The organism is Cryobacterium sp. TMT1-19 (assembly GCF_004403055.1).
GTDB classification, from domain to species: domain Bacteria; phylum Actinomycetota; class Actinomycetes; order Actinomycetales; family Microbacteriaceae; genus Cryobacterium; species Cryobacterium sandaracinum.
Window position 1 is genome coordinate 57,672 of the sequence record NZ_SOHB01000049.1, and the last position, 43,057, is coordinate 100,728.

Consider the following 43,057-nt stretch of genomic DNA (forward strand, 5'->3'; position numbering starts at 1 on the left):
AGAAACCCCAACGACGGGGACCACGGTTCCGGTTCGCGCGAGTGAACGCGCCTACCGGCAGCTGCGCGGCGAGATTCTCGACGGCCTCCTGGCGCCCGGCACGGGGCTGCTCGAGGTGGAGCAGGCCGCCCGGATCGGGGTGTCGCGCACCCCTCTGCGCGCGGCGATAGCCCGGCTGATCGCCGACGGTCTGGTGGCCGGCCGCACCGGCCGTGGGTTCATGGTCACCGAGATGAGCGTGGACAGAATCGGGGAACTCTACGAGGTGCGACGGGCGTTGGAGGAACACGCCGCCCGGATCGCCGCCGAGCGCCGCGACCCGGCGGTCTTCGAGGCTCTCCGCACGCAGTTCCTTGCGGCCCCGGAGCTGCTCCGGCACGGCAAGGCGGGACTACGCCGCTACTACGAGCTGATCGACGAGTTCGACCTGGCCCTCGACGTGGCCGTGGCGAACCCCTTCCTCGTGGGTGCGCTCGCCGGGGTGCGCACGCATCTCGCCCGCATCCGTCGCCTGGCCCGGGACAACCCGGACCGGCTCCGAAGCGCCGCCGCCGAGCACCTGCTCATCGTGGACGCCGTTCTGGCGGGTGACTCGTCGCTGGCCGCCCACGCCACGCACGTGCACCTCCACCAGAGCCTCACCAGCGTTCTCGCGACCCTCCGGGGATCGTCGGCCGTTCCGGCCGACCCATCGCCTCCACCGCGCTAACCGCACTATTCGAACCAATCGAACCAATCGAACCAATCGAAGGGATCCACCGTGCAGCTCCACCACGTTCGTGTTCACCGCAGCGACGAGAACCTTGCCCGCACCGACCAGCTGGCCTGGAAGATCGCCGAGGTCGCTGCCGATCCGGTCGCGGTGAGCGACGAGGTGACCGAGATGATCGTCAACCGAGTGATCGACAACGCCGCCGTCGCCGCGGCGTCGCTGACCCGGCGCCCGGTGGTGTCGGCCCGCTCGCAGGCGCTGGCGCACCCGCGTTCGTTCGACGGCGTCGGGGCGACCGTGTTCGGTGAGCAGCGCTCCCGCCGGGTGTCACCTGAGTGGGCGGCCTGGGCCAACGGGGTCGCCGTGCGTGAGCTCGACTACCACGACACGTTCCTCGCCGCCGAGTACTCACACCCCGGCGACAACATCCCGCCGGTCGTCGCGGTCGCCCAGCACCTCGCCACCGCCCGCGGATTGACCGGTCGCGACCTCGTGCGCGGCATCGCCACGGGCTACGAGATCCAGATCGACCTGGTCAAGGGCATCAGCCTGCACGCGCACAAGATCGACCACGTGGCCCACCTCGGCCCGTCGGCGGCCGCCGGCATCGGCACCCTGCTCGGGCTCGACCCCGAGACCATCTTCCAGGCGGTGGGGCAGGCGCTGCACACCACGACGGCCACCCGGCAGTCCAGGAAGGGCGAGATCTCCAGCTGGAAGGCACACGCCCCGGCCTTCGCCGGCAAGATGGCGGTGGAGGCGGTCGACCGCGCGATGCGCGGCGAAACCAGCCCCACCCCGATCTACGAGGGTGAAGACGGCGTGATCGCCTGGCTGCTCGACGGGCCGGATGCCGCCTACGAGGTGTCGCTGCCGTCGAATGGTGAAGCCAAGCGCGCCATCCTGGACAGCTACACGAAGGAGCACTCGGCGGAGTATCAGGCGCAGGCGTGGATCGACCTGGCCCGGAAGCTGCACCGGGAGCACCCGGCCCTGTCCGATCCGGCCAACGTCGTATCCGTCGTCATCCACACCAGCCACCACACCCACTACGTGATCGGCTCGGGCGCGAACGACCCGCAGAAGTACGACCCCACGGCCAGCCGGGAGACCCTCGACCACTCCATCCCGTACATCTTCACGGTCGCCCTGCAGGACGGCAGCTGGCACCACGTGGATTCCTACCGGCCCGAACGCGCCGGCCGGGCCGACACGATCGCCCTCTGGAACAAGGTGATCACCACGGAAGACAGCGAGTGGACCCGCCGGTACCACTCGCTCGACCCGGCCGAGAAGGCCTTCGGCGGTCGAGTCGAGATCGAGCTCACCGACGGCAGCCGGGTCGTCGACGAGATCGCCGTCGCCGACGCCCATCCGCTCGGCGCGAAGCCGTTCGGGCGGGCCGAATACGTGCACAAGTTCCGCACCCTCGCGGCCGACGTGGTCGAGGAGGGCGAGATCGTGCGCTTCCTCGCCGCGGCCGAACGCCTGCCGCGGCTTGGCGCCGGGGAGCTCGGCCAGCTCACCATCGTGGCCCGTAACGGGTTGCTCGCCTCACTTCCCACCCCGAACGGAATCTTCTGATGTTGTACTCGAAAGTCAGCCCTGCCGCCAAGCGGGCCGCGTTCCGCGAGGACCTGGCGAGCGGCCGGCTGCTGCGCTTCCCCGGTGCGTTCAACCCGCTCTCGGCCCGACTGATCGCGGCCAAGGGCTTCGAAGGGGTGTACATCTCCGGCGCGGTGCTCTCGGCCGACCTGGGTCTGCCCGACATCGGCCTGACCACTCTCACCGAGGTGGCCGGCCGGAGCCAGCAGATCGCCCGGATGAGCGACCTGCCCACGATCGTGGACGCCGACACCGGCTTCGGCGAGCCGATGAACGTGGCACGCACGATCCAGACGCTCGAGGATGCCGGCCTGGCCGGCATGCACATCGAGGACCAGGTCAATCCGAAACGCTGCGGTCACCTCGACGGCAAGCAGGTCGTCGACGACGACACGGCGGCCAAGCGCATCCGGGCGGCCGTCGACGCCCGGCGCGACCCGAACTTCCTGATCATGGCGCGCACGGACATCCGTGCCGTCGACGGCCTGGCTGCCGCGGTCGACCGGGCGAAGAAGCTCGTCGACGCCGGGGCTGACGCGATCTTTCCGGAGGCGATGGCATCCCTGGCCGAGTTCGCGGCCATCCGCGCCGCCGTGGACGTGCCGGTGCTGGCGAACATGACCGAGTTCGGCAAGGGCGAGCTCTACACGACCCAGCAGCTGGCGGATGTCGGCATGAACATCGTCATCTTCCCGGTGTCCCTGCTGCGCCTCGCGATGGGGGCGGCCGAACGCGGCCTCGACACCATCGAGGCGCAGGGCTCACTGACCGGCTTGCTGCCGGAGATGCAGCACCGGGCGAGGCTCTACGAGCTGCTCGACTACGAGTCGTACAGCCACTTCGATTCCGGCGTCTTCAACTTCACCCTCAACCCGGATGTTGCCTCGTAGCAGCCCGGCCCCGCACGCAGATCCAGTCTCAACGCAAGGGAGCTACATGAGTCAGAACGAACCGACCATTTACAAGGGCCTCGCCGGCGTCGTGGTCGACCATACGCAGGTGTCCAAGGTCAACCCCGAATCGAACTCGCTGCTGTACCGGGGCTACCCGGTGCAGGAACTCGCGGCACAGAAGAGCTTCGAGGAGGTGGCCTACCTGCTCTGGCACGGCGAGTTGCCGACCGACGTCGAGCTGGGTGAATTCGAGGAGCAGGAACGCTCCCTCCGGCACCTGACTCCTGCGGTGAAGCGCGTCATCGACGAGCTGCCGATGACGGCGCACCCGATGGACGTAGTGCGCACGGCGGTCAGCCTGATCGGCGCGAACGACCCCGATGCGGCCGACGCGTCGCCGGCGGCCAACCGTGCCAAGGGCCTGCGGCTCTGGGCCCAGATGCCGGCGATCGTGGCCTACGACCAGCGCCGCCGCCACGGCCTCGAGCTGATCGAACCGCGCAGCGACCTCGGCTACTCGGCCAACTTCCTGTTCATGACGTTCGGCGAGGTGCCCGAACTCGTGGTCGTGAACGCGTTCGATGTGTCCATGATCATGTATGCGGAGCACTCCTTCAACGCGTCGACGTTCACCGCCCGCGTGATCACCTCGACCCTGTCCGACCTGCACTCCGCGGTCACCGGAGCGATCGGGGCTCTCAAGGGCGCGCTGCACGGCGGGGCAAACGAGGCCGTGATGCACATTTTCGACGAAATCGGGCTCGGCCTGGGCGCCGGGAAGCGCGCCGAGGCGTGGCTGAACGAGACCCTCGCCGCAAAGCGGAAGGTGATGGGCTTCGGCCACCGGGTGTACAAGCACGGGGACTCGCGGGTGCCGACCATGCGCACCGCGCTGGTCACCCTAGTCGAGCATTATGACCGGCCGGACCTGCTGGAGCTCTACGAATCCCTCGAGGCGGGGATGACGACGCGCACCGGCATCCTGCCCAACCTGGACTACCCGTCGGGACCTGCGTACAACCTGATGGGATTCGACACCCTCACTTTCACGCCGATCTTCGTCGCGGCGCGACTGACCGGGTGGACCGCGCACATCATCGAGCAGACCGCATCGAATGCCCTGATCCGGCCGCTCTCGCTCTATAACGGCCACGAGGAGCGGCACCTGGCCTGAGCTCACCGTGACCGCGCCGTGACCTACCATTGGGAAATGGGATTCGACGCGGACGACGCTGCACGTGATGTGACCGGAATTGAGCGGGAAGTGCTGGGCTGGGACGTGTTCGCGGACGCGTCCCGCCAGCTGTCGAAGGCGGTGCTGTCGAGCGGCTTCCAGCCGGATGTCGTGATCGCCATCGCCCGCGGCGGGCTGCTGCTCGCCGGCGCCATGTCGTATGCGCTGGGCACCAAGAACTGCGGCAGCATCAACGTGCAGTTCTACACCGGCGTCGACGAGCGCCTCCCCGTGCCGGTCCTGTCGGGACCGATGCTCGACGCGCCGTCGCTAACCGGCCTGCGGGTGCTGCTCGTCGACGACGTCTCCGACTCCGGGCACACCCTCGCGATGGTCGTCGCGCTGCTGCGGGAAACCGCCTGCGAGGTGCGCACCGCCACCCTGTACACGAAGCCTCGCACCGTGCTGGTGCCCGATTTCACCTGGTGTGAAACGGACCGCTGGATCGTGTTCCCCTGGTCCTCGCTGCCTCCCGTAGCGGAGAGCCTCACCGGTGCGAGCCTGCCGGGCGGCGCACAGCTCGATGACGCCCTGCCTGTCGCGAGCCTGCTCGCCGCCAGCCTGCCCCTCGTGGCCCGGGGCGCCCTGCTGTGAGCGTGCACCTGGTCGGCGGCGGTTGGAACCCCCGGACAGACGCGGCCGTCTTCGGACCCTTCCTGGCCGAGGCCACGGCGCGCGGAGTCGTGGCAGGCCGCGCGGAGCCTGGCATCGCGATCCTCGTCGTGCGTGCCGAAGACGCCGCCGACCACGCCGCGAACCTGCTCGCCGCCGTTTCCGCGGCCGGCGAGTTCGAGCCGAAGGTCACCGTCGTCGCCCCGGGCGACGTCTTCGCCCTGACCGCTGTGTCCGAGGCCGACGGAATCCTGGTCGGCGGCGGAGTCACCCCCGCCTACCTGGTCGCCGTGGCCCCGATATTCGGTGAGATCCGTCGTCAGGTGGCCGCCGGCGTCCCCTATCTCGGATTCTCTGCCGGCGCGATGATCGCGGCCGAGCGTGCCCTGATCGGCGGCTGGCGCATGGGCGGCGTCGAGGTCAGCGGCGAACACGCCGCCGAGGGGCTCGACGAGATCACCGTCGAACCCGGCATCGGGCTGCTCGACGTCACCGTGGAGGTGCACGCCGCCCAGTGGGGCACGCTGTCCCGGCTGGTCGCGGCCACCGAGGCCGGCCTGATCGACGGCGGCCTGGCCGTCGACGAGAACACCGCGCTGGTCGTCGGGGAGGGCGCGCTCAGCGTCGTCGGAGCCGGCAGTGTCTGGCGGGTCAGCGAGGCCGACGGCGGGGTGCTCGTGAGCACCTTCGGGGCCTGAGCCGAGCATCATGCCCGTCACCCTCGCGGCGCTGACCGAGAGCCGGGCCATCGATCTTGGCTGGGCCCAGGCGCTGGCGCCGGTGGGGCCGGAGATCGACCGGATGGCGGAGCTCCTGCGCGCCGAGACTCTGGCCGGCCGCATCTGGCTACCGTCCCCGGAGAACGTCTTCCGCGCCTTCGCCGAGCCGTTCGACGCCGTGCGGGTGCTCATCGTCGGCCAGGACCCGTACCCGACCCGGGGACATCCGATCGGGCTCGCCTTCGCGACCGAGGCACACGTGCGACCTCTGCCGCGCAGCCTGGCGAACATCTGCCGGGAGCTGCACGACGACGTGGGCGTCACCGCCGCCACCGGAGACCTCTCGCCGTGGTCGCGGCGGGGGGTGCTGCTGCTCAACCGCGTACTCACCGTGCAGGCCGGCCTGGCCGGGTCGCACCGGCGCCGCGGCTGGGAAAGCGTGACCGAGCAGGCCATCCGTGCCCTCGTCGCCCGGGACCGGCCGCTCGTGGCGATCCTGTGGGGGAAGGATGCCGGCACGCTGCGGCCGCTCCTCGGGGACACGCCGGTGATCGAGTCCGCGCACCCGAGCCCGCTGTCGGCCAGGCGCGGATTCTTCGGTTCAAAGCCGTTCAGCCGGGCCAACGAGTACCTCGGCCGCACCGGGGCGGCCCCGGTGGACTGGTCCCTCGGGTAATCTGGAGCTCTCTGGAGGAGTTAGCTGTGCTTGAAGAGGAATACCAGCCGCGTCGGCAATTGCCCCGACACCTTCGACCGACGCCCGCGGAAGAGGCGCCGTTCGGATTCACCATGCGTGAGGCCCAAATCACCGATCTGCCGTATATCCGGGAGGTCTACAACTACTACGTCGCCAACAGCACGGTCACCTTCGACGTCGACCCGATGACCCTGGCCGAGTGGCGCAGCAAGTTCTACTATCTGGGCAAGCTCGGGATGCCGTTCATCGTGGCCGTCTCCCCGGCCGGCCAGCTGCTCGGCTACGCCCTGGTCAGCCCGTGGAAGCAGAAACGCGCCTACCGGTTCACGGTCGAGAACTCGATCTACCTCGGAGCGGCCTCCACCGGCAAGGGACTGGGCCGGATGCTGCTCGGCGAACTCATCGAGCGTTCCCAGGCGGCCGGGCTCAAGGAGATCATCTCGGTCGTCGCCGACCAGGGCGCCGACGCGTCGATCAAGCTGCACCTCGACTTCGGATTCGCGGAGATCGGCCGGATGGGCAAGGTCGGCTTCAAGTTCGACCGCTGGCTCGGCACCGTGCTCCTGCAGAAGAGCCTCAAATAGGCGCAGCGGCGAGCCTGCGGCCAGCGGACGCCTAAAATCGAGGGATGACCGATGCCCTGCCCACCCTGCCCGAGCGCCACACCGTGTTGCGCTCGTTCGCAGGACACCTCGAGGCCGGCCCCGACGCCGTGTTCAACCAGCTCGTGACGGCGATGGCCTCGGGGGCGGCCGGCGGGGGCAACGTGCACATCGACCGGGACCGACGCCGACTCGTGCTGCGGCGCGGCTGGTGGTACCGCGGCGAGTACCAGGTGCTGCCCGAGGAGGAGGCCGGGTCGCTCGTGCAGTACGAGATCATCAACGTCGCGCAGCTGCTGCCGTGGGCCGGGTCGTGGGCGGCGGCATCCGTTCTCCGCGCCGCGCCGCGGGCGTTCCAGGCGTTGCTGACCGGACTGTCCCACTCCTGAGCGTCGCGCCGCTGAGCGTCTCGCCGCTCCGTCGCGCCGATGCCCGGCATCCCGGCTGGCTAGGCTCGGGGGATGGCCGCTCCGCATGAACTGACCGCTCTCGAACAATGGCAGGCGCTGCAGCGCGGTGAGATCAGCCCCACCGAGCTGACCGAGCACTACCTGGGCCGGATCGAGGCTCAGGACTCCGGCCTCGGCGCGTTCGTGAGCGTGACAGCGGATGCCGCGCGGAAGCGGGCCCGCTTCGTCGAGCAGCTGATGCCGCGCAGCATGCCGCTCTGGGGTCTGCCCTTCGCCGACAAGGACCTGCAGAGCCGCGCCGGCGTGCCGGCCCGGTTCGGATCGCGGCTGATGCAGGATTACGTGCCGGCCGAGTCCGACGATCTCGTGCTCGCCCTGGACGCGGCCGGCGGCGTGAGCCTCGGCAAGACCAGCACGCCCGAGTTCGGGCTGCCGTCGTACACCGAGACGCTGGCCGGGCCGCCCGCGCGCAACCCGTGGGACCGCTCCCGGGGCGCGGGCGGCTCCAGCGGCGGGGCGGCGGTGGCCGTCGCCGCCCGGCTGCTTCCCTTCGCTCCGGGTTCCGACGGCGGCGGCTCGGTGCGGATCCCCGCGGCAGCCTGCGGTCTCGTCGGCCTGAAACCGTCGCGCGGCCGGGTGCCCTCATCGTCCGGGATCAACGCGCTCGGCGGTCTCAGCGTGGCCGGACCGCTGGCACGGACGGTGGCGGATGCCGCCCTGCTGCTGGACGCCATGATCGCGCCGCGAGGCGGGCATCCGCAGCACCTGTACTCGCTCCGGCCCCCCGGCGACGATGCACCTCTGCTGGCCGCCGCCGTGCGCGGCGAGGGCCGGTTCCAGCTCGGCGTGATGACAACCTCCGCCTGGGATGACGCCTACCCGATCGAGATCGCTCCCGAGGCGCTGGCCGCCCTGATGGTGGCCGTCGACGGGTTCGCGAGTATGGGCCATGGCCTGGAGGAGACGGCGCTCGAGCCCGACGACAGCTATGTGCCGGCGTTCCGCACGATCTGGCAGGCCGGCGCTGCGGGCATCCCCGCCGACACCCCGGAGCAGGAGAAGCTGCTCGAGCCGCTCACCCGCTGGCTGATGAACCGCGGCCGGGAGCTGTCCGCTCGGGATCTGGCTCAGGCGCTCGCGGCCCTGTCGGCTTACGAGCGGTCGTTCATCCGCCAGTTGTCCCGGTTCGACGCGGTGCTGACCCCGGCGCTCGCGCTCACGCCGCGCCCGCTGGGCTGGTACGACGCGGTCGACGGGGAGCGCAACTTCGCCCAGCAGGTGCAGTACACCCCGTTCACGTCCATGGTCAACGTGAGCGGACTGCCCGCGATCGTGCTGCCCGTTGCCGAAACCGGGGCTGGACTGCCGATGGGAGTACAGCTGATCGGCCGGCCGGGCGGGGAGGCCACGCTACTGGCGCTCGGTGCGCAGCTCGAACGGAGGCTGCAGTGGCAGCACCGCACGCCGCCCGAGGCCGGCGGCCTCGGACTCCCGTGCGCCCGCTGAGTGATTCCGAGCGCGTGGCGTCAAACCAACTTGACCCAATTCGACGGAGATTTTGGGTCAAACACCGGTTTTTGAGCCTAAACACGCGGTTTAGAGCAAAATCTCCGCCGAATTCGTTCGGGGTTCGACACGGATTCTCGACCGCGGTGCGCTAGACCAGCGGGGCCTTCGCGGCCGGACGGGACGGCCACCAGAACCTGTCGCCGGTGAGGAACACCAGCGCCGGCACCACGAGGGTGCGCACCACGAGCGTGTCGAGCAGCACGCCGATGCAGACGATGACGCCGATCTGGGTGAGAGCCACGACCGGCAGCACGCCCAGCACGGCGAAGACCGCCGCGATCAGGATGCCGGCGCTCGTGATGACCGCGCCCGTCGACGACAGGGCGCGCACCATGCCCTCCTTCGTGCCGAACCGGATGCTCTCTTCCCGGGCTCGGGTGGTGAGGAAGATGTTGTAGTCCACTCCGAGGGCCACCAAGAAGAGGAACGCGAACAGCACCACGTTGGTGTTGAAGGCGGGGAAGCCCATCAGGTTCTGGAAGATCCAGTTGGAGGCACCGAGGCTGGCGAAGTACGTCGCCAGCACGCTGAGGATCAGCAGAACGGGTGCCACCAGGGAGCGCAGGAGCAGGGCGAGGATGGAGAACACGATCGCCAGGATCATCGGGATGATCAGGGCCTGGTCGGCCTGGGCGCTCGTCTTGTTGTCGAACGCCGTGGCGTCGCTGCCGCCGACCAGCGCCTCGGACACGTCGCCCGAGGTGTCGGCATAGGTGCCGCGCAGTGTGTCGATGACGGAGAAGGTTTCGTCGCTGCCCGGCTCGCTGGACAGGGAGAGGTTCAGCCGGGTCAGGCCGTTCGCGCTCTCGCCGGGCAGCACGGACTCGACGCCGGGCGTGTCGGTGGCAAGCGTCGTGGCCTCGGCGGCCGCGGCATCCGGTACCAGCACGATGGTCTGGCTGGTCAAGCCGGCCGAGAAGGATTCCTTCACGATGGCCTGCGCCTGCACCGATTCGGGCTTGCCGAGGAGCTGGTCGGCCTGCGACAGCCCCACGGAGGCGCCGATCAGGCCCAGGCTGAGGGCGCCGATCGCGGCGACGGATGCCGCGGTGACCACGATCGGACGGCGCTGCACGCCCCGACCGAGGCGGGTCCAGAAGCCGGGACGCAGCTCGGCACCGGCGCCCGGCACGAAGCGGGGGATGAACGGCCAGAACAGGCCGCGACCGCAGACCACAAGGGCAGCCGGCAGCACGACCAGCGCGAAGATGATGGCGATGACGACACCGATAGCGCAGGCGAAACCGAGCGCGCGGTTGCCGGACAGCTCGGCGAACAGCAGGGTGAGCAGGCTGAGCGCGACCGTGCCGCCACTGGCGGCGATGGCCGGGCCGGCACCGCGCACCGCGGCCAGCATGGCGTCGTTGCGGTTCTCGGTGCGGAGTAACTCCTCGCGATAGCGGGCCACGAGCAACAGGGCGTAATTGGTGCCAGCGCCGAAGACCAGCACGGACTGGATGCCGGCGACGGAGGGGTCGAGGGTGATGCCGAACGGCTCGGCCAGGGCGCCGACGACGACCCCGGACATGCCGTCCGCGATGCCGACGACGACGAGCGGAACGATCCAGAGCACGGGACTGCGGTAGGTGACGATCAGAAGCACGGCGACGACGATCACGGTGACGAGCAGCAGCCGGAAGTCGGCACCGGCGAAGGCGTTGGTGATGTCGGACTGAAAGCCGACGGCGCCGGTGACAAAGGCGTTCAGACCGCTCGGCAGTGCGTCGGACGCGGCGTCACGGATGCCGGTGGCCGCCCCGCCGATGTCGGCGTTGGCCTCGTCCGCGTCCAGCGGAACGATGCTGATCGCGGCCTGCCCGTCATCGCTGAACCGCGGCATGGTGGCCTGCGGCACGATCGACTGCTCGGCGAGGGCGGTGCTGCGTTCGGCGATGGCTGCGATGTCGGCCCGGGTCAGGTCGGCACCCTCCCGGGTCCAGACCACGATCGCGGAGGTCTGCTCGGCGGAGGGGAACTCGGCGAGGAGAGCGTCGACCTGTGCGGCCTGGCTGGATGTGGGCAGCCCGGAGGTGGGGAACTCCTCGGAATCGTCGGAGGGGAGGAGGGAGAAGAGCAGACCGACGGCGACGATCGTCAAGATCAGTACGATCCAGGCCGTGCGTCGACCGGTGATGAACCGCTGAATCGCGAGCAAAATTCCTCCAAGAAGCCTGATTGCTAGGCGCCCTAGCAATCTTCGTAATAGTATGGCTCCTATGGAAGAGCGTCGCAAGTTCGCTCCCGGCTCCGCGGCCGGGGTCGTCGGCGCGCCGGGGGGCGGCGAAAGTCGGGATTCCAGTCTGCCGGTTTCGGACCGGATAGGCTTCCAGCTGCACGACATCGTGCACCTGTCCCGCGCCTTCGAGCGCCAGGTCGGGCAGGCGCTCGAGGTGAACGCCACCGACCTGTCCGCGATGGAGCACCTGATCCGGGAGGGGTCGCTGACCCCGGGCGAGCTGTCCCGCCGCCTGGACATCTCCACGGCGGCAACCACTCTCGTGGTCGACCGGCTCGTGGCCCTCGGTCACGCCCAGCGCCATCCGCACTCGTCGGATCGGCGCAAGGTGGTCGTGGTGCCGGCTCAGGAGTCGGTTTCGCGGGCGTTCCAGCAACTGCTTCCGGTGATCGGGGGAGTGGCGGCGCTCACCCAGGATCTCTCTGATGAGGAACGAGAGGTCATCGAGGCCTTCCTGGCCCGGGTCGTCGACGTTTACCAATCGGCACTTGGCTCGCCGGCCTGAGCCGGTGATCCGCGCGCAGCAGCCCGCGCGCGCCACGCCCGGTGGTCACCAATTGTTTTGAGTAATTCAAAACAACTGTTAGCGTGGGGCGCATGACGGAAATAGGGCGGATGCGGGCGGTTGAGGCGTCCGGCTTGCTCGCCGACAGCATCCGTGCGTCTGGGCTCAAGGTCACCGGGCCCCGCTTGGCGGTGCTGCGTGTTCTCGACCAGGCCCCGCACTCGACCGCGGAGCGGCTCTACGCCACGGTTCGAGCCGAGCTGCCGGGCACCTCACTGCAGGCGGTATACGGTGTGCTCGCGGCCTTCACCGGCGTGGGGATCGCCCGCAAGATCGAGCCGGCCGGCTCCCCGGCTCTCTTCGAACGCCGGGTCGGCGACAACCACCACCACATCGTCTGCACCCGGTGCAGCGCGGTGCACGACGTCGACTGCGCCGTGGGTGAGTCCCCCTGCCTAACGCCCTCGAACACCTCCGGATTTACCGTGCACACCGCCGAGGTCACCTACTGGGGCCTCTGCCCCGACTGCCAGACCGCCACACTTACCGCGCTTTCCACACCTGCACCGCTGTCGAACGAAGGAGCACGATGACAATCAAGTCCACCACCACGCAGACGGGAACGCCCGTCGCCAGCGACGAGCACTCCCTGACCGTTGGAACCGAGGGAGTCACTGCCCTGCACGACGTCTACCTGGTCGAGAAGCTCGCCCAGTTCAACCGCGAGCGCATCCCTGAGCGCATCGTGCACGCCAAGGGCGGCGGAGCGCACGGCGTCTTCGAGGTGACCGGCGACGTCTCCGCGTACACCCGCGCCGCCGTCTTCGCGCCCGGAACGACCACCGAGACGCTGCAGCGCTTCTCCAGCGTTGCCGGTGAGCAGGGCAGCCCCGACACCTGGCGCGACGTGCGCGGCTTCTCGGTGAAGTTCTACACCTCCGAGGGCAACTACGACATCGTCGGCAACAACACACCGGTGTTCTTCATCCGCGACGGCATCAAGTTCCCCGACTTCATCCACTCGCAGAAGCGCCTGCCGGGCTCCGGCCTGCGCGACGCGACCATGCAGTGGGACTTCTGGACCCTCTCCCCGGAGTCCGCGCACCAGGTGACCTACCTGATGGGCGACCGCGGCCTGCCGCGCTCCTGGCGCGAGATGCCCGGCTTCGGCTCGCACACCTACCAGTGGATCAACGCCGCCGGTGAGCGCTTCTGGGTCAAGTACCACTTCACCTCCAACCAGGGCAACATCGAGATGGAGGGCTCGGAGGCTGAGCTCATCGCGGGGGCCGACGCCGACTACTACCGTCGCGACCTCTTCGACGCCATCGATGCCGGAAACTTCCCGTCCTGGGACGTCTCGGTGCAGATCATGCCGTACGACGACGCCAAGGCCTACCGGTTCAACCCGTTCGACATCACCAAGGTGTGGCCGCACGCAGACTACCCGCTGGTCAAGGTCGGCACGCACACCCTGAACCGCAACCCGGAGAACTTCTTCGCTGAGATCGAGCAGGCCGCGTTCTCCCCGGCGAACTTCGTGCCCGGCATCGCGGCGAGCCCTGACAAGATGTTGATGGCGCGCATCTTCTCCTACCCGGACGCCCAGCGATACCGTGTCGGCACGAACTTCAACCAGCTGCCGGTGAACGCCGCGAAGGCTCCCGTGAACAACTACTCGCAGGATGGCGCCGCTCGCTATCACTTCAACGCGACAAATGTCCCGAACTACGCTCCGAACTCGCTGGGCGGCCCGGTGGCCGACCCGCAGGCGGCAACCGACGGAAGCTGGGAGAACGACGGCGAACTCGTGCGCGCCGCCGCGCAGCTGCGCAGCGAGGACAGCGACTTCGGCCAGGCCGGGACGCTGTACCGCGAGGTCTACGACGATGCCGCCAAGGCGCGCTTCCTCGACACCATCACCGGTGCCATCAGCGGGGTGGAACGTCCCGAAGTGACCGAGCGAGCCATCGCGTACTGGACCAGCGTCGACGCAGACCTCGGCGCGAAACTGCGCGCGAACCTCGCGACCTGGGCCGAGGCCGACCTGCTGGCCGAGGACGCAGCCGGTTACGCCGCCCCGTAGCAGCATCCGCTTGACCGAAAACGCCCGGCCACTTCGAGGTCGGGCGTTCTCGTGTCCCGCTTCCGTGTCCCGCTTTCTATCCGGTGCGCCGGTGGCCCGGCGTCAGCAGTAGAAGGCGCGCGTCGTGTCGGGCGCGACGATCGCCTTCACGACACCGCCCGGCTGGAGCAGGGCCACTCCGCCGAAGGAGGAGCCGTCCTCACCCCAGGGGGCACCGTCAGCCACCTTGTCGTAGACGAAGGGGCCTGAACCGTCGTTGTATTCATCGTGCGCCTGATCCTCCGGGAGCGCATCGAAGAAGGCCTGGGCATTGTCGCCGACCGCGAATCCACCGCTGCTCCGAAGGGCTATCCCCGCTACGGAGGGGCCGCTGAACCTGACCGTGAACCCGATGGACGACACGGAGAGCATTGCGTCGTCCCAGACATAGTGGGTCGAAGGCGCATCGCAGGCTTCGTCCTGAGTCATCTCGGTCTGGATCGGCGACGTTCCGAAGGCGTTCGTGAGCAATGCGATGGCCGTGTCGGGGCCGTCGTCCAAGACCGCGGTCTGCACGGTCTGCCCGTCGGGGGTCTGGCTGACCAGTCGGGAGCCGCTCATCACGATCGTCGACACGGTGGGCGCCGCGGCTTGCGTCGGCGTAGCCGTTGTCGTGGGAGTGGCCACCGCAGTGGCCTCCTCGGTGGCCGTGGGGGTGGACCCCGGTGCGGGGGTTGAGGAGCAGGCACTCAGCAGCAGTCCCGCCAGCACTGTCAGGGCGACGCCGCCCCGGATCCTGGACCGGGTCCGATCACCTGTTCCGGTGCGTTCGTTCATTGATTCCCCCGCTGGTCAACGTTTTCCCGCCTGATCAGGCCTGGCCCAAGGTTACTGCGCGGCGCCGGCGAGCACGGCGGCGAGGGCTGCGCGCAGCCCGGCATCCGCTTCGATGGAGACCTGCTTGATCTCCGGTTTCGCGCTGAGCTGCGCCATGATGGCCGGGTCGAGGGCTTCCACGGTGGTTTCACCGGCCCCCGCGTGGCGGCGCACGACCACGTTGCAGGGGAGCAGGGCGCCGATGCCTGGGTCGGCGGTCACGGCCCGCTGGGCCAGGGCGGGATTGCAGGCACCGAGAATCAGGTAGTCGCCGACGGCGTCGGCGGCCTCCTGGCCGAGCTTGGCGGCGAAGGTGGACTGTATGTTGATTTCGGTCAGTATGCCGAATCCCTGGTCGGCCAGTGCTTCCCGGGCCATCCGGACCGCTTCGTCGAACGAGACATTGACCGTGACGGTGTGTGCGTAGCTCATGCTGTTCCTCCACTTGGGTGACATTCACCCGGTTCATTCACTCGGTGACATTCACTGGGGACCGCGACGCCCCCCAGACCATCATGCGCGCCACCGGCCCGATCCGCCACCGTGAACGGGTGGATTCTCGTTAGGTCAGGCATTTCATACGTGGGACATGCTTACCTCGACGGATGCGCCCGGCGCCACCCGCCCCCGCGCGAGCTGCCGGCCATTCGCGGTCGAGGTTGCTCACGTGCTCCGGCTGTCGTCCCCATTCACCCGGTCCACTTTCACCGGCCCCGAGCTGCACCGGTTCGGCCACAAGGGAGCTCAGGGTGGGCGCCCGAACCTAGAGGTGCCGCGGCACGTCCGGCTCGTCGTGTGGCCAACTCAGGAGATCCGTCCGGGCCCTCCGGACATCCGTGCTGATCCTGCACTGCTCCGCACCGGCTGGTAACTGCGGGTGACGGATATCCTGAGTTGGCCACGCGCGCGCGCTGGGCCGCCCTGACCCGCGGAGGCAGGACGCAGGGCGGCAAGGCCCATCGACCGGAGCCGTGGCGAGCCCGGTGCGCAGCCGGAGTTTCTCCCGTTTGGAGTTCCGCACCGCGACCCGAACCCCGAACGAATTCGACGGAGAATTTTGGCCGAATCGGCCCAAAACAGCGCGAGAACCGTTTCGAAGCAAAATCTCCGTCGAATTCGTTCGACACCGGAAGCCTCGCCCAAAAACCCTCGCTCCGGAAGCCTCGTGCAGAAGTCTCGTCCAGGAGGCTCCGGCCAGGAGGATCCGGCTAGGAGGCCAGAGGCGCCGAGTGCGCGGCGACCAGCGCGGAACTCTGCTCCCAGAGGGCGGCGGCCAGCTGGGAGTCGTAGGCCTGCTTGTTCGCCTTCTGGATGCGGCGTTTCTCGTAGTACTCGCCCGATGCCCAGTCGGTGCCCGGCGTCGCGGTGGCCAGCCAGACCAGGGTGTCGGCTCCCTGTTCAGCGCCGAGCAGCAGGCGTTTGAGCGGAGTCTGGTAAATGAGGCGCATGAGGGTCGTCGACCCGGTGGAGAAGCTCGTTGCCACCACGCCGGGGTGGAAGGCTGCAGTGGCGAGTCCCTCGTCGCTGTAGCGGCGGTGGAGTTCCCTGGTGAAGAGGATGTTCGCAAGCTTGCCGTCGCCGTACGCCTTGTTCGCGGAATACTTCGTCTCGCCCTGCAGATCGTCGAGGTCGATCTTGCCGAAGAGCTGGTTGGCGGCGCTGGACGTGTTGATCACCCGGGCCCGACTGGCGACGAGTCGGTCCATCAACAGCGTGGTGAGCAGAAAGGGAGCCAGGTGGTTGACCTGGAAGGTCTTCTCATAGCCGTCAACGGTGGTTACGCGGTCGCCCATGATGCCGCCGGCGTTGTTGGCGAGCACGTCGATGCGCGGATAGTGTTCCTGCAGCTCGGCGGCAAGGGTGCGCACCTCGTCGAGGCAGGCGAAGTCGGCCACGAGGAAGTCGGCACCCAGTGCCTCGGCGACCGCGGCGGTCTTGTCTGGCGAGCGGCCCACGATCACGACTCGGTCGCCGGACTGGCTGAGGGCGCGGGCGGCGGCGGCGCCGATCCCGTCGCTGGCGCCGGTGATCACGATGGTGCGTGCGGTCATTCTGGGTCCTCCGGCTTATTTGACATAGCCGCCCTTTTTGAGGCCGGCCTCGATCTCGAAGCGGTTCTGCAGCGGATTGCGGCCGGCCGCCAGGTAGAGCAGCGGAAAAACCATCCCGAAGCGCTGCCACTGGCGTTTGTGCACGGCCTCGTGTTCGAGGATGGCCATCGACACGTTCTGGTTGGTCAGGTAGCAGCCCCCGACACAGGCTCCGCCGCGTCCGAATGCCCAGGCGGGCATCCCGCGAAAAACGATGAGGCCGCCTCGGCGCTCGACCTTGCCCGTGCTCCAGATGGAACCCCAGATCACGCCGACCGTGGTGGCGTAGAGGTAGCCGGCCCGGCTGATGGGGGAGTCGAAGAAGATGCGGCGCACTCCTCCAGCGTAGGTGGCCCCCACGATGGAAGCCTGGGTTTCCCTTGATCGATTCACGGCGGAGGTGGCGCGGGGCAGGTGGTGGAAGGTGGCGCGGGTTGGAAAGTGCGCCAGCCTCCACCGGGTGCGCCGCGAGGGCGAAAGCGCGGCTACGGGCGACCGTACTCCTCGAGCAGCCGCAGCCAGACCTCGCTCAGGGTGGGGTAGCTCGGCACCGCGTGCCACAGCCTGCGGATCGGCACCTCGCCGACCACGGCGATGGTCGCCGCGTGCAGCAGCTCCGCGACATCCGGCCCCACGAAGGTGACCCCGATCAGAACCTCACGGTCGAGGTCCACGATCGCGCGCGCCGACCCGGTGTAGCCGTCGGCGTGCACGGATGCCCCGGCCACCTGGCCCAAGTTGTAGTCCAGTACCCGGGTGCGGAACCCGGCCTTCTCGGCAGCAGCCTGGGTCAGTCCCACAGATGCCACTTCGGGGTCGGTGAAGGTGACCTGCGGCACGGCGGCATGGTCGGCTGTGGCGACGTGCGATCCCCACGGGGCGTCGTCGACGGGCCTGCCGGCGGCCCGGGCCGCGATCACGTCACCGGCCGCGCGGGCCTGGTACTTGCCCTGGTGGGTGAGGAGGGCCCGGTGGTTGATGTCGCCGACGGCATACAGCCAGTCCCCGGTCAGGTTCGGCGCGGTGCCCCGCACTAGCAGGGTGTCGTCGACCTCGAGCCAGTCGCCCGGTGTGAGGCCCACGGTCTCGAGCCCGACATCCGTGCTGCGGGGAACCCGGCCGGTGGCCACGAGTACCTCGGTCGCGGTGACCCCGCTGCCGTTGGAGAGGGTGAGGGTCACGTCGCCGTCGGCGGTGCGGGCCGCCCCGGTGGTCGACACCCCGGTCAGCACGGTGACGCCCGCCCCCCGGAGGGCCGCGAGCACGAGTTCACCGGCGAAGGGCTCCTGACCGCCGAGCAAATCGCTCCGAACGATCATCGTGACCTCGGCGCCGAGCCCGGCGTAGGCGGTGGCCATCTCGGCGGCGACCACGCCGCCGCCGATGATCGCCAGACTGTCCGGGATTCCGGGGGCGCTGGTGGCCTCGCGGCTGGTCCACGGCGACACGGCTGCCAAACCGGGAATATCGGGCAGCAGCGCCGCCGACCCGGTGCTGACGACCACGGCGTGCGCCGCGACCAGCACGGTCGTGGTGCCGTCGTCAGCGGTCACGGTCACCTCCCGCACGCCGGTGAGGCGGGCGTGGCCGCGCACCAGGGTGATCCCGGTCTTCTCCAGCCAGCGCACCTGGCCCTCGTCGGACCAATTGCTCGTGAAGGAGTCGCGGCGGCGCAGAACGGCCGCGATGTCCAGGTCGCCGGTCACGGCCTCGGCCGCACCGCCGACGCGCCGGGCTGCGGCGAGGGCCGCTCCGCTGCGCAGGAGCGCCTTCGACGGCATGCAGGCCCAGTAGGAGCACTCGCCGCCGACCAGCTCGGCCTCGACGATCACGGTGCGGAGGCCTGCCTGCGTCGTGCGGTCGGCGGCGTTCTCACCCGCCGAGCCGGCGCCGATCACGATGACGTCGTAGCTCTTGGCGGAAGGGTCAGGTGGGGTGGTGCTGGCGGCGGCAGACATCCGTCTCTCCTTAGGTCAGTGGTGCAGATGAGTGGTGCTGTAGTTCCGATGAGGTGGTGCTGCCAGCCTAACGACCCACGAAAGTAGCCGGCCGACGGCTGACGAATGCCTCCATGCCGATGCGGGAATCTTCGGTCGCGGCCAGGCGGGCCAGGGCCGGCTGTAGCCCCGCCTCGGCGGCCGCGGCACCCTCCCGCGCGGCCGTGCGGGCGTTGGCCAGCGTGGCCTGCACGGCCAGCGGGGCCTGGGCGGCGATCCGCTCGGCCAATTCCAGCGCGCGCTCGAACTGGGTGCCGTCCGGCACGACTTCCTGCACGAGCCCGATGCGGTGGGCCTCGCGGGCGTCGAACATGTCGCCGGTGAGCATCCAGCGCATGGCGTTGCCCCAGCCGGCCGCGCGCGGGAAGCGGATGGTCGCGCCGCCGAACGGCAGGATGCCGCGCGCCACCTCGATCTGGCCGAAGCGGGTGGACTCTGACGCCACGGAGATGTCGCTCGCGAGCATCAGCTCGATGCCGAGGGTGAGGCAGGTGCCCTGCACGGCCATCACCACGGGCTTGGACACGCTTGGCCCGTCGACCTGCCACGGATGGATGCCGCCGGGCGGCACCATGTCGAGGCCGTCGGGGCCAAGCCGGGGGCCGATGTCGGCCAGGTCGAGGCCGGCGGTGAAGTGGTCGCCGACCGCGTAGACGAGGCCGACCCGCAGCTCAGGGTCGCGGTCGAGTTCACCGTAGGCGAGGGCCAACTGCGTCAGCAGCGCCAGATCGGCGGCGTTGCGCTTCTCCGGGCGGTTGAACCCGATGAGCAGCACGTGCCCGCGCCTCTCGGTGATGATCCTCGACGGATCGGAAACGGAGTGCTGCTCGTTCACGGATGCCTCCCTTGGCCTCGTGACGCTGGCGCGTCGGTAACATGCTATGGCTGAGCAGGGCGGGTCAGCGCGCCGATGATGCGCAGGATGCTCGGCAGGTCGTCGGTGGCGGCCCCCGGCGAGGCCGGGGCGAAGCCGGCGATGGTGGCGCCGGCCAGTTCGAATTCGGCGCGCAGGGCGGTGATCAGCCGGTTCAGGGTGTCGACGCTCAGCCCGAACGGGTAGAGGTCGGCCAGGCCGGCCAGCGCCGACGGGTCGAGCACGTCCAGGTCGAGGTGTAGGTAGAAGGTGCCCACGCCCGTGGCGCGCAGGGCCGCGACGAGCGCGTCGGGAGGGTCGAGGTCCTCGACCGGGAGACTCACTATTCCGCGGTCCTGGATCAGAGCGTCCTCGGCCGGGTCGATGGCGCGCGCGCCGCCGATCACGACGCGTTCCAGAGGAACGCGCTCACCCGGGTCGAGGGTCAGGCCGTCGGCACCCTCGCCGGTGATGGCGCGCAGCACCATCCCCGTGAAACCTCCGGACGGTGAGGTGTCGGGGGTGTGCAGGTCGGGGTGGGCGTCGAGCCAGACCACGGCCAGGTCATCAGGATGCTGCCGCGACGCATGCTCGACGGCCGCCAGGGACACCCCGTTGTCGCCGCCGATCGTGACCACCGGGCCAGCGCCGCCGCGCAGTGCAGCCGTGAGGCGTTCGCGCACCATCATCAGGGTGGAGAAGCGGTCGATGCCGGTGTCGAGAGAATCGCCGGCCTCGACCGGCACCGGCACTTCACGGGTGACGGAGGAGGGAAGATCACCTCGGATCGCCTCCGCCCCGTCACTCAGGCGCATCGCGCGCGGAGAAACCGAACCCTGCCACTGTGGCACGACAACGAAGGAGGGAGCCATACTTCAGTATGCTCCCAGAGCTTCCCCGCGCGCGGGATTTTCGTGCTGGATCGGGCCGATCTACGCGCAGCGCCTATTGATCGCGGTAGCGCGCAGCGGCGTCCGTCGCGTCCCGCAACTCGGCCGCGTTCAAGCGCGGGCCGTAGCCGGGGGTGTCCCGCTGGATGCGCCAGCCCTCGCTGAGCGCGCCGACGTTGACGGTGTCGTAGCCGAAGCGGTCCAGCAGTGCGGTCACGGTAGCGGCGGCGGAGGCGTCGTCGCTGGCGATGACCAGGGCGCGCCGGTTGACGGACCCGGCCGGCTGACCGTGCTCGGTGAGATCGGCGGCATAGATGTGGTTGAACGCCTTTACGATCGTGGACTCCAGCAGGCGATCGCGGAGCAGCTCGGCCGTGGTGGTGCTCTCGTCGTCGAGTGCGGCGATGTCGCCGTCGCGCTGCGGGTAGTAGTTGTTCGTATCGATCACGAGCTTGCCGGCCAGCTCCGTCGTGGGCAGGGTGTGGATCTGGTTCAGCGGGATGGTCACGACCACGAGGTCGCCGGCCGCGGCGGCCTCGGCGGGGGTCGCGGCGCGGGAGTGCGGGCCGAGCTCGTCGATCAGGTCAGTGAGGGTTTCGGGGCCGCGCGAATTGCTCACGACCACGTCGTATCCGTTGGCCACGCCGAGTCGTGCGAGCTGACTGCCGATGTTGCCGGCGCCGATGATTCCAAGAGTTGTCATGCTAGGTACAACGCCGGGCGCCGACGGGATGTTCCCGTCGGCGCTCGGTTGCGCTGGAGGCTGAAGGCTACTGCGTGATGGAGCCGGCGCCGCCGGATTTGAGCGCGGCGAGGCGGGCGTCGACCTCGGTGAGCTCGCCGAGGTCCTCGAGGCTCTCGAACTGGGCGTCCAGGCTCGACGCGGCCAGCTCGCTGGCGCCCCGAACGCGGGCCTCCTCGCGGCGGATCTTGTCCTCGAAGCGGCTGACCTCGCTGGTGGGGTCCATCAGGTCGATGCTCTTGACGGCATCCATCACCTTGGTCTGCGCCTCGGCGGTCTTCGACCGGGCGATCAGTTCGCTGCGCTTGGCGGAGAGCTGGTTGAGCTTCTCCTTCATGTTGTTGAGGCCGTCCTTGAGCTGGGCCACGACGGCCGTCTGCGAGGCAATCTGAGGCTCGGCCAGCTTCGCCTCTTTCTCCGACTGCATCTGACGGCCGAGGGCGACCTTGGCGAGGTTGTCGAAACGGTCGGCGTCGGCCGCGTTTCCGGCGGTGCGCAGCTGGTCGGCCTTGCGGCTCGCGGCCAGGGCCTTGCCACCCCACTCGGTCGCGGCCTCGACGTCTTCCCGGTAGTCGTCCTCGAGCAGGCGCAGATTGCCGATCGTCTCGGCGATCGCGCTCTCCGCGTCGGCGATGCTGTTGGTGTAGTCGCGAACCATCTGGTCGAGCATCTTCTGCGGGTCCTCGGCGGAGTCCAGAAGCGCGTTGATGTTCGCTTTCGCCAACTGGGAGATACGGCCAAATATGGACTGTTTCGTCATTGTGCGGTGTCCTTTCGAGTTCCGGAGCATCGGCTGACCTCCAGTGTGTCGGTTTGTGCTGGTCAAGACGTGTGGGCCGCCGTGCGGGCTGCGACGGCTGCGACGGCTGAAACGGCTGAAACGGCTGCGACGGCGCCGGTTTCTAGAACCGCCCGCCCCCGCCCCGGCGTGAGCGGGAACCGGCACCGCCGAAGCCGCCGGGCATGCCGAAGCCGCCGGGCATGCCGAAGCCGCCGGGCATGCCGAAGCCGCCGCCGCGGCCGCCGCCGCCGCCACCGAGCATGCCACCCCTGCCACCCCCGCCACCCCCGCCGCCGGAGAGGATTGTGTTGATCAGGATGCCGCCGAGCACGGCCCCCATGACCCCGTTCCCGCCGCTGCCGCCGGCTCGGTAGCCGGGACCGCGGCCGCCCGGAACCTGGCCGGCGAACCCGTCGACGTCGTTCCGGGCGCCGACGATGGCGGCCGCGGCCAGGGAGTTGGCCCGTTGCGAGGCGGCGAGAGCGGCACCCGGGTCGGTGGCGGCCAGCGATTCGGCCTCCACGAGAACCCTGCCAGCCTCGGCGACCCGGGTGCGCGCCTCCGCGCCCACCGCCCCGCGCCGGGCGCTGATGAAGTCTTCCGCGGCCGACACCTGCCCGCGCGCGGCGAGCAGGTTCTGGTTGAGGGCGGCCCTGGCACGCTGGACCTGCGCCTCGGCGTCCCGCACGCCCTGCAGCGCGGCATCCATCGCGGTGTTGGCGGCGTCGAGCATCGCCATCACCTCGAGCGGGTTGATCCGGCCGGCCGCGGAGCGAGCGCGCACCTCGGCGAGGGTCTGTTCGGTCTGGCTGATCACTCCCGGCAGCGCGGCGGCGGCCTCGGTCGACGTGGGCAGGCCGCGCGCGGTCACCAGATCGGTCTGCAGCTCGGCGACCGTGGCCGCCATCTGCCGGATCGCGCCGGCGAGGTCGGTGCCCAGGCGGTCCACGGCGTCCAGGAGCAACCGCGCCTGGTCGACCGATACCTCGGCCGCACGGATGTCCACGGCCGCGGCCGCCGTATCGCCGGCACCCAGCCGGGTGGTGGCCCGGGCCAGAGCGGTCTCCGTGAAGGCGAGACGCTCGCGGGCCTCGGCCGGGTTGTCGGCAACCGTGCCGAGCGCCACGTCGGTGTACCGGGCGGCCAGGGCCGCCAGGCTCTCCTCGCTGCCGGCGAGCCGGGCCCGCACGGCCTCGGCGCCCTGGGACACGGCAGCGGCGACCTCCGGCGCGTTCTTCTCCAGCTGGCGCAGTTCGTCGAAGTCGTCGGCCTGCGCATCGAGGGTGAGGTTGGCCTGGCTGCAGAGGTCGATGATCGCGGCGTACCAGGCGCGCGCCTGCTCTTCGGAGTCCGGCTCGGCGTCGTCGAGCTTCTGCTGCAGGGTGAACGCCTGGCTGAGCTGCTTCTGCGCCGTTTCGAGCGCGGCCCGGAAGGCGGTGGTGACCTCCGTGCCGTACTGGGCGATCGCGAAGCCGAGCTCCTGCTCACTGGAACGGATCGCGTCGTCGGTCTGCACGAGGGTGCTCGAGGCTCGCCGCTTGAGCTCGGGCGTCGGCAGGGCCTGCAGCCCGGTCGGCGCTCCGGCTCCGGCTGGCAGGGTACGCCCCCGCCCGCGTCGGGCGAGCAGGATGACCGCTCCGGCGACCAGAAGCACCAGCACGGCGATGACCACGAACACGACGATGAGGAACCCGCCGGCACCGCCGCCGGGGCTTTCGTCCCCGGGGGTGATCTCGCCGGCCGAGACCGGCTCGCCCCGCAGAGCCGCGGAGAAACCCTCGGCTGCGGCGATCGCGGCGCCGGCCCAGTCGTTTTGGCGCAGAGCCGGCTCGATGGCGACGGTCTCGATCTCCTGGAGCTGGGCATCCGTCAGGGCGGAGTCGGGGGCCACGGAAAGTTGGTACTGGCGGTCATCCGTCGCTATGGCCAGCAGCACGTCGTTGGTGCCGAAGCCGTTGTTGTCAGCCGTCTGGTCGGCCCACTGCTCGCGGTCCTCGACCCCGGTGAAACTGTCGACATAGGCCACGAAGAGGTCGGCCCCGGTCTCGGAATAGAGCTCGTCGAACGCGGCCGTGACCTCGTCGGCGCGGGCGGTGACGGCGTCGACCGTGTCGACGATGTGGCTGGCGCCGAAGTCGACCGGGTTTTGCGCCCAAGCCGCCGTGGGCGCCGACGCGCTGGACATCGCAAAGCTCAGAACCGCCGCAACCGCGACCGGAATCAACCACCGTGACCGCATGGACCCCATCCTCACACCACCATCGACACTCGGGCGTTCCCAGATTGAGCATAGGACGGCGACACAGGCCCGTCCACCGCCCAGGCAGGAGTACCACTGTTGCCCACTGTCACGGCGGCCGGCTGGCTGGGCATCTGCCGCGGGCTGCAGATCATCGACGACACCCCCGTTGGTCAGGTCGAGGTCGTCGAGCACCTCGCCGGCGCCCGCCGGGTCTCGAGCCTGTCGATCGGCCCTGAACGGGAATTCGCTTCACCGTGCGCCGTTTAGTTCAGGGTGGGGCGCGCAGTCTTCTCCGTGCGCCTCGTCGACAGAAGGAGCTCTACGACATGACCGCAGCACCGACGACATCCATTCCCCGCATCACCCTCAACAACGGAGAGACGATCCCGCAGCTCGGGTTCGGCGTGTACCAAATTGAGCCGGCCGACACCAGGCGGTCGACGCTCGCCGCCCTCGAGGTGGGCTACCGCCACATCGACACCGCCGAGATGTACGGCAACGAGCAGGGCGTCGGCGAGGCCGTGCGCGAATCCGGCCTGGATCGGACTGACGTCTTCGTCACGAGCAAGCTCAACAACGGCTTCCACTCCCGAACTGATGCCCTGGCCGCCTTCGAGCAGACGCTCGAGACCCTCGGCTTCGACTACCTCGACCTCTTCCTGATTCACTGGCCGCTGCCGGCCGTCGGCGACTTCGTCGAGACCTGGAAGGCGTTGGAGGAGATGCACGCCTCCGGGCGGGTGAAGACCATCGGCGTCTCCAACTTCCAGCCGCAGCACCTGCGGCGCCTCCTCGACGAGACCGGCACAGTGCCGGCCGTCAACCAGATCGAGGTGCACCCGTACCTGACCCAAAACAACGTGCGCGCGTTCAACACGCAGCACGGCATCGTGACCGAAGCGTGGTCGCCCATCGCACAGGGCAGGGTGCTCGGCGACCCCGTGATCACGGCCATCGCCGGCCGCCTGGGCCGCTCTGCCGCTCAGGTCACCCTGCGCTGGCACCTGCAGCGTGGCGACATCGTGTTCCCGAAGTCCGTCACCCGCAGCCGGGTCGAGGAGAACTTCGCGCTCTTCGACTTCGAATTGACTGCCGACGACCTGGCTGCGATCACAGCGTTGAACCGCGACGAGCGCACCGGCCCCGACCCGGACGAGTTCAACTGGATTCCCTGACCACCCGCAGGGGTCCGGGTCACTAGTCTGGACGGATGCCGCTCGAGACCCGCACCGCCCGCCTCCTGCTGCGCCGTTGGCGTGAGTCAGACCTGGCGCCGTTCGCCGCGATGGGGGAGGACCCGGAGGTGATGCGGTACTTCCCGTCTCGGCTGACCCGGACCCAGAGCGACGCGCTCGCCGGCCGGGCCGACCGGCTCTTCGAGACGCACGGCTACGGGCTCTGGGCGCTCGAGAAACAGTCGACGGGTGACTTCATCGGCTTCACCGGGCTCGCTCCCGTGCCCGCGTTCATCCCCGGACCCGGCGGGCTCGAGGTCGGCTGGCGGCTGGCCCGCTCCTTCTGGGGCCAGGGCTACGCCACCGAAGCCGCCCGGGCGGCCCTCGATGTCGCTTTTGGGCGGCTCGAGCTCGAACAGGTGCAGGCGATCACGGCGGTCATCAACGAACCGTCGCGGGCCGTGATGGAACGACTCGGGATGACCGCGACCGCCGAGTTCCAGCATCCGAAGATTCCCGTCGGCTCACCGCTCCGGGTGCACATCCGCTACGCGGTTTCCCGGGCGGCCGCCGCCCAGGCGTGCGCCGCGGCCGATCTCACCCGGTAGAGTTCAGGCACTTTACAAAAGGACTGGCCGCCACCATGGAATCGACTGTCGCGCACCATATCCGTCCAGCATGCGCATGAGCGACCATGAAGCCCTGACCCGCCAGACGGTGGACCTGCTGCGCGACCTCATCCGCAACGCCTGCGTCAACGACGGCACTCCCGATTCGGGCGGCGAGATTCGCAGCGTGCGTACGCTCGAGGGGTTCTTCTCCGGGTCGGGACTCGACCTCGAGGTGGTCGAACCGCATCCGGGCCGCGCCTCCCTGATCGCTCGCATCCGGGGCACCGATCCCACGGCGCCCACGCTCGCCCTGGTCGGCCACCTCGACGTGGTGCCGATCGACGACGGCGGCTGGAGCCGCGACCCCTTCGGCGCCGAGATCATCGACGGCGAGATCTGGGGACGCGGCGCCCTCGACATGCTCTACCTGACCGCCAGTTACGCGGTCGTCACCCGGGCCATTGCGACCGGACCGTTCCGGCCGCGCGGCGACCTCATCTTCGCCGCGGTTGCCGACGAGGAAGACGGCAGCCACTTCGGCGTGGAATGGCTCACCGAGCACCGGCTCGATCTGATCGACGCGGACGCCGTGCTCACCGAGTCCGGCGGGGCCATGGTCGGGCCGCGGCCGCTGATCTCGACGGCCGTCGGCGAAAAAGGTATCGCCGGTCGGCGCCTTTCCGTGCGCGGCACCCCCGGCCATGGGTCGGCCCCGTGGGGCGCGCGCAACGCCGCGGTGATCGCTGCGGATGCCGTGGGGCGCCTGGCCCGCTACCGCGCTCCGGTGCAGATCACCGCCGACTGGCGCCGATATGTGCAGGCCCTCGAACTGGAACCCGACCTTGCCGCCCGCCTGCTCGACCCGCACCGCATCGACGGCGCCCTGAACGACCTCGGCAGCCTGGCCGGGTTCGCGCACGCATCCACCCACACCACCATCTCGCCCAACATCGTGCGGGCCGGGGTGAAGGACAACGTCATCCCCGCGCTCGCCACGATCACCCTCGATATCCGGGTGCTGCCCGACCTGTCAGCCGCCGACGTCGACGCCTACCTGCGGGAGGCGCTCGGCGACCTGGCCGACGAGGTCACGATCGAGGGCGACGAATTCGCCGCGGCCACCCGGTCCGCGGTCGACACGCCGCTGTTCCACTCGCTCGGCAAGGCCGTGCGCCGGGCCTACCCCGACGCCGACCTGCTCCCGGTGCTCAGCGTCGGCGGCTCCGATGCGCGGTTCTACCGCCGCCGCGGCGTCCCTGCCTACGGTTTCGCGCTGCTCGGCCGGCACTGGGACTACGGCACCTTCCGGCAGCTGTTCCACGGCAACGACGAGCGCATCGACATCGGCTCGATCGCGTTGACGGTCGCGGCCCTCGACACCGTCGTTCGCGACTTCCTCGACTGAGCTGCTGCCGCGAGGAGACACAGATGAGACAGACCAGGCCCAGGCGGCAGTCCCCACGCACGAGGCAGACCGACACGCGGCGACGGATGCCCGCCCGCACCGGTTCGGGAGCCGTCGCCTACCTCGCCATCGTCGCCTTCACGTCGATCTACCTCGTCGTCGACGCCTACCGACCGGTCTCGATCTGGGTGGCCGCGTTCTACCTGGCCGTCAGCCTCGCCTGCTTCGTCGCCTACGCCGTGGACAAGTCCGCAGCGGTCGCCGCGCGCTGGCGGGTGCCGGAGAACACCCTGCTGCTGCTCGGATTCGCCGGCGGCTGGCCGGGCGCGATCGTGGCGCAGCAGGTGCTGCGGCACAAAACCAAGAAGGCCGGTTTTCGGCAGGCGTTCTGGGGCACGGTGGCCCTGAATGTGCTGGCTTTCGTCGTGATCTTCTCGCCGCTGCTGCCGGACATGCTGGCCCGCTGAACCGAGCCGAGCCGGGGCGAACTCGACCGGACGGGGTGAATTCGGCGGTCAACCGTGTATCCGACGTCGGGATCCCTGTTGTGTGCTTATGATTGTATTGATAGGCTGACACAAAACGAAGAACATAACGGGGTTTCGATGCTCGGTGACGTGTGGTCCGACATGATCTTCGATTCGCTTCGCTCGGCCGCGATCCTGGATCTCGCCGCCGCCGCATCCGTTCTCACCTCGTCACGGCGGCACTTTCGGCGAACCCTCCACGCGGATGCCGGTTCGCGCCCGGTCGGCCCGCAGTGATTCTCCGCATCGACCCGCGTTCGGCGACGCCGCCGTTCGACCAGCTGCGCGTGCAGGTCATTGCGCACATCCGGAGCGGGGACATGGTCGCGGGAACACGCCTGCCCACGGTGCGCAGGCTCGCCGCTGACCTGGTGCTCGCGCCGAACACCGTGGCGCGTGCCTACAAGGAACTCGAGGCTGGGGGGTTCATCGAGACCCGCGGCAGGGCCGGTTCCTTCGTCAAGGCCGCACCGGACTCGGTCGAACAGCAGGCGCTCGGCGCGGCAAAGACCTATGTCGAACGGCTGCGGGAGCTGGGGGTCAGCCCGGCCGACACGGTGGCGTACGTCACCACGTTCCTGCAGAACTGAGGCCCGACCGATGGTGAGAGCGGGTGCCGGTCGCGGCCGGTGGCCATCGGTTGCCCCGGGTCAGAACAGGTGCCGCAGGTAGCGCTCCGGGGCCTCCAGGAAGGAGCGCCAGTCGCGCACCAGGTCAAGGTCTTCCCAGGCGCACGGGCGGTAACCCCAGGGCCCGACCTCGTAGATGGCGGCGCCCGGGAGCGACGCCAGGATCGGGGAGTGCGTCGAGAGGATGACCTGGGATCCGCCCGCGTCCAGGATGTCCTGCAGGTGGCGGATCAGGGCGAGAGAACCGGTGAAGGAGAGGGCCGACTCCGGCTCGTCGAGGATCCACAAGCCCGGGTAGCGGGACCGTGCCGCGACGAGGTGGAGGAAGGATTCGCCGTGCGAGCGCTCGTGGAACACGGGCTCGCTGACAGGCATCCGTCGTCACGTAATCGCGGAGATTTTCGGGAAACGCCGGTTCGGGGGCCAGCCTGAGCGGCGTGTCGCGAAAATCTCCGAGGTTAGTGCTGCGGGCGCACCGGATGTCCCCCGGCAGCCCATGCCTCCGCACCGCTCCTGCGAGATCGTCCGCGCTGCTCACCGAGTGGATTGCCGCCGGGTATCCGTTTGTGGCGGAGCTGGCCCGCCTGCACGACGTCGAGTACGTGGACCTGCCCACCGGGCACTGGCTCCAGTTCACCGGGCCGGCCGAGCTCGGCACCGCGATTCTGGCGGGCGTATAGCGCACCGCCTGATCGCGCGGAGCGGGCGGCCAAGACGGAAAGTCCAGCTCATCAAACCGAAGGTCCATGCATCCGAGAAATCGCGCTCCCGACCGGGCCGGTGCCGTCAGCCGCCAATCCAGGCGTCCACGCTGATGTCGAACCCGGCAGCGCTGCAGGCCGCGCTGACACGGGCCAGAGCCTGCCCCCACTCTGTCGACAGCGGATCGATTTGCTCGCTGGCCGACGACGGCAGCAGGCCCTTCAGGGCCTCCACCTGGTCCGCCACCGCGGAGCCGGGCACGGTGTCCACGCGGGCGCTCAGCCGCGCAACGAGCCGTGCGGCTCCCTCGAACTCCTGCTGGGTTGAGGGCACTGCTAGCAGCGAACCGTACGCATTGTGCATCAGCGTCACAACGTCACTCACTTGGCCGCAGGTGTCCTCCGCGTTCACGGGATCCGCAGAAGGCGATGCGGTGACGAGCGAGGCATTCGTTAGAGTGCCGACGACGAAACCGACACCCAGTGCGACAAGGATGCCGAGAACCAGGAGAGCGTTGCGGTCGCGTCCGCTGGCGGGCAGCGCAGTCTCGTCGAGTACCTCCTCGAAAAACGGTTGAAGCGAACCCTCGGACGTCCCCTCGTGCATCGTCCGGGGACCAGTCTTCCTCGGTGCCGTCGACTCACCGGGGGAGCGGGGCGGCTGGGTGTTGACCGCGAATTCGGCCGCACGGATCGCGGCGGCGATCGCGGCACGGTCGGCGGCCACCGTGGCCTGCAGCTCCCGCAGTGCGGCGGTGGCCTTCGGATCGCCGACGGAGTCGCCGTTCGCCGAGAAGACGCGCTTCTGGAGGTCGCGCAGCTGGTTTGCCGGGGACGGTGAGCCATCCGGTGCCGCCTCGGCGGGGTGAGTCGCCCACCACAGGGCGTTGAGCACGTTCTTCTCTCCCGAGTAAGCGACCCGAACCGCCGCGAGGTAGGCCGGATCGCGCTGGGCCAGCGAGTACGCGTCTTTGAAGCCGTGGTCACGCACCACTGAGAGCCCCCGATCGTCGATTCGGTCAGCATGGCACAGAGCCCGGTCGTTCCCGCACTGTTTCCCTTTCCGCTTCGCGTGCCGATTCCCTTTCCGCGTCGCGTACCGATTCCCTTTCCGCGTCGCCGCCAGTCGGCGTCGCGCCGGAGCTGCGCCGCTGCGCCGCTGCGCGCCTTGCGTGCCACGCGCGCAACGGCGCACGATGCGCGCGAGACGGTTGCCGCGGCACCGGCCCGCACGGACGCCGCAGACTGGAGTAATGGAAGAGTTCGCCCTCGACGGTGACGGCCCGGTGTGTCCGGCGTGCGGGGCCGAAATGACCCCCGACGGTGTGGACACCGCTCAGGGGCTCGAGTCCTGTCACCGATGTCCGCGCTGCAGACTGGTCGTCATCGTTCCGGGCAACTGGGCGGAGTAGGTGTCAGCCGATGGCCATCCGGCTCGGGGCGTCACCGCATCCGAGTGCCCATGGATGCTGCGCTAGAGCGGGAGAACGCCGCTGCAGACCTACTGGCCGGGAGCCCGATACGCCGGCGTTTTCTTGGCGGCGTCGGACGGCTCCGGAACCTCGATGACCCCCAGAACGTCGGTCTCCCCGAAGGCGTAGTAGAAACTCTCGACCGACCCACCCACCGATTTGAGGGCTGCGACCAGCGTCTCCCGACGGCCGGTACCGCCTTCGCGCATGAGGCCCCTGATACCTTCGCCCACGTAGTTCACTTCAAACAGATACGTGCTCATGGTCAGTCCCGTCCTGTGATGTGCAGGACGCGGACATCCGGAGCAATGCCCGAGACCTGTGTGCGGCAACCCGCCGAGGCACGGCAACGACGCTCGGTTCCCGAAGTGGGGCTGCGACACATGGTAGGCCCGGCTTTTCCCGGGGACAACGGGGCGGCCGCCCAGCCTCAGAGGGCTCCCGACCCGGTGGTAGAGCTGGGCGAGACCCGAAGCGATGCCTCCAAGATCGATGAACAGGACTTCGAATCTCAACCTCCAAAAATCCTCAACTATCTGACAAATTCTCGACTATGTGTACGCAATGAGGTATCCTCGTAACATGACCAACCTCGCGGAAGACCTCAGGCAGGCGGCCGATGCCGTGGCCCTGCTGGGCTCATCATGCGCCGATCTCGCGGCCCTTCCTGATGCCGAGGTGTTGGCCGGTCAGAAGCGAATCGCTTCGATCCGCCGTCTCGTCGATACCTATGCCGCCTGGATGGCGGCGACCATCGCCGAGCGTTCCCGACCGGAGCTCGGGCACTCGGGCCTGGCGGCGCAGCAGGGGTACCTCTCGCCGGTGGCCCTGATCCAGAACTCGACCGGCTCGTCCAAGGGCGACGCCTACAAGCTGGTCGCAGTCGGCACCATGATGGCCGATGCCGAGGCGGCCGACAGGCTCGTCGAGGCGGCGCTCTCCTCGCCCGACAGGGATGCCGCCGAGGTCGCCGAATTCGAGGCGAAGGTGCCGTGGCAGGCACCGATCGCCCGGGCCGTCACCGCCGGAACCCTTTCCGTCGACGCGGCCGAGTCGATCCGCGCGGGGCTGGGCCAGATCGACGCCTCGGTCACCGCCGAGAAGCTCGCGGTGGCGCTGGAGGCGCTCCTGGCGGAGGCGTCGTCACTGAATGCCGATCAGGTGTTCAAATGGGCGAGACGGATGCGCGACCAGCTTGACGAGGCCGGCATCGCCGCCCGGGAGAAGCAGGCCTCCGACGACCGCTACCTGCGGGTCTACCGGCTGGGCAACGGCAACGTACGACTCAGCGGGCTGTTTGCCCCCGAAGACGGCGAGTTCATGCTCTCCACGTTCGACTCGATCACGGGCCCGCGCCGCGGCGGGGTGCGATTCGTGGATGCAGAGCGGGCGGCCTGGGCAAAGAAGATGCAAGACGACCCCCGCACGACCGAACAGATCGCCGCTGACTCCCTCGTGCAGCTGCTCAAAATCGCCGGCGAGGCCGACCCGGGCCGGGTCTTCGGCGGGCGCCGACCCTCGGTGCGCGTGATCGTGACCGAGAAGGCGCTCAAGCCGGAAGCAGACGCGCAGGAAGCAGAGGCGCGGCAGCCGGCCGCACCGGCCGGCCACGGGCAGATCGAGGGCAACCCGGTCCCGATCTCGCAGGAGACCATCGACCGGCTGCTCTGCGACACCGGGACCCGCGGCATCAAATTCGACGACAACGGCCAGATCATCAACGTCGGCCGCGAAGAACGACTCTTCACCGAGAAACAGCGCGCCGCAATGGCAGTCCGTGACGGCGGATGTCTCTGGGTCGACTGTGAGAAACCGCCAGCGTGGGCAGAAGCGCACCACATCAACGAATGGCTCAAAAACAACGGGTATACGGACCTCGCCGACGGGGTACTCCTCTGTCATCCCCACCATCTGCTGCTGCACAACCAGCACTGGACGATCAGCCGCACCGGAACGCAGTACTGGCTTGGGCCACCGGTCGAGGTAGATCCGGAGCAGACGCTGGTGGCACTGCCGAGCAAGCGGGCAGCGCTGTAGCTCTTGGTCTCGACGGGCTCGACCCGCGTCGCGGGAATCTCCGGACGGGCCGTCACCGGGTTTCGAGGGAGGGGCGGGGCAGTTGCTTCCAAACCGGCACAGGCGATCGACCGCGACGCGGGATGAGCGTGGGTTCCGCGACTTCTGAGGGAGCGGTCCGTGGTTCCCGAGCGAGCGTTCCGGGACTCCCGTGTCTTCTCGTCACAGGCTGAGCAGCAACTCTCTCCCGAACGAATTCGACGGAGATTCTGCCCGAAACTGCCCCAGGAAACCCAAAAATGTGGTTTCAGACCAGAATCTCCGTCGAACCGGTCCACCACCGGGCCCGGAGCTTCAGAGGCGGTAGCGGTATTCTCCGCGTTGCACGCGATTCCGGAGGGGCCGGGGCACAGCAACCTCGCTGCCTCCGGATTCGAACGGGGGGAAGGTCTTGGTGGCAGCCCTTCCCCGGCCATCGTCTGTAAGTACCGCGGTCTCGAGTCGTTGCGGTGGGGCTCCGACGACGTGCTCCCAGACCCGACCGCCGCGGGCGCCGACGTCCACGTGATCCCGTCGCGCTCCTCAGCTGATCTGCGTACCCATCGGATGGCGGCGGTCCCGCCCCGGTGTGGCTCAATGGTCATCGCTGACCTGTCGGTAGCGCGGGTGACCGGTGCGACCACGGCATAGCGACGCCGAGCCTCGTCGGCGAGGGCTTCATGCCGCACACCTACCGGGTCACGCATCCGCGCCCTGTTGAGTTCCCCGGTCCGCGCATCGAGTTCGCCTTGCGCGATGGTTTCCGCACTGAGCCGGTAGGCACTGAGCCGGTAGGCACTGAGCCGGTAGGCACTGAGCCGGTAGGCCGGCAGCGGGGTGCCGGGATCCGGGCGTAGCCGAGCGGCAGGGCATCAGAGTCGGCGGCGAGGAACTGTGGGCCAGTGTGGGCAAACGGCGTAACAAAGCCTTCAGATCTTGTCACCGATTAGCCCGCGACCCGAGTGTTCGCACGAACTCTGACTGTTGTGCCCCCAGGCAGATTCGAACTGCCGCCCCTGCCTCCGGAGGGCAGTGCTCTATCCCCTGAGCTATGGGGGCCAGGGAAAGCACTAGGTTATCAGCATCCGGGCAGGCGATGTTCCGCATCGAGTTCGACGGATGCGGTCGAGCCCGCCCGGCACACCACCCGAACTCGACCGGAAAGGCCGAATTCGGCAGGTTCGGGCAGGTTCAGGTGGGTTCCGCCGCGCGGTCCGCCCGGGCGTGTTACTGCAGGTTCGCGATCGCCGCGGAAACGAGTGACTCGGCGTCGCCCGGCTCGACGAACTCGCTCGAGCCCACCGTGATCCAGTAGGTGGAGGTGAAGACCTGGGCCACACCAGTGCCGCCGGCAGCCGAAAAATAGCCCTCGACGGCGGGCAGCGTGCCATACGTGGGAACGATCTGGCTGGAGCTGATGGCATCGTTCTTCAGCTGCGACAGCAGCACGTCGTTGGGCTGGGTCACCGAGACCTCGATCGTTCCGTCGCTGGATTGATTGAGCAGTCCGCAATTCAGCCCCTGGTACTCTGCCGCCGTCTGACCCGCGGCGATGGTCGGCTCGAAACCGGGGGCGGTGCCGTAGCTCGGGTTGAAGGCGTAGACGTCGTCTAGGGTGAGCACCTGGTCGCAGGTAAATGTGACCGGGGTGCCTGCTGCCGTGGGGGTGGGCGTCGGCGTCGCGGTGGGCCCCGGTGTCTGCGTCGCGTCCGACGTCGACCCGGGAGTAGATGATGGCGACGCTGCCGACGGGCTGCTTTCCGGGGTGGAACCCGAACCGCAGGCAGCCAGCGCCACGACGGCGACCGTGCCGGTGGCAAGGAGAAGGGTGGTGCGCAGGAGCCGTCCGCGCGGGAGTCTGGGCGAGAGGGAGTGAGTCACGCTTGACCTTACCAAGAGGGTTGTCTGTGACCGGGCCGGTAAGCTTGCTTGTCGTGACTCCCGCTGAGCTTTCCCAATCCCTGCTCGACCTCATCCTCCAGTTGAGCGAGCGTCGACGCGAGGCCGGAATCGACGTGACCGACGTCAACCTGACCGGGGCGGATGTCACCCTCGAGCGTCCGAGAAACCGCGACCACGGTGATTGGGCCTCCAGCATCGCGATGAAGATCGCCAAGCCACTCGGCTCCAACCCGCGCGAGGTGGCCGCCGAACTGGCTGCCGGCCTGGAACAGCTTCCCGACGTGGCCTCGGTGGACGTCGCCGGACCCGGCTTCATCAACATCCGTCTCGAGGCCGCCGCCGCCGGCGCACTCGCCAAGACCATCGTCGATGCGGGCCCCGCTTACGGCACCGGGCACCTCTACGACGGCCTCAAGATCAACCTCGAATTCGTGTCCGCCAATCCCACCGGCCCCATCCACATGGGCGGCGTGCGCTGGGCGGCCGTGGGTGACAGCCTGGCCCGGGTGCTGCAGGCGGAGGGCGCCGACGTCACCCGCGAGTACTACTTCAACGACCACGGCTCGCAGATCGACCGCTTCGCCCGCAGCGTGCTCGCCGGCTATCTGGGCGAGCCCACCCCCGAAGACGGTTACGGCGGCGCCTACATCGGAGACATCGCCGACCAGGTCGTGGCCAGCCACGAAGGCGACATCGCGGTGCTGGCCCGCGATGAGCAGCAGGAAGTCTTCCGCAGCGTCGGCGTCGATTTGATGTTCACCGAGATCAAGGAGAAGCTGCACGGCTTCGGCGTGGACTTCGACGTGTACTTCCACGAAGACTCCCTGCACGAGTCCGGCGCCGTCAACCGGGCCATCGAACGGCTGCGCGAACAGGGCCACATCTTCGAAGAAGACGGGGCCATTTGGCTGCGCACGACCACGTTCGGCGATGACCGCGACCGCGTCATCATCCGTTCCAACGGCGAACCGGCCTACATCTCCGGCGACCTCGGCTACTACCTCGACAAGCGTGAGCGCGGTTTCGACCAGAACTTGATCATGCTCGGCGCCGACCACCATGGCTATGTCGGCCGCATGATGGCCATGGTCGAGGCGTTCGGCGACGTGCCCGGCGTGAACCTGCAGATCCTGATCGGACAGATGGTCAACCTGCTGCGCAACGGCGAACCGGTGCGCATGAGCAAACGGAACGGAACGATCGTCACCCTCGACGACCTCGTCGACGCCGTCGGCGTGGACGCCGGCCGCTACTCCCTGGTGCGGTCCAGCAGCGACACCCAGCTCGACATCGACCTCGACCTGCTCGGCAAGCGCACCAACGAGAACCCGGTCTTCTACGTGCAGTATGCGCATGCCCGTACCTGCTCAGTCGCCCGCAACGCGGCCACCGCGGGGGTGGAACGCACCGCATTCGCCCCAGAGCTGCTCACCCACGACAGCGAATCGGCCCTGCTCGGCGTGTTGCAGGAATACCCGCGCGTCGTCGCGCAGGCCGCCGAACTGCGCGAGCCCCACCGTATCGCCCGCTACATCGAAGAGGTTGCCGGCTACTACCACCGCTGGTACGACAGCTGCCGGGTGATCCCGCTCGGCGACGAACCGATCACCGACCTGCACCGCACCCGGCTCTGGCTCAACGACGCCACCGGCCAGGTCATCCGCAACGGCCTCGGCCTGCTCGGCGTCTCCGCACCGGAACGCATGTAGGCATGGACGCGTCCGCCAGGAAATCCCGTCGTCGCGGGCTCGGGGCGTTCATCGTCGCGGGTCTGGTTGTGGTCGGGCTCGTCGCTGCTTTCTTCTTCGTCGACGGGGGACTGCGCAGCTACGCCGAGGGCCAGATCGAGCAGGAGATCGCCTCGAACCTGCCCGACACCGTGACCGGGGACGTGGCCGTCTCCATCGGAGGCCTGTCGGTCATCGCGCAGTACCTCGGCGGCAGCTTCGACCGGGTGGCCCTGGAATCAGGCACCCTGACCGTGGACGGCGTGCCGGCATCCGTGCACGTCGTGGCGACGGATGTCCCGCTCGACCAATCCCAGCCCGTCGGCGACGTGCGCGGCATCATCGACCTCGAACCCGACTCCCTCAACACCCTGCTGAGCCAGGCTCTGCCGAGCAATGTCCCCGACGCCGGCGTCGAACTCGGGAAGGACGAGATCAGCTACAGCGGCAGCCTGGAGGTGCTCGGCTTCCCGATCGGCTACCGCGCCTCGGCGACGCCGAGCGTGGGCGCCGACGCACTGCTGCTCACGCCGAGCGGTGCCAGCGTCACCTCAGGCGGCGGCAGCATCGACGCCGGCAACCTGCTGTCTCGTGTTCTGGGTGAGGAACCGCTCCGCATCTGCGTGGCCCAGTACCTCCCCGAGGGGGTCACCCTCGCCGGAGTGAACGTGACCGCGGATCGAGCGCGACTCACGCTGCAGTCGAGCTCGTTGACGCTGAGCCGTCAGTCGTTGACCACCCTCGGCAGCTGCACCGCCGGTTGACCCCGCACTTCACGCCCTTGCAGCACGCCGACACGCTCGCACATCGTTCGGACCGTGATCAAACCGGGGCCTGACACGACGCCCGCGGGGTCGTACACTCGAGGTATCCGCCGGTCGCGCATTCGCCTTTTCGAGGAGGCACCATGACGTTGTTGCGCATTCAGCACCCAGTGCCCGACTATGACCGCTGGAAACGCGCCTTCGACCTGGACCCGGCCGACCGCCGCGGATCGGGGGTGATCCGCTACACGATCCTCCGCTCGGTGACTGTTCCGAACTTCGTCATGGTCGACCTGGAATTGGGCTCCGTCCGGGAGGCGGAGAAGATGCTCCTCAAGATGCGGCGCATCTGGACTAGCAGCGGCTCGTCGGTCATGAGCGACCCGGAGGCGTGGATCGTCGACGTGGCCGAAACCGCCGCGCTGGTCTGATCGCGGCCCGCCCCGCTGCCCAGCCCGCGCAGCCCGCCACGCAGCGGGACGTAACGCGATTCGGCGCGCACCGGCGGCGTTCGCTACACTCGGGTCAGGTCCCCGGTCGCAGCCGACGGCATCCTTTCACTGGCTTCAGGGACCAATCCGGGTTCGCTCGCCACTCAGTGAGACACCCACTCGACATTTCCCGTGAGGTTTTCACCCGTGGCCACCAACCCGCTCGCCCCCGACTGGCTTTGCCTGCCCGACGACGCCAATGCGCTCGCCGATGGCCTCTGGCCGGCCACCATCGACCGCACCCCGCGGGGGGAACTCCTCATCGGCGGCTGCACCGCCTCCGCCCTGGCCGCCGAATTCGGCACTCCTCTTTATCTGGTCGACGAAACGGATGCCCGCGCCCGCGCGGCCTCGCTCCGCGCCGCCTTCGAGGCCGAGTTCGCCCGCATCGGCACGAGCGTGCACATCTACTACGCCGGCAAGGCGTTCCTGTCCACCGAGATCGCCCGTTGGATGCTGGCCGAAGGTCTCAACATCGACGTCTGCAGCGGCGGCGAACTCGCCGTGGCGCTGGCGGCCGGCAGCCCGCCGAACCGGCTCGGCTATCACGGCAACAACAAATCCCTGGCCGAGATCGACGAGGCCTGCCGCGTCGGCGTCGGCACCATCGTGATCGACAGCCTGGTCGAAATCGGGCGCGTCGCCGCGGCCGCCGCCCGGCACGGCATCGTGCAGGCCGTTCGGCTGCGCGTGAACAGCGGCGTGCACGCGCACACCCACGCATTCCTCGCCACGGCGCACGAAGACCAGAAGTTCGGCGTGACGCTCGATGACGCCGCGGCGCTGGTGGGCCTCATCCGGGCCGAGCCGAGCCTGGGCTTCCGCGGCCTGCACTGCCACATCGGCTCGCAGATCTTCGGCGCCGACGGCTTCGCCGAATCCGCGTCGCGCCTCCTCGCCGTGCACGCCGCCCTGCTCGCAGGCGGCCCCGTCCCCGAGCTGAACCTCGGCGGCGGCTTCGGCATCGCCTACACCCTTGCCGACACCCCCACCCCGATCGGCGAACTCGCGGCCAGCCTGGCCGACATCGTCGCCGCGCAGTGCAGCGCCCTCGGCATCCCGGTGCCCGTGGTCGCCTTCGAGCCGGGACGTTACATCATCGGCCCGGCCGGAATCACCCTCTACGAGGTCGGAACCACCAAATCCGTCGACGTGGCCGGCAACCCGCGCCTCTATGTCAGTGTCGACGGAGGCATGAGCGACAACGCCCGCCCCGCCCTCTACGGCGCCGACTACACCGTGCGGCTCGCCGGCCGCGTGTCGGCGGCCGACCCGGTGCTGGTGCGCCTCGCCGGCAAGCACTGCGAGAGCGGCGACATCGTCGTCGACGCTGACTATCTCCCCGGCGACGTGGCCCCGGGCGACCTGGTGGCCGTCGCGGCCACCGGCGCCTACTGCTGGTCGCTGTCGAACAACTACAACTTCCTCGGCCGGCCGGCCGTGGTCGCGGTGGCCGACGGCATCCCGCGGATGCTGGTGCGCGGCGAGACTATCGCCGACCTGCTCGCCCGCGACACCGGGGTCTCGGGCTCGACCGGCTCGACCACCGGCTCGACCACCGGCTCGACCGATCTACCGAAGGAACCCGCCCGATGATCGAATACCGCAATCTGCGCGTCGCACTGCTGGGAGGCGGCTCCGTCGGCGCCCAGGTCGCCCGGCTGCTGCTCGAAAACAGTGAAGAACTCGCCAACCGGGTGGGTGCCAGCCTCGAGCTCGTCGGCATCCTGGTGCGCGACGTCGACGCCGAGCGCACCGTCGACCTGCCCCGCGAGCTGTTCACCACCGACGCCGAGACCCTGATCCTCGGCGCCGACGTCGTCATCGAGTTGATGGGCGGCATCGAGCCCGCACGCTCATACATTCTGATGGCGATCAACTCGGGGGCGGATGTCGTCACCGCCAACAAGGCGTTGCTGGCCACCCACGGGCCCGAACTCTTCGCCGCCGCCGACCAGGTCGGCGCACAGCTCAAGTACGAGGCGGCCGTGGCCGGTGCGATCCCGATCGTTCGGCCGCTCGGCGAGAGTCTCGGCGGCGACCAGGTCAACCGCATCCTCGGCATCGTGAACGGCACCACCAACTTCATCCTCGACCGGATGGACACTGAGGGGGACACCCTCGAGGCGGCTCTCGCCCTGGCCACCGACCTCGGCTACGCCGAGGCCGACCCGACCGCCGACATCGGCGGGTACGACGCGGCGCAGAAGGCGGCCATTCTGGCCAGCCTCGCCTTCCACACGACCGTGCCGCTCGCATCCGTCTACCGCGAGGGCATCACCGCCATCACGCCCGCGCAGATCGACTCAGCCCGTAAGGCCGGCTACGTCGTGAAGCTGCTCGCCATCTGCGAACGCCTCGTCGACGCCGAAAGCGGCCAGCAGGGCGTCTCCGCCCGGGTCTACCCGGCCATGGTTCACCGCAGCCACCCGCTCGCCTCCGTGCACGGCGCCAACAACGCGGTCTTTGTCGAAGCGGAGTCGGCCGGCAGCTTGATGTTCTACGGCGCCGGCGCCGGGGGAGTGGAGACGGCGTCCGCCGTGCTCGGCGACCTGGTGTCACTGGCCCGCCGCCACATCGCCGGTGGCCCCGGCGTTCCCGCGTCCCAGCACGCCGACCTGCCGGTCTTCGACATCGGCCAGATCGTCACGCGCTACGCCGTCACCCTGGAAGTCACCGACGAACCCGGCGTTCTCGCCACGCTCGCCAGCGTGTTCAGCGACCACGGCGTGTCCCTGGCACTGGTCGAGCAGTCGATGACGCCGGCCCAGCCGGGCACCGCGAGTCGCTCCGCCGTCTCCGCCACGGCTACCCTAGTTATCGGAACGCACGAGGCTACGGAGGCCGCCCTGGCGGCCACCGTGACAGACCTCGCCGCGAACAGATTTGTCACCAATGTCGCATCCGTTTTGAGAGTTGAAGGAGCCTGATGTCCAGCGAACGAGAGACTCTGCCGAAACCAGTCGTGAAGACGGCTTCCCGGCAGTGGCGCGGCGTGCTGCGCGAGTACGCGGACCGCCTCAACATCACGGATGCGACGCCCATCATCACTCTCGGCGAAGGGGGCACCCCGCTGATTCCGGCTCCGGCGCTCTCCGTTCGCACGGGCGCGAAGGTCTTGATCAAGTACGAGGGCATGAACCCGACCGGTTCCTTCAAGGACCGCGGCATGACCATGGCCATCTCCAAGGCCGTCGAAGACGGTGCCAAGGCCGTCATCTGCGCGTCCACCGGCAACACCTCCGCGTCGGCCGCCGCCTACGCGACCCACGCCGGAATCCAGGCCGTCGTGCTGGTGCCCGAGGGCAAGATCGCCATGGGCAAGCTCAGCCAGGCCATCGCACACAACGCGCAGCTGCTGCAGGTGCAGGGCAATTTCGACGACTGCCTCGACATCGCCCGCGACCTCTCCGCGAATTACCCCGTGCACCTGGTCAATTCGGTCAACCCCGACCGGATCGAAGGCCAGAAAACGGCCGCCTTCGAGGTCGTCGAGGTGCTGGAAGACGCGCCGGACATCCACATCGTCCCCGTCGGCAATGCTGGCAACTACACCGCCTACACACGCGGGTACACCGAAGAGCTCGAGCGCGGCGCCACTACGAAGCTGCCGCGCATGTTCGGGTTCCAGGCTGCTGGCAGCGCCCCGATCGTGCTCGGCCACCGCGTCGACCACCCGGAGACCATCGCCAGCGCCATCCGCATCGGCAACCCGGCATCCTGGGACCTCGCCCTCGCCGCGCGTACCCTGACCGACGGCTACTTCGGCGCGATCAGCGACGATAAGATCCTCGAGGCCTACCGCATCCTGTCGGCCGAGGTCGGCATCTTCGTCGAGCCGGCCTCTGCGATCAGCGTCGCCGGCCTGCTCGAACGCGCCGAAGCCGGGCTCATCCCGGCCGGCTCCACCGTGGTACTCACGGTCACCGGCCACGGTCTGAAGGACCCGCAGTGGGCGCTCCGCACCGCGGACGGCTCCGACGTCAAGCCGACCATCGTGCCTGTCGACACCGCCGAAATCGCCAGCGTCCTCGGGCTGGTCCAGAAATGACCATCGCCGAGGCCCTCTCCGGCAAGTCGGTGCTCTCGGGCCGTTCCGTCACCGTGCAGGTGCCGGCGACCACGGCCAACCTCGGCCCCGGTTTCGACACCCTGGGTCTGGCCCTGGCACACCACGACCACCTCCAGGTCTCCGTTCGCGATGAGCCGGGCGTCACGGTCGAGGTGCACGGCGTCGGAGAAGGCGTGGTGCCCACCGATGAGACCAACCTCGTCGTGCGCGCCCTCATCCACGCCTTCGCCGCCTACGGCCAGGAACTGCCCGGACTGAACCTCGTTGCCCACAACGAGATCCCGCACGGCCGCGGCATGGGCTCGTCCGGCGCCGCCATCGTCGCCGGGATCATGGCCGCGAAGGGCCTGCTCGAGGGCATCGTCGACATCGACGCGGAGGCGCTCCTGGCCCTCGCGACTGAGATGGAGGGGCACCCCGACAACGTGGCGCCCGCCCTGTTCGGTGGTCTCACGATCGCGTGGATGACACCCGACGGACCGCGCCACAAGAAGCTGATGGTGCACCGCGGCGTCAAGCCGCTCGTGTTCGTTCCGGAGCACGCCATGTCCACGGCGCTCGCCCGCAGCCTGCAGCCCGAGAGCGTGCCGCACGAAGACGCCGTCTTCAACCTGTCGCGCTCGGCCCTGCTGATCGCGGCCCTGATCCAGAGCCCCGAACTGCTCCTCGCGGCCACCGAGGACAAACTGCACCAGAGCTACCGTGCCGCCGCCATGCCGGAGACCAACCGGCTGATCACCCTGCTCCGGGAGCACGGCTTCGCCGCCGTCGTCTCCGGCGCCGGCCCATCGATCCTGGTGCTGGCCAGTGACCCAGGGCAGCGACTCGTCGCGGCCGAGCTCGTCGCCGCCGAGTCCGAAACGCCCTGGCAGGCGCTGATGCTGGCCGTCGACGTGCTGGGTGCAACCGTCACCCGCACCGAGCGTTAGAGAAGCGAGTCCGAATCGATCGGTTGTGTCGCTCCCGGTCGGTCAGTCGACTGCACCGCCCGGGCAGTGTTCCTCGAAGGCGCAGCGCCCGATCCGGTGGTGAACCAATTCGACGGAGATTCTCGTTCACAACTGCCTTTTCGGAGTTTTCAGGGCCGATTCGGGCAGAATCTCGGCTCCCCTGCTCTATCCGTGGGTGTTTCGGAGCGCCTTAACGGCCGCACGCCGCTTCCTGTCTAGGTTTCTGACTGTCAAAGGAAAGAAACT

The 43,057-nt window shown here is 68.9% G+C and carries 44 protein-coding genes, 1 tRNA gene and 1 pseudogene (1 of these 46 running past the window's edge); 30 read left to right on the forward strand and 16 right to left on the reverse strand.

The genetic code is table 11. The features are described from left to right. The 10 genes from E3T40_RS12820 to E3T40_RS12865 form a co-directional block, all read left to right on the forward strand. On the forward strand, positions 1–709 hold the 3' portion of the coding sequence (locus E3T40_RS12820; protein ID WP_104170205.1) for a GntR family transcriptional regulator. The gene continues 8 nt to the left of window position 1, outside the view; 709 of the gene's 717 nt are visible here — the last part of the coding sequence; its start codon lies beyond the left edge, outside the window; it ends in the stop codon at positions 707–709. Between the two features lie 51 nt (positions 710–760). Further along, on the forward strand, positions 761–2,296 hold the full coding sequence (locus E3T40_RS12825) for an MmgE/PrpD family protein (protein WP_134543970.1): 1,536 nt from the start codon (positions 761–763) through the stop codon (positions 2,294–2,296). After that, positions 2,296–3,207 (forward strand): methylisocitrate lyase, encoded by a 912-nt coding sequence (prpB, locus tag E3T40_RS12830; protein ID WP_104170203.1) that lies wholly within the window; start codon positions 2,296–2,298, stop codon positions 3,205–3,207. The genes E3T40_RS12825 and prpB overlap by 1 nt, the downstream gene beginning before the upstream one ends. A gap of 46 nt (positions 3,208–3,253) precedes the next feature. Beyond that, complete coding sequence (locus E3T40_RS12835; protein ID WP_104099879.1) at positions 3,254–4,384, forward strand: bifunctional 2-methylcitrate synthase/citrate synthase; 1,131 nt, start codon at positions 3,254–3,256, stop codon at positions 4,382–4,384. Between the two features lie 36 nt (positions 4,385–4,420). Continuing rightward, positions 4,421–5,038: a phosphoribosyltransferase gene (locus E3T40_RS12840; RefSeq protein WP_104170202.1), complete on the forward strand. Its 618-nt coding sequence runs from the start codon at positions 4,421–4,423 to the stop codon at positions 5,036–5,038. Then, positions 5,035–5,754 carry a Type 1 glutamine amidotransferase-like domain-containing protein gene (locus E3T40_RS12845; RefSeq protein ID WP_134543973.1) on the forward strand — a complete coding sequence of 240 codons (720 nt, stop codon included), beginning with the start codon at positions 5,035–5,037 and terminating at the stop codon, positions 5,752–5,754. Before E3T40_RS12840 ends, E3T40_RS12845 begins: the two co-directional genes overlap by 4 nt. 10 nt (positions 5,755–5,764) lie before the next feature. After that, entirely contained in the window at positions 5,765–6,451 is a 687-nt protein-coding gene (locus E3T40_RS12850; RefSeq protein ID WP_104170200.1) for a uracil-DNA glycosylase, read from the forward strand. 26 nt (positions 6,452–6,477) lie between these two features. Next, positions 6,478–7,056, forward strand: coding sequence for a GNAT family N-acetyltransferase (locus tag E3T40_RS12855; RefSeq protein ID WP_174720224.1), 579 nt, complete (start codon positions 6,478–6,480; stop codon positions 7,054–7,056). 44 nt (positions 7,057–7,100) lie between these two features. Then, entirely contained in the window at positions 7,101–7,463 is a 363-nt protein-coding gene (locus tag E3T40_RS12860; protein ID WP_134543975.1) for a hypothetical protein, read from the forward strand. A gap of 72 nt (positions 7,464–7,535) precedes the next feature. Continuing rightward, positions 7,536–8,990 (forward strand): amidase, encoded by a 1,455-nt coding sequence (locus E3T40_RS12865; protein WP_104170197.1) that lies wholly within the window; start codon positions 7,536–7,538, stop codon positions 8,988–8,990. 151 nt (positions 8,991–9,141) lie between these two features. Here the strand turns inward: E3T40_RS12865 and E3T40_RS12870 are convergent, their stop codons facing one another. Then, positions 9,142–11,208, reverse strand: coding sequence for an MMPL family transporter (locus E3T40_RS12870; RefSeq protein WP_134543978.1), 2,067 nt, complete (start codon positions 11,206–11,208; stop codon positions 9,142–9,144). A 61-nt stretch (positions 11,209–11,269) separates the two neighbouring features. Between E3T40_RS12870 and E3T40_RS12875 the strand changes: the two genes are divergently transcribed. The 3 genes from E3T40_RS12875 (at position 11,270) to E3T40_RS12885 (ending at position 13,880) form a co-directional block, all read left to right on the forward strand. Further along, positions 11,270–11,794 carry a MarR family winged helix-turn-helix transcriptional regulator gene (locus E3T40_RS12875; protein ID WP_233193979.1) on the forward strand — a complete coding sequence of 175 codons (525 nt, stop codon included), beginning with the start codon at positions 11,270–11,272 and terminating at the stop codon, positions 11,792–11,794. A gap of 92 nt (positions 11,795–11,886) precedes the next feature. Continuing rightward, positions 11,887–12,387, forward strand: coding sequence for a Fur family transcriptional regulator (locus tag E3T40_RS12880; RefSeq protein ID WP_233193978.1), 501 nt, complete (start codon positions 11,887–11,889; stop codon positions 12,385–12,387). After that, positions 12,384–13,880, forward strand: a complete 1,497-nt coding sequence (locus tag E3T40_RS12885; RefSeq protein ID WP_134543981.1) for a catalase — start codon at positions 12,384–12,386, stop codon at positions 13,878–13,880. Before E3T40_RS12880 ends, E3T40_RS12885 begins: the two co-directional genes overlap by 4 nt. Before the next feature lie 102 nt (positions 13,881–13,982). Here the strand turns inward: E3T40_RS12885 and E3T40_RS12890 are convergent, their stop codons facing one another. From E3T40_RS12890 to E3T40_RS17360, 10 genes are all read right to left on the reverse strand, one after another. Next, the gene (locus tag E3T40_RS12890; RefSeq protein WP_134543984.1) at positions 13,983–14,696 is read right to left on the reverse strand and encodes a hypothetical protein; all 714 of its coding nucleotides are present in this window, start codon (positions 14,694–14,696) and stop codon (positions 13,983–13,985) included. 51 nt (positions 14,697–14,747) lie between these two features. Continuing rightward, entirely contained in the window at positions 14,748–15,167 is a 420-nt protein-coding gene (locus E3T40_RS12895; protein WP_104170191.1) for a DUF302 domain-containing protein, read from the reverse strand. A gap of 776 nt (positions 15,168–15,943) precedes the next feature. Then, positions 15,944–16,786, reverse strand: coding sequence for an SDR family NAD(P)-dependent oxidoreductase (locus E3T40_RS12900; RefSeq protein WP_134543987.1), 843 nt, complete (start codon positions 16,784–16,786; stop codon positions 15,944–15,946). 15 nt (positions 16,787–16,801) lie between these two features. Further along, positions 16,802–17,185: a Fe-S oxidoreductase gene (locus tag E3T40_RS12905; protein ID WP_104194101.1), complete on the reverse strand. Its 384-nt coding sequence runs from the start codon at positions 17,183–17,185 to the stop codon at positions 16,802–16,804. A gap of 125 nt (positions 17,186–17,310) precedes the next feature. Then, the gene (locus E3T40_RS12910; protein ID WP_134543990.1) at positions 17,311–18,783 is read right to left on the reverse strand and encodes an NAD(P)/FAD-dependent oxidoreductase; all 1,473 of its coding nucleotides are present in this window, start codon (positions 18,781–18,783) and stop codon (positions 17,311–17,313) included. Positions 18,784–18,850: 67 nt separating this feature from the next. Continuing rightward, positions 18,851–19,657: a crotonase/enoyl-CoA hydratase family protein gene (locus E3T40_RS12915; RefSeq protein ID WP_233191189.1), complete on the reverse strand. Its 807-nt coding sequence runs from the start codon at positions 19,655–19,657 to the stop codon at positions 18,851–18,853. Between the two features lie 44 nt (positions 19,658–19,701). Continuing rightward, positions 19,702–20,547: an arginase family protein gene (locus tag E3T40_RS12920; protein ID WP_134543993.1), complete on the reverse strand. Its 846-nt coding sequence runs from the start codon at positions 20,545–20,547 to the stop codon at positions 19,702–19,704. A 73-nt stretch (positions 20,548–20,620) separates the two neighbouring features. Then, positions 20,621–21,268 (reverse strand): NADPH-dependent F420 reductase, encoded by a 648-nt coding sequence (locus tag E3T40_RS12925; RefSeq protein WP_134543995.1) that lies wholly within the window; start codon positions 21,266–21,268, stop codon positions 20,621–20,623. Positions 21,269–21,335: 67 nt separating this feature from the next. Continuing rightward, positions 21,336–22,067: a PspA/IM30 family protein gene (locus E3T40_RS12930; protein ID WP_134543997.1), complete on the reverse strand. Its 732-nt coding sequence runs from the start codon at positions 22,065–22,067 to the stop codon at positions 21,336–21,338. 142 nt (positions 22,068–22,209) lie between these two features. Beyond that, a complete protein-coding gene (locus E3T40_RS17360; RefSeq protein ID WP_134544000.1) occupies positions 22,210–24,327 on the reverse strand; it encodes a TPM domain-containing protein in 2,118 nt (705 codons plus the stop codon). Positions 24,328–24,426: 99 nt separating this feature from the next. Between E3T40_RS17360 and E3T40_RS16390 the strand changes: the two genes are divergently transcribed. From E3T40_RS16390 to E3T40_RS12960, 7 genes are all read left to right on the forward strand, one after another. After that, positions 24,427–24,597, forward strand: a complete 171-nt coding sequence (locus E3T40_RS16390; RefSeq protein ID WP_158251998.1) for a hypothetical protein — start codon at positions 24,427–24,429, stop codon at positions 24,595–24,597. Between the two features lie 59 nt (positions 24,598–24,656). Continuing rightward, positions 24,657–25,505: an aldo/keto reductase gene (locus E3T40_RS12940; RefSeq protein ID WP_134544003.1), complete on the forward strand. Its 849-nt coding sequence runs from the start codon at positions 24,657–24,659 to the stop codon at positions 25,503–25,505. A 35-nt stretch (positions 25,506–25,540) separates the two neighbouring features. After that, a complete protein-coding gene (locus E3T40_RS12945; protein ID WP_104169761.1) occupies positions 25,541–26,113 on the forward strand; it encodes a GNAT family N-acetyltransferase in 573 nt (190 codons plus the stop codon). Positions 26,114–26,189: 76 nt separating this feature from the next. Beyond that, the gene (locus E3T40_RS12950) at positions 26,190–27,521 is read left to right on the forward strand and encodes a M20/M25/M40 family metallo-hydrolase (protein WP_134544005.1); all 1,332 of its coding nucleotides are present in this window, start codon (positions 26,190–26,192) and stop codon (positions 27,519–27,521) included. Between the two features lie 23 nt (positions 27,522–27,544). Beyond that, positions 27,545–27,988, forward strand: coding sequence for a DUF1294 domain-containing protein (locus E3T40_RS12955; protein ID WP_134544008.1), 444 nt, complete (start codon positions 27,545–27,547; stop codon positions 27,986–27,988). A 138-nt stretch (positions 27,989–28,126) separates the two neighbouring features. Continuing rightward, complete coding sequence (locus tag E3T40_RS16395; protein WP_166786634.1) at positions 28,127–28,285, forward strand: hypothetical protein; 159 nt, start codon at positions 28,127–28,129, stop codon at positions 28,283–28,285. Continuing rightward, a complete protein-coding gene (locus tag E3T40_RS12960) occupies positions 28,282–28,638 on the forward strand; it encodes a GntR family transcriptional regulator (RefSeq protein WP_166786635.1) in 357 nt (118 codons plus the stop codon). Before E3T40_RS16395 ends, E3T40_RS12960 begins: the two co-directional genes overlap by 4 nt. A 60-nt stretch (positions 28,639–28,698) precedes the next feature. On the opposite strand, the gene E3T40_RS12965 is transcribed toward E3T40_RS12960, so the two are convergent. Next, entirely contained in the window at positions 28,699–29,052 is a 354-nt protein-coding gene (locus E3T40_RS12965; protein ID WP_174843669.1) for an AAA family ATPase, read from the reverse strand. A gap of 149 nt (positions 29,053–29,201) precedes the next feature. On the opposite strand from E3T40_RS12965, the pseudogene E3T40_RS12970 reads away from it, so the two are divergent. After that, positions 29,202–29,357 (forward strand): annotated as a pseudogene (locus E3T40_RS12970) (alpha/beta hydrolase); the annotation flags it as partial. A gap of 106 nt (positions 29,358–29,463) precedes the next feature. Here E3T40_RS12970 and E3T40_RS12975 read toward each other — a convergent pair. Further along, complete coding sequence (locus E3T40_RS12975; RefSeq protein ID WP_134544010.1) at positions 29,464–30,372, reverse strand: hypothetical protein; 909 nt, start codon at positions 30,370–30,372, stop codon at positions 29,464–29,466. A gap of 259 nt (positions 30,373–30,631) precedes the next feature. Here E3T40_RS12975 and E3T40_RS16400 point away from each other — a divergent pair, with 259 nt between their 5' ends. Next, positions 30,632–30,790, forward strand: a complete 159-nt coding sequence (locus E3T40_RS16400) for a hypothetical protein (protein ID WP_166786636.1) — start codon at positions 30,632–30,634, stop codon at positions 30,788–30,790. Between the two features lie 89 nt (positions 30,791–30,879). Here E3T40_RS16400 and E3T40_RS12980 read toward each other — a convergent pair whose 3' ends face one another. Continuing rightward, positions 30,880–31,113 carry a GYD domain-containing protein gene (locus tag E3T40_RS12980; RefSeq protein WP_134544012.1) on the reverse strand — a complete coding sequence of 78 codons (234 nt, stop codon included), beginning with the start codon at positions 31,111–31,113 and terminating at the stop codon, positions 30,880–30,882. Between the two features lie 319 nt (positions 31,114–31,432). Here E3T40_RS12980 and E3T40_RS12985 point away from each other — a divergent pair, with 319 nt between their 5' ends. After that, positions 31,433–32,887 carry a DUF222 domain-containing protein gene (locus tag E3T40_RS12985; protein ID WP_166786637.1) on the forward strand — a complete coding sequence of 485 codons (1,455 nt, stop codon included), beginning with the start codon at positions 31,433–31,435 and terminating at the stop codon, positions 32,885–32,887. A gap of 1,005 nt (positions 32,888–33,892) precedes the next feature. Here the strand turns inward: E3T40_RS12985 and E3T40_RS12990 are convergent. Both E3T40_RS12990 and E3T40_RS12995 read right to left on the reverse strand, forming a co-directional pair. Continuing rightward, positions 33,893–33,964 (reverse strand) — tRNA-Arg (locus E3T40_RS12990). A 168-nt stretch (positions 33,965–34,132) separates the two neighbouring features. Then, positions 34,133–34,786, reverse strand: coding sequence for an iron ABC transporter ATP-binding protein (locus tag E3T40_RS12995; protein ID WP_134544017.1), 654 nt, complete (start codon positions 34,784–34,786; stop codon positions 34,133–34,135). Between the two features lie 53 nt (positions 34,787–34,839). On the opposite strand from E3T40_RS12995, the gene argS reads away from it, so the two are divergent. From argS to thrB, 7 genes are all read left to right on the forward strand, one after another. After that, positions 34,840–36,516, forward strand: a complete 1,677-nt coding sequence (argS, locus tag E3T40_RS13000) for an arginine--tRNA ligase (RefSeq protein ID WP_104169769.1) — start codon at positions 34,840–34,842, stop codon at positions 36,514–36,516. 2 nt (positions 36,517–36,518) lie between these two features. Beyond that, positions 36,519–37,298, forward strand: coding sequence for a DUF2993 domain-containing protein (locus E3T40_RS13005; RefSeq protein ID WP_134544020.1), 780 nt, complete (start codon positions 36,519–36,521; stop codon positions 37,296–37,298). Between the two features lie 143 nt (positions 37,299–37,441). Further along, the gene (locus E3T40_RS13010; protein ID WP_134544023.1) at positions 37,442–37,729 is read left to right on the forward strand and encodes a hypothetical protein; all 288 of its coding nucleotides are present in this window, start codon (positions 37,442–37,444) and stop codon (positions 37,727–37,729) included. 207 nt (positions 37,730–37,936) lie between these two features. Next, on the forward strand, positions 37,937–39,385 hold the full coding sequence (lysA, locus tag E3T40_RS13015; protein ID WP_134544025.1) for a diaminopimelate decarboxylase: 1,449 nt from the start codon (positions 37,937–37,939) through the stop codon (positions 39,383–39,385). Further along, positions 39,382–40,719, forward strand: coding sequence for a homoserine dehydrogenase (locus E3T40_RS13020; RefSeq protein ID WP_104169773.1), 1,338 nt, complete (start codon positions 39,382–39,384; stop codon positions 40,717–40,719). Before lysA ends, E3T40_RS13020 begins: the two co-directional genes overlap by 4 nt. Next, positions 40,719–41,840 carry a threonine synthase gene (gene thrC / locus E3T40_RS13025; RefSeq protein ID WP_104169774.1) on the forward strand — a complete coding sequence of 374 codons (1,122 nt, stop codon included), beginning with the start codon at positions 40,719–40,721 and terminating at the stop codon, positions 41,838–41,840. Before E3T40_RS13020 ends, thrC begins: the two co-directional genes overlap by 1 nt. Further along, positions 41,837–42,790 carry a homoserine kinase gene (gene thrB / locus E3T40_RS13030; RefSeq protein ID WP_104194086.1) on the forward strand — a complete coding sequence of 318 codons (954 nt, stop codon included), beginning with the start codon at positions 41,837–41,839 and terminating at the stop codon, positions 42,788–42,790. Before thrC ends, thrB begins: the two co-directional genes overlap by 4 nt. Positions 42,791–43,057: the final 267 nt, after the last annotated feature.

Bases quoted from the DNA above. Each gene is read 5' to 3' on its own strand.
- prpB (WP_104170203.1), top strand. From the start codon at position 2,296: ATGTTGTACTCGAAAGTCAGCCCTGCCGCCAAGCGGGCCGCGTTCCGC.
- E3T40_RS12835 (WP_104099879.1), top strand. From the start codon at position 3,254: ATGAGTCAGAACGAACCGACCATTTACAAGGGCCTCGCCGGCGTCGTG.
- E3T40_RS12840 (WP_104170202.1), top strand. From the start codon at position 4,421: ATGGGATTCGACGCGGACGACGCTGCACGTGATGTGACCGGAATTGAG.
- E3T40_RS12850 (WP_104170200.1), top strand. From the start codon at position 5,765: ATGCCCGTCACCCTCGCGGCGCTGACCGAGAGCCGGGCCATCGATCTT.
- E3T40_RS12860 (WP_134543975.1), top strand. From the start codon at position 7,101: ATGACCGATGCCCTGCCCACCCTGCCCGAGCGCCACACCGTGTTGCGC.
- E3T40_RS12865 (WP_104170197.1), top strand. From the start codon at position 7,536: ATGGCCGCTCCGCATGAACTGACCGCTCTCGAACAATGGCAGGCGCTG.
- E3T40_RS12875 (WP_233193979.1), top strand. From the start codon at position 11,270: ATGGAAGAGCGTCGCAAGTTCGCTCCCGGCTCCGCGGCCGGGGTCGTC.
- E3T40_RS12880 (WP_233193978.1), top strand. From the start codon at position 11,887: ATGACGGAAATAGGGCGGATGCGGGCGGTTGAGGCGTCCGGCTTGCTC.
- E3T40_RS12885 (WP_134543981.1), top strand. From the start codon at position 12,384: ATGACAATCAAGTCCACCACCACGCAGACGGGAACGCCCGTCGCCAGC.
- E3T40_RS12890 (WP_134543984.1), bottom strand. From the start codon at position 14,696: ATGAACGAACGCACCGGAACAGGTGATCGGACCCGGTCCAGGATCCGG.
- E3T40_RS12895 (WP_104170191.1), bottom strand. From the start codon at position 15,167: ATGAGCTACGCACACACCGTCACGGTCAATGTCTCGTTCGACGAAGCG.
- E3T40_RS12900 (WP_134543987.1), bottom strand. From the start codon at position 16,786: ATGACCGCACGCACCATCGTGATCACCGGCGCCAGCGACGGGATCGGC.
- E3T40_RS12910 (WP_134543990.1), bottom strand. From the start codon at position 18,783: ATGTCTGCCGCCGCCAGCACCACCCCACCTGACCCTTCCGCCAAGAGC.
- E3T40_RS12920 (WP_134543993.1), bottom strand. From the start codon at position 20,547: ATGGCTCCCTCCTTCGTTGTCGTGCCACAGTGGCAGGGTTCGGTTTCT.
- E3T40_RS12925 (WP_134543995.1), bottom strand. From the start codon at position 21,268: ATGACAACTCTTGGAATCATCGGCGCCGGCAACATCGGCAGTCAGCTC.
- E3T40_RS12930 (WP_134543997.1), bottom strand. From the start codon at position 22,067: ATGACGAAACAGTCCATATTTGGCCGTATCTCCCAGTTGGCGAAAGCG.
- E3T40_RS17360 (WP_134544000.1), bottom strand. From the start codon at position 24,327: ATGCGGTCACGGTGGTTGATTCCGGTCGCGGTTGCGGCGGTTCTGAGC.
- E3T40_RS12940 (WP_134544003.1), top strand. From the start codon at position 24,657: ATGACCGCAGCACCGACGACATCCATTCCCCGCATCACCCTCAACAAC.
- E3T40_RS12945 (WP_104169761.1), top strand. From the start codon at position 25,541: ATGCCGCTCGAGACCCGCACCGCCCGCCTCCTGCTGCGCCGTTGGCGT.
- E3T40_RS12950 (WP_134544005.1), top strand. From the start codon at position 26,190: ATGAGCGACCATGAAGCCCTGACCCGCCAGACGGTGGACCTGCTGCGC.
- E3T40_RS12955 (WP_134544008.1), top strand. From the start codon at position 27,545: ATGAGACAGACCAGGCCCAGGCGGCAGTCCCCACGCACGAGGCAGACC.
- E3T40_RS16395 (WP_166786634.1), top strand. From the start codon at position 28,127: ATGCTCGGTGACGTGTGGTCCGACATGATCTTCGATTCGCTTCGCTCG.
- E3T40_RS12965 (WP_174843669.1), bottom strand. From the start codon at position 29,052: ATGCCTGTCAGCGAGCCCGTGTTCCACGAGCGCTCGCACGGCGAATCC.
- E3T40_RS16400 (WP_166786636.1), top strand. From the start codon at position 30,632: ATGGAAGAGTTCGCCCTCGACGGTGACGGCCCGGTGTGTCCGGCGTGC.
- E3T40_RS12980 (WP_134544012.1), bottom strand. From the start codon at position 31,113: ATGAGCACGTATCTGTTTGAAGTGAACTACGTGGGCGAAGGTATCAGG.
- E3T40_RS12985 (WP_166786637.1), top strand. From the start codon at position 31,433: ATGACCAACCTCGCGGAAGACCTCAGGCAGGCGGCCGATGCCGTGGCC.
- E3T40_RS13005 (WP_134544020.1), top strand. From the start codon at position 36,519: ATGGACGCGTCCGCCAGGAAATCCCGTCGTCGCGGGCTCGGGGCGTTC.
- E3T40_RS13010 (WP_134544023.1), top strand. From the start codon at position 37,442: ATGACGTTGTTGCGCATTCAGCACCCAGTGCCCGACTATGACCGCTGG.
- E3T40_RS13020 (WP_104169773.1), top strand. From the start codon at position 39,382: ATGATCGAATACCGCAATCTGCGCGTCGCACTGCTGGGAGGCGGCTCC.
- thrC (WP_104169774.1), top strand. From the start codon at position 40,719: ATGTCCAGCGAACGAGAGACTCTGCCGAAACCAGTCGTGAAGACGGCT.
- thrB (WP_104194086.1), top strand. From the start codon at position 41,837: ATGACCATCGCCGAGGCCCTCTCCGGCAAGTCGGTGCTCTCGGGCCGT.